Annotated in this window: 59 protein-coding genes and 1 riboswitch (1 of these 60 running past the window's edge); of the genes, 23 read left to right on the forward strand and 36 right to left on the reverse strand. The window is 44.4% G+C overall.

Annotated elements, in window-relative coordinates:
- The 3 genes from ACAY30_RS03760 to ACAY30_RS03770 form a co-directional block, all read left to right on the forward strand.
- On the forward strand, nt 1-1,152 hold the 3' portion of the coding sequence (locus ACAY30_RS03760) for an NAD(P)/FAD-dependent oxidoreductase (RefSeq protein ID WP_290250777.1). Its footprint begins 99 nt before the window's first position; the window shows 1,152 of its 1,251 coding nt (coding positions 100-1,251); its start codon lies beyond the left edge, outside the window; its stop codon occupies nt 1,150-1,152.
- Nucleotides 1,153-1,177: 25 nt separating this feature from the next.
- Nucleotides 1,178-1,930, forward strand: coding sequence for a DUF1365 domain-containing protein (locus ACAY30_RS03765; RefSeq protein WP_290250776.1), 753 nt, complete (start codon nt 1,178-1,180; stop codon nt 1,928-1,930).
- Nucleotides 1,931-2,043: 113 nt separating this feature from the next.
- Nucleotides 2,044-3,285 (forward strand): cyclopropane-fatty-acyl-phospholipid synthase family protein, encoded by a 1,242-nt coding sequence (locus ACAY30_RS03770; RefSeq protein ID WP_290250775.1) that lies wholly within the window; start codon nt 2,044-2,046, stop codon nt 3,283-3,285.
- A gap of 102 nt (nt 3,286-3,387) precedes the next feature.
- Here ACAY30_RS03770 and ACAY30_RS03775 read toward each other — a convergent pair whose 3' ends face one another.
- The 4 genes from ACAY30_RS03775 to folX all read right to left on the reverse strand — a co-directional run bounded on the left by ACAY30_RS03775 (nt 3,388) and on the right by folX (nt 5,577).
- Entirely contained in the window at nt 3,388-3,648 is a 261-nt protein-coding gene (locus ACAY30_RS03775; protein ID WP_290250774.1) for a DUF5062 family protein, read from the reverse strand.
- 69 nt (nt 3,649-3,717) lie between these two features.
- A complete protein-coding gene (gene folE, locus ACAY30_RS03780; protein ID WP_290250773.1) occupies nt 3,718-4,404 on the reverse strand; it encodes a GTP cyclohydrolase I FolE in 687 nt (228 codons plus the stop codon).
- Between the two features lie 14 nt (nt 4,405-4,418).
- Nucleotides 4,419-5,153 (reverse strand): dihydromonapterin reductase, encoded by a 735-nt coding sequence (gene folM, locus ACAY30_RS03785; protein WP_290250772.1) that lies wholly within the window; start codon nt 5,151-5,153, stop codon nt 4,419-4,421.
- Nucleotides 5,154-5,169: 16 nt separating this feature from the next.
- Nucleotides 5,170-5,577 carry a dihydroneopterin triphosphate 2'-epimerase gene (gene folX, locus ACAY30_RS03790; RefSeq protein WP_290250771.1) on the reverse strand — a complete coding sequence of 136 codons (408 nt, stop codon included), beginning with the start codon at nt 5,575-5,577 and terminating at the stop codon, nt 5,170-5,172.
- Between the two features lie 280 nt (nt 5,578-5,857).
- Between folX and ACAY30_RS03795 the strand changes: the two genes are divergently transcribed.
- Nucleotides 5,858-6,565: a GAF domain-containing protein gene (locus tag ACAY30_RS03795; protein WP_290250770.1), complete on the forward strand. Its 708-nt coding sequence runs from the start codon at nt 5,858-5,860 to the stop codon at nt 6,563-6,565.
- A 60-nt stretch (nt 6,566-6,625) separates the two neighbouring features.
- On the opposite strand, the gene ACAY30_RS03800 is transcribed toward ACAY30_RS03795, so the two are convergent.
- The 3 genes from ACAY30_RS03800 to ACAY30_RS03810 all read right to left on the reverse strand — a co-directional run bounded on the left by ACAY30_RS03800 (nt 6,626) and on the right by ACAY30_RS03810 (nt 9,952).
- Nucleotides 6,626-8,197, reverse strand: a complete 1,572-nt coding sequence (locus ACAY30_RS03800; protein WP_290250769.1) for a glycogen synthase — start codon at nt 8,195-8,197, stop codon at nt 6,626-6,628.
- A 3-nt stretch (nt 8,198-8,200) separates the two neighbouring features.
- Nucleotides 8,201-9,475: a glucose-1-phosphate adenylyltransferase gene (glgC, locus tag ACAY30_RS03805; protein ID WP_290250768.1), complete on the reverse strand. Its 1,275-nt coding sequence runs from the start codon at nt 9,473-9,475 to the stop codon at nt 8,201-8,203.
- Between the two features lie 171 nt (nt 9,476-9,646).
- A complete protein-coding gene (locus tag ACAY30_RS03810; protein ID WP_290250767.1) occupies nt 9,647-9,952 on the reverse strand; it encodes an isoamylase early set domain-containing protein in 306 nt (101 codons plus the stop codon).
- Nucleotides 9,953-10,382: 430 nt separating this feature from the next.
- Here ACAY30_RS03810 and ACAY30_RS03815 point away from each other — a divergent pair, with 430 nt between their 5' ends.
- The 4 genes from ACAY30_RS03815 (at nt 10,383) to ACAY30_RS03830 (ending at nt 12,206) form a co-directional block, all read left to right on the forward strand.
- Nucleotides 10,383-10,832: a hypothetical protein gene (locus ACAY30_RS03815; protein ID WP_290250766.1), complete on the forward strand. Its 450-nt coding sequence runs from the start codon at nt 10,383-10,385 to the stop codon at nt 10,830-10,832.
- 135 nt (nt 10,833-10,967) lie between these two features.
- Entirely contained in the window at nt 10,968-11,318 is a 351-nt protein-coding gene (locus ACAY30_RS03820) for a DUF6249 domain-containing protein (RefSeq protein WP_290250765.1), read from the forward strand.
- 12 nt (nt 11,319-11,330) lie between these two features.
- The gene (locus tag ACAY30_RS03825) at nt 11,331-11,876 is read left to right on the forward strand and encodes an RNA polymerase sigma factor (protein WP_290250764.1); all 546 of its coding nucleotides are present in this window, start codon (nt 11,331-11,333) and stop codon (nt 11,874-11,876) included.
- Nucleotides 11,877-12,206 carry a hypothetical protein gene (locus tag ACAY30_RS03830; protein ID WP_290250763.1) on the forward strand — a complete coding sequence of 110 codons (330 nt, stop codon included), beginning with the start codon at nt 11,877-11,879 and terminating at the stop codon, nt 12,204-12,206.
- A 228-nt stretch (nt 12,207-12,434) separates the two neighbouring features.
- Here ACAY30_RS03830 and ACAY30_RS03835 read toward each other — a convergent pair whose 3' ends face one another.
- Nucleotides 12,435-12,773: a DUF2750 domain-containing protein gene (locus ACAY30_RS03835; RefSeq protein ID WP_290250762.1), complete on the reverse strand. Its 339-nt coding sequence runs from the start codon at nt 12,771-12,773 to the stop codon at nt 12,435-12,437.
- Between the two features lie 259 nt (nt 12,774-13,032).
- On the opposite strand from ACAY30_RS03835, the gene ACAY30_RS03840 reads away from it, so the two are divergent.
- A complete protein-coding gene (locus ACAY30_RS03840) occupies nt 13,033-13,881 on the forward strand; it encodes a tetratricopeptide repeat protein (RefSeq protein ID WP_290250761.1) in 849 nt (282 codons plus the stop codon).
- Between the two features lie 214 nt (nt 13,882-14,095).
- Here ACAY30_RS03840 and ACAY30_RS03845 read toward each other — a convergent pair whose 3' ends face one another.
- The 5 genes from ACAY30_RS03845 to msrA form a co-directional block, all read right to left on the reverse strand.
- Entirely contained in the window at nt 14,096-15,355 is a 1,260-nt protein-coding gene (locus tag ACAY30_RS03845; protein WP_290250760.1) for a HAMP domain-containing sensor histidine kinase, read from the reverse strand.
- A 12-nt stretch (nt 15,356-15,367) separates the two neighbouring features.
- Nucleotides 15,368-16,075 carry a response regulator transcription factor gene (locus ACAY30_RS03850; RefSeq protein WP_290250759.1) on the reverse strand — a complete coding sequence of 236 codons (708 nt, stop codon included), beginning with the start codon at nt 16,073-16,075 and terminating at the stop codon, nt 15,368-15,370.
- A complete protein-coding gene (locus tag ACAY30_RS03855; protein WP_290250758.1) occupies nt 16,072-16,956 on the reverse strand; it encodes a S9 family peptidase in 885 nt (294 codons plus the stop codon). Before ACAY30_RS03855 ends, ACAY30_RS03850 begins: the two co-directional genes overlap by 4 nt.
- A 29-nt stretch (nt 16,957-16,985) precedes the next feature.
- On the reverse strand, nt 16,986-18,101 hold the full coding sequence (locus ACAY30_RS03860) for a type 1 glutamine amidotransferase domain-containing protein (RefSeq protein WP_290250757.1): 1,116 nt from the start codon (nt 18,099-18,101) through the stop codon (nt 16,986-16,988).
- Between the two features lie 717 nt (nt 18,102-18,818).
- Nucleotides 18,819-19,361 (reverse strand): peptide-methionine (S)-S-oxide reductase MsrA, encoded by a 543-nt coding sequence (gene msrA, locus ACAY30_RS03865; RefSeq protein ID WP_290250756.1) that lies wholly within the window; start codon nt 19,359-19,361, stop codon nt 18,819-18,821.
- Between the two features lie 91 nt (nt 19,362-19,452).
- Between msrA and ACAY30_RS03870 the strand changes: the two genes are divergently transcribed.
- Complete coding sequence (locus ACAY30_RS03870) at nt 19,453-19,665, forward strand: DUF3820 family protein (RefSeq protein ID WP_290250755.1); 213 nt, start codon at nt 19,453-19,455, stop codon at nt 19,663-19,665.
- 380 nt (nt 19,666-20,045) lie between these two features.
- Nucleotides 20,046-20,219 carry a ribosome modulation factor gene (gene rmf / locus ACAY30_RS03875; protein ID WP_290250754.1) on the forward strand — a complete coding sequence of 58 codons (174 nt, stop codon included), beginning with the start codon at nt 20,046-20,048 and terminating at the stop codon, nt 20,217-20,219.
- Nucleotides 20,220-20,375: 156 nt separating this feature from the next.
- Here the strand turns inward: rmf and modC are convergent, their stop codons facing one another.
- From modC to ACAY30_RS03925, 10 genes are all read right to left on the reverse strand, one after another.
- Complete coding sequence (gene modC / locus ACAY30_RS03880; protein ID WP_290250753.1) at nt 20,376-21,467, reverse strand: molybdenum ABC transporter ATP-binding protein; 1,092 nt, start codon at nt 21,465-21,467, stop codon at nt 20,376-20,378.
- A complete protein-coding gene (gene modB, locus ACAY30_RS03885; RefSeq protein ID WP_290250752.1) occupies nt 21,460-22,155 on the reverse strand; it encodes a molybdate ABC transporter permease subunit in 696 nt (231 codons plus the stop codon). The genes modC and modB overlap by 8 nt, the downstream gene beginning before the upstream one ends.
- Nucleotides 22,156-22,173: 18 nt before the next feature.
- Nucleotides 22,174-22,965 (reverse strand): molybdate ABC transporter substrate-binding protein, encoded by a 792-nt coding sequence (modA, locus tag ACAY30_RS03890; RefSeq protein WP_290250751.1) that lies wholly within the window; start codon nt 22,963-22,965, stop codon nt 22,174-22,176.
- Nucleotides 22,959-23,414, reverse strand: a complete 456-nt coding sequence (gene moaE / locus ACAY30_RS03895) for a molybdopterin synthase catalytic subunit MoaE (RefSeq protein ID WP_290250750.1) — start codon at nt 23,412-23,414, stop codon at nt 22,959-22,961. The genes modA and moaE overlap by 7 nt, the downstream gene beginning before the upstream one ends.
- 1 nt (nt 23,415) lies before the next feature.
- On the reverse strand, nt 23,416-23,670 hold the full coding sequence (gene moaD, locus ACAY30_RS03900; RefSeq protein ID WP_290250749.1) for a molybdopterin converting factor subunit 1: 255 nt from the start codon (nt 23,668-23,670) through the stop codon (nt 23,416-23,418).
- 4 nt (nt 23,671-23,674) lie between these two features.
- The gene (gene moaC / locus ACAY30_RS03905) at nt 23,675-24,160 is read right to left on the reverse strand and encodes a cyclic pyranopterin monophosphate synthase MoaC (protein WP_290250748.1); all 486 of its coding nucleotides are present in this window, start codon (nt 24,158-24,160) and stop codon (nt 23,675-23,677) included.
- Nucleotides 24,161-24,162: 2 nt separating this feature from the next.
- On the reverse strand, nt 24,163-24,702 hold the full coding sequence (moaB, locus tag ACAY30_RS03910; RefSeq protein WP_290250747.1) for a molybdenum cofactor biosynthesis protein B: 540 nt from the start codon (nt 24,700-24,702) through the stop codon (nt 24,163-24,165).
- A gap of 16 nt (nt 24,703-24,718) precedes the next feature.
- A complete protein-coding gene (locus ACAY30_RS03915) occupies nt 24,719-25,318 on the reverse strand; it encodes a molybdenum cofactor guanylyltransferase (protein WP_290250746.1) in 600 nt (199 codons plus the stop codon).
- A 37-nt stretch (nt 25,319-25,355) separates the two neighbouring features.
- Nucleotides 25,356-26,327 (reverse strand): GTP 3',8-cyclase MoaA, encoded by a 972-nt coding sequence (moaA, locus tag ACAY30_RS03920; protein ID WP_290250745.1) that lies wholly within the window; start codon nt 26,325-26,327, stop codon nt 25,356-25,358.
- A riboswitch (molybdenum cofactor riboswitch) is annotated at nt 26,314-26,505 on the reverse strand. Its footprint overlaps the gene before it by 14 nt.
- 119 nt (nt 26,506-26,624) lie before the next feature.
- Nucleotides 26,625-27,830: an alginate export family protein gene (locus tag ACAY30_RS03925; RefSeq protein ID WP_290250744.1), complete on the reverse strand. Its 1,206-nt coding sequence runs from the start codon at nt 27,828-27,830 to the stop codon at nt 26,625-26,627.
- Between the two features lie 260 nt (nt 27,831-28,090).
- On the opposite strand from ACAY30_RS03925, the gene glp reads away from it, so the two are divergent.
- Both glp and ACAY30_RS03935 read left to right on the forward strand, forming a co-directional pair.
- Nucleotides 28,091-29,329, forward strand: coding sequence for a gephyrin-like molybdotransferase Glp (gene glp / locus ACAY30_RS03930; RefSeq protein ID WP_290250743.1), 1,239 nt, complete (start codon nt 28,091-28,093; stop codon nt 29,327-29,329).
- 114 nt (nt 29,330-29,443) lie between these two features.
- Nucleotides 29,444-29,992, forward strand: coding sequence for a hypothetical protein (locus ACAY30_RS03935; protein WP_290250742.1), 549 nt, complete (start codon nt 29,444-29,446; stop codon nt 29,990-29,992).
- Between the two features lie 143 nt (nt 29,993-30,135).
- Here the strand turns inward: ACAY30_RS03935 and ACAY30_RS03940 are convergent, their stop codons facing one another.
- The 6 genes from ACAY30_RS03940 to napE are packed head-to-tail and all read right to left on the reverse strand — an operon-like array spanning nt 30,136 to nt 34,684.
- Complete coding sequence (locus ACAY30_RS03940; RefSeq protein ID WP_290250741.1) at nt 30,136-30,723, reverse strand: cytochrome c3 family protein; 588 nt, start codon at nt 30,721-30,723, stop codon at nt 30,136-30,138.
- A 9-nt stretch (nt 30,724-30,732) separates the two neighbouring features.
- Entirely contained in the window at nt 30,733-31,224 is a 492-nt protein-coding gene (locus ACAY30_RS03945; RefSeq protein ID WP_290250740.1) for a nitrate reductase cytochrome c-type subunit, read from the reverse strand.
- 9 nt (nt 31,225-31,233) lie between these two features.
- Nucleotides 31,234-33,729 (reverse strand): nitrate reductase catalytic subunit NapA, encoded by a 2,496-nt coding sequence (gene napA, locus ACAY30_RS03950; protein ID WP_290250739.1) that lies wholly within the window; start codon nt 33,727-33,729, stop codon nt 31,234-31,236.
- Nucleotides 33,730-33,738: 9 nt separating this feature from the next.
- Nucleotides 33,739-34,008, reverse strand: coding sequence for a chaperone NapD (locus tag ACAY30_RS03955; protein WP_290250738.1), 270 nt, complete (start codon nt 34,006-34,008; stop codon nt 33,739-33,741).
- Nucleotides 34,001-34,519, reverse strand: coding sequence for a ferredoxin-type protein NapF (gene napF / locus ACAY30_RS03960; RefSeq protein ID WP_290250737.1), 519 nt, complete (start codon nt 34,517-34,519; stop codon nt 34,001-34,003). The genes ACAY30_RS03955 and napF overlap by 8 nt, the downstream gene beginning before the upstream one ends.
- On the reverse strand, nt 34,520-34,684 hold the full coding sequence (napE, locus tag ACAY30_RS03965) for a periplasmic nitrate reductase, NapE protein (RefSeq protein WP_290250736.1): 165 nt from the start codon (nt 34,682-34,684) through the stop codon (nt 34,520-34,522). It lies immediately after the preceding gene.
- Between the two features lie 522 nt (nt 34,685-35,206).
- Between napE and ACAY30_RS03970 the strand changes: the two genes are divergently transcribed.
- The 3 genes from ACAY30_RS03970 (at nt 35,207) to ACAY30_RS03980 (ending at nt 39,574) form a co-directional block, all read left to right on the forward strand.
- The gene (locus ACAY30_RS03970; protein ID WP_290250735.1) at nt 35,207-37,414 is read left to right on the forward strand and encodes a tRNA(Met) cytidine acetyltransferase TmcA; all 2,208 of its coding nucleotides are present in this window, start codon (nt 35,207-35,209) and stop codon (nt 37,412-37,414) included.
- 272 nt (nt 37,415-37,686) lie between these two features.
- Nucleotides 37,687-38,574 carry an ABC transporter ATP-binding protein gene (locus tag ACAY30_RS03975; RefSeq protein ID WP_290250734.1) on the forward strand — a complete coding sequence of 296 codons (888 nt, stop codon included), beginning with the start codon at nt 37,687-37,689 and terminating at the stop codon, nt 38,572-38,574.
- On the forward strand, nt 38,567-39,574 hold the full coding sequence (locus tag ACAY30_RS03980; RefSeq protein WP_290250733.1) for an ABC transporter permease: 1,008 nt from the start codon (nt 38,567-38,569) through the stop codon (nt 39,572-39,574). Before ACAY30_RS03975 ends, ACAY30_RS03980 begins: the two co-directional genes overlap by 8 nt.
- 220 nt (nt 39,575-39,794) lie before the next feature.
- On the opposite strand, the gene ACAY30_RS03985 is transcribed toward ACAY30_RS03980, so the two are convergent.
- The 5 genes from ACAY30_RS03985 to tal form a co-directional block, all read right to left on the reverse strand.
- On the reverse strand, nt 39,795-41,162 hold the full coding sequence (locus tag ACAY30_RS03985; protein ID WP_290250732.1) for a S8 family serine peptidase: 1,368 nt from the start codon (nt 41,160-41,162) through the stop codon (nt 39,795-39,797).
- Nucleotides 41,163-41,621: 459 nt separating this feature from the next.
- Nucleotides 41,622-42,710 carry a ketoacyl-ACP synthase III gene (locus ACAY30_RS03990; RefSeq protein WP_290250731.1) on the reverse strand — a complete coding sequence of 363 codons (1,089 nt, stop codon included), beginning with the start codon at nt 42,708-42,710 and terminating at the stop codon, nt 41,622-41,624.
- 99 nt (nt 42,711-42,809) lie between these two features.
- Entirely contained in the window at nt 42,810-43,460 is a 651-nt protein-coding gene (locus ACAY30_RS03995) for a hemolysin III family protein (RefSeq protein ID WP_290250730.1), read from the reverse strand.
- Nucleotides 43,461-43,600: 140 nt separating this feature from the next.
- Nucleotides 43,601-43,771, reverse strand: coding sequence for a DUF3545 family protein (locus tag ACAY30_RS04000; protein WP_290250729.1), 171 nt, complete (start codon nt 43,769-43,771; stop codon nt 43,601-43,603).
- Between the two features lie 216 nt (nt 43,772-43,987).
- Nucleotides 43,988-44,941: a transaldolase gene (tal, locus tag ACAY30_RS04005; protein WP_290250728.1), complete on the reverse strand. Its 954-nt coding sequence runs from the start codon at nt 44,939-44,941 to the stop codon at nt 43,988-43,990.
- A gap of 257 nt (nt 44,942-45,198) precedes the next feature.
- Here tal and yaaA point away from each other — a divergent pair, with 257 nt between their 5' ends.
- From yaaA to ACAY30_RS04020, 3 genes are all read left to right on the forward strand, one after another.
- Nucleotides 45,199-45,975: a peroxide stress protein YaaA gene (gene yaaA / locus ACAY30_RS04010; protein ID WP_290250727.1), complete on the forward strand. Its 777-nt coding sequence runs from the start codon at nt 45,199-45,201 to the stop codon at nt 45,973-45,975.
- Between the two features lie 175 nt (nt 45,976-46,150).
- Complete coding sequence (locus ACAY30_RS04015; protein WP_290250726.1) at nt 46,151-46,657, forward strand: TIGR03546 family protein; 507 nt, start codon at nt 46,151-46,153, stop codon at nt 46,655-46,657.
- An 11-nt stretch (nt 46,658-46,668) separates the two neighbouring features.
- Nucleotides 46,669-48,438, forward strand: coding sequence for a TIGR03545 family protein (locus ACAY30_RS04020; RefSeq protein WP_290250725.1), 1,770 nt, complete (start codon nt 46,669-46,671; stop codon nt 48,436-48,438).
- Between the two features lie 176 nt (nt 48,439-48,614).
- Here ACAY30_RS04020 and srmB read toward each other — a convergent pair whose 3' ends face one another.
- On the reverse strand, nt 48,615-49,892 hold the full coding sequence (gene srmB / locus ACAY30_RS04025) for an ATP-dependent RNA helicase SrmB (RefSeq protein WP_290250724.1): 1,278 nt from the start codon (nt 49,890-49,892) through the stop codon (nt 48,615-48,617).
- Between the two features lie 116 nt (nt 49,893-50,008).
- A complete protein-coding gene (gene fldB, locus ACAY30_RS04030) occupies nt 50,009-50,536 on the reverse strand; it encodes a flavodoxin FldB (protein ID WP_290250723.1) in 528 nt (175 codons plus the stop codon).
- A 567-nt stretch (nt 50,537-51,103) separates the two neighbouring features.
- On the opposite strand from fldB, the gene dsbC reads away from it, so the two are divergent.
- From dsbC to lysS, 4 genes are all read left to right on the forward strand, one after another.
- Nucleotides 51,104-51,817: a bifunctional protein-disulfide isomerase/oxidoreductase DsbC gene (dsbC, locus tag ACAY30_RS04035; RefSeq protein WP_290250722.1), complete on the forward strand. Its 714-nt coding sequence runs from the start codon at nt 51,104-51,106 to the stop codon at nt 51,815-51,817.
- 100 nt (nt 51,818-51,917) lie between these two features.
- On the forward strand, nt 51,918-53,636 hold the full coding sequence (recJ, locus tag ACAY30_RS04040) for a single-stranded-DNA-specific exonuclease RecJ (RefSeq protein WP_290250721.1): 1,719 nt from the start codon (nt 51,918-51,920) through the stop codon (nt 53,634-53,636).
- A 118-nt stretch (nt 53,637-53,754) separates the two neighbouring features.
- Nucleotides 53,755-54,852: a peptide chain release factor 2 gene (gene prfB, locus ACAY30_RS04045; RefSeq protein WP_290250720.1), complete on the forward strand. Its 1,098-nt coding sequence runs from the start codon at nt 53,755-53,757 to the stop codon at nt 54,850-54,852.
- A gap of 16 nt (nt 54,853-54,868) precedes the next feature.
- Nucleotides 54,869-56,407 (forward strand): lysine--tRNA ligase, encoded by a 1,539-nt coding sequence (gene lysS, locus ACAY30_RS04050; protein ID WP_290250719.1) that lies wholly within the window; start codon nt 54,869-54,871, stop codon nt 56,405-56,407.
- Nucleotides 56,408-56,635: the final 228 nt, after the last annotated feature.

Below are 56,635 nucleotides of genomic sequence, written 5' to 3' on the forward strand. Positions count from 1 at the left end.
TATATTGGCGGTCACACAGCCACCGTGGATGTTACTGTAGATGGCAAAGACTATGCTATTGACACCGGTTTTATCGTTTACAACGATAAAACCTATCCAAACTTCCTCAAACTACTGGCAAAACTCGGTATCGAGCGTCAAGAGACTGAAATGAGCTTTTCAGTGCATAATGTTAAGAGTAAATTGGAGTATAACGGTCATAACTTAGACACCTTGTTTGCTCAGCGTCGCAACCTATTGCGACCTGCGTTTTGGCGTTTGGTGAGAGATATCTTGCGTTTTAACAAGGCGTGTAAATTAGCCTATCAGCAAGCGGATTACGATGTTGAGCTGACTCTTGGTGAGTTTCTCGAACAACAAGGCTTCAACGACTTTTTTGCCGAACATTACATCCTACCCATGGGCGCTGCTATTTGGTCAAGCTCACTGGAACAGATGAATCAATTTCAGTTTCACTTCTTTGTTCAGTTTTTCCACAATCACGGATTGCTAAACATAGCAGATAGGCCACAATGGTACGTAATTCCAGGTGGCTCTCGGCAGTATATCGAGCCGTTGATAGAGCCTTTTAAAAACAATATCACCCTCAATGCCGATATTGTCTCGGTGGTACGCGACAATGGTATCACCATTACCATGGGCGATGGCACATCTCACCAATTTGATGAAGTGGTTATCGCTTGCCACTCAGATCAGGCATTGCAATTACTCGGCGATGCGTCAGAGGCAGAGCAACAAGTGTTGGGAGATATAGCCTACAGTGCGAATGATGTCGTACTTCACACCGACATCGGTTTATTACCGCAACGTCGAAAAGCATGGGCGAGTTGGAATTATCAATTGTCAGCACAGCGAGATAAACCCGCCAGCGTGACCTACAATATGAATATATTGCAAGGGCTAAATTCAGATACCACATTTTGCGTCACATTGAATCAAAATGAGGCAATTGCCAAAGACAAGATCTTGCAAAGTTTCGTTTACCACCACCCCGTATTTAACGTGCAGTCAATGCAAGCACAACAAAAACGCGAAACCATTTGTGGACACAATAACACCCATTTTGCCGGGGCGTATTGGTACAACGGTTTTCACGAAGACGGCGTGCGCAGTGCAGTTGATGTGGGTAAGCGCTTTGGCATTGATTTATAGTGGCTGTCGGGAACAGGGTAGAGTAATGGCACAGTATCACTCAAGCCAGGTATATCGAGGCACAGTTAGGCATCGACGCTTCACCCCAAAGGCACATCATTTTAACTACCAGTTATACATGTTGGCCTTAAACGTTGATGATGTTACTGAGCAAAAGAACTTTGGCCGAATTTTTGGCTATAAATGGTTCAATCCAGTGCGTTTTGTTGAGCAAGACTATGTGGTAGGTGAACTCGGTACGCTCAGACAACGTATTTGTAAAAAAGTAGCGTCGTTAGGCGGTTCACCTTTTGACGGCGACATTGTTATGCTGGTGCAAGCGCGTTGCTTTGGTTTGTATTTTTCACCGGCCAACTTTTACTTTTGCTACCACGCTGACTCAGAACAATGTCGCTACATGCTCGCAGAGGTGAGTAATACGCCATGGAATGAGCGTCACTACTATTTAATTGATATGCAGCAAGAAAAGATCACCGATAAAAATTTCCACGTCTCTCCGTTTATGGATTTGGCGATGCAGTATCATTGGCGCATCAAGCCGCCGTCAAATGATGACAGCAAGCTTTTGATTCATATAGATAATAAACGAGATTCTGGAGATAAGGTGTTTGATGCAACGCTCGCCTTACAGGCGTTGCCATTATCGGCTAAGCACATGTTCAAGGTGTGGCTACAATTACCTGCGATGACCTTGAAAGTGGTCGCGGGCATTTATTATCAAGCAGCTAAATTACTGCTAAAGCGCATTAAGTTTATTCCCTATCAACACGGGCAATAAGCAGCTCTATGCAAATTAGTTAAAAGGCGTAATTAAGGCGACTTTATCTGTAGTTTAAATGAGGTAAGGTTGACCAATAGTCAATAACAAGATGAATTAAAACAGGATTAGACGTGGAAGGCATAGTAACAAATAAAACGACAACATCGTCAACATGGTTACAGAATCGTTGTCGCCAACTGGTATTTAGTATTTTAAACAAACTCGACGGTGGCGCATTGCGCATCATTGAAGGCGATACTCATGTCGACTTTGGTAAACAGAATCCCCATCGCTATAACGAAGCGCTTGAAGGGGTTATTGAGATTCACGATCCAAGTGCTTATCCAAAATTTGTTCGCGGCGGCAGTATTGGTGCGGCAGAAGCGTTCATCGCCGGATTGTGGTCGAGTCCAGATTTAACCAAGGTGATTCGCATTTTTGCCAGAGCGCAATCGCAAACAGATCAACTCGAAAAGAAAATGGCGTGGGTGAGTCGGATCAAGAACAAGCTTTTTCATCGTCGAAATCGCAATTCACATCAGGGTTCGAAGCAAAACATATTAGCCCATTACGACTTGGGCAACGAACTGTATAGTCGCTTTCTCGACCCGTCCATGATGTATTCAAGTGCGATTTTTGCGCATCCCGAAATGGATTTAGCCCAGGCGCAACAACACAAACTAAAGCAAATTTGTCAGCGCCTAGAGCTAACTGCAGGTGAACATTTGATTGAAATTGGCACTGGTTGGGGCAGTTTAGCGGTTTATGCAGCACAGCATTACGACGTCCATGTGACGACAACCACCATTTCTGAAGAGCAATATCGCTATGCCGAACAACAAATAAAATCGCTTGGCCTAGAAGATAAAATTACCTTGTTAAAGAAAGACTACAGAGATCTGACCGGCCAATATGATAAATTGGTTTCTATAGAGATGATAGAAGCGGTTGGTTATGAATATATGGATAACTTTTTCAGTCAGTGTAATCAGTTGCTAAAACCCGGCGGTAAAATGCTGATTCAAGCGATTACTATAGCTGATCAGCGCTTTGATTATTACCTCAACAATGTCGACTTTATTCAGCGCTATATCTTTCCTGGTGGCTTTTTGCCATCGCTTGAGCTGATGAGCAAAAAGCTAAAAGAAAAAACCGACATGGTGTTACATCAACTTGACGATTTTGGTTTGGATTACGCTAAAACACTGCGTTGCTGGCGGATGCGCTTTTTAGCCAGTTGGCAGGAATTACTCAAATTTGGCTACGATGAGCGTTTCAAAAATCTGTGGTTGTATTATTTGTGTTATTGCGAAGGGGCATTTTTAGAGCGCTCGACATCTACGGTGCACTTTGTTGCTCGCAAAGCTCGGTAGACGCCAACAAAGGAGGGAGCACTTTGTTGATGCACTTATCTAACTAGCGGATGCAACACCATAAACAGCGCGTATACATCGATGTACGCGCTTTTTTTTGTGTTATTGTCGAAGTGGGTGTTCGTCAGGCAACTTACTGGCTACCCAAAGGGCCAGCTTGTGTTTCATCATCAATAGATTTTCTTGCTCAACGGGAACGGCAGTAAGGAGTTTGTCATGTACCAGCAAGCGGTACAGAGCCTCAATTTTTTGCTTTGAAGAATCAGTGGTCGAAAAAGCGTTATAGCCTTGTTTTACCGCGTAATTTTCACCTACGCGTAAGGCTACTTTCAATAGCTGTGCTTCGTTCTTTATTTTTTTCATCGCCATACTCACCCGTTTAACAAACGAATTAGAGTATGGCATATATCAAACGAAAAAGAGATGAATTTGTTAGCCTTTTAAAAACTCACTACGAGACGCCAGGTTGTCTTTAAAACAGCCACTTAGAGCCGTTGTCGTGGTACTGGAGTTGCTGTCCATAACACCGCGAGCTTTGACGCAGTAATGGGTCGCGTTGATGGTGACTGCCACGTGTTCGGTATTGAGTAAGGTTTTTAAGGCAATCAATATTTGCTGGGTGAGGCGCTCTTGCACTTGCGGGCGCTGAGCGAAAAATCGCACAATGCGATTGATTTTACTCAAACCGATCACTTTATCACTGGGGATATATGCGACTTTCGCCGTGCCATCGATGGTGACAAAGTGGTGCTCACAGGTACTAATGACATCGATATCCCTAACCATCACCATTTCGTCCAGTTTCATTTTATTGTCGATGGTGGTTACTTTGGGAAAGTTCTGATAATCCAAACCGCTGAATATTTCGCCGATAAACATTTTTGCAATGCGGTGTGGCGTTTCTTGTAAACTGTCGTCATTTAGATCGAGCCCTAGAGTTTGACAGATATCGACATAGCTTGCTTTGATTCGCTGATATTTCTGCTCTGACGTGAGAGAGTTGTCTTTAACCGGTGTTTCCAAGCCAGCCTTAATTAGGGCTTTTTGCACCAGTAATGCCTCATCACTAATCAAGGTATCGTTGTTTTTACGCTTTAACTGCTCTGTTACTTTATTCATCTAAAACTCTCTAATTATCGCAAGTGACGTCCGCCATCAAGGTGAATGGTTCTGCCATTAACGTATTTGCTGTGTAGTAACCACACAATGGCTTCTACACCTTCAGCCTCTCCGGGAACGATACCAAGAAGAGATTTTTGCGCCGTTTTTTTTCGATACTGTTCATCGTCCCATTCGTTAAAGCTTAGCAGCGATGGAGCGATACAGTTGACTTTGACGTGTGGGGCAAGTTTTTTCGCAAATGACAACGCAAGATTGGCCAAGGCTGCTTTACTGGCGGCATAAGCTATGTGTTTACTGCTTCCCGTTTCTACGACGTAATCGGTTAAATGGATTATATCGCTGCACATATTTTGTTGTTCGCTAAAACGCTGTAACGCTGGAGCCAAGGCCAGATTCAGTTGATACGGCGCGTGGACATGCACTTGCATCATCGCCGTCATCAGGGCACTGGCATCGAGTTTGTCGTTTTCAGGGTGCCAATCTGACGCGTTGTGTATGATTGCTCTGATACTCGCGTAGCGCGACTTGATGGTCTCAATAAAGTCGCCAATACCACGGTCAGTGGCAAAGTCGGCTTGAATGCAGTCAGCACCAAGCTCAGACAGTTCATCGACACCTGGTTTGTGGGTGCGGTAGCTTATGACTAGGTGATAACCCTTTGCTATTAAAGCTTTAGCCGTATGCAGGCCTAATCTCTGTCCCGCTCCAGTGATAATAATGGTGTGTTTGTTGTGGTGTGCTTGCATGCGTCACTCCCAATCGCTATTTGCGGCTGGCGCTCAGAGTTAGTGATACCGAATCAGCAAAGCGCAGTGCATGTGGCTTTTCTACCGTTACTTTAGCGAAGTTGACGGATGGGTTTTCCATACAGATTTCAAGCAAATCGCTGGTTAATTTTTCAAGCAGCTTAAAATGTCCTTCTTCGACGTGATGTATCATCGCCTTGGTGATCGTTTTATAGTTTAGCGCTTGGGTTTCTTGGTCAGTTTGACACGCATCATTTGCTGGGTACTTGATTTGAGCGTTGATAACGATATCTTGCTGCTTGGTTAGTTCTTCTGGGTTAAAGCCGATATAGGTTCGCAATCTAAGGTTGATAATATCAATAATAGCGTCGTTTAATTGCAGTTTCGTCGATGATTGACTTGATAGTGGTGATACGTTTTCCATAGCGGTTCCAAGTGATTTTTTTATCAGTATAACAGTACTTAGTACGTACAAGGCAAACACTTAGATGACAGTAGCCAGATTAAATCACCGTTTCGGTTAGACGAGATGATAATAGTTATTGCTCAGTGGGCTATCTTATCGGTGATACAGCGCGAAAAACAGTTGGCATATGCGATTACTTGAGTATAATACAGCTATCCATTTAGATGTCTAAATGTCTAGGTGGTTATGTTTGTTAACCCAGTTCTGTCTTGGTCTGTTATTTATTGGAGTTTTTATTATGCGATTGTTTGATATTCTTGGGGTTTTATACGAACCAATTAATGCGTTGGACAATCACGAACACCTACTCAGTTATATTGAACCCAAACTCAATGAAGATGGAACCTGTCCTATTTTTAAAGAGCCCGGTCGTACCTATAACTTAGAGCAATACCTCACTAAAACCGACGGTATCAGCGAGCAACAACAACGCAAACATTTACTCGATTTATTGGCCCGACTCAGTCGATTGGTGCGTTGGATTCACCTTAAGACCGACGTGTTTTGGTTTGGCATTTACCTGCGCCACGGCGATAAGTTAGTGAAGTATGTGTACAACGGTGAAATGAGCAAAGCGGAGTTTGATATTTCTGAAGAGTATCTCGAACGCTCTATTAATACCCGAGTCATTATGGAAAAGCGCCCGTATTACATCGCTGATGTTGATAACCATACCGGTCCCTACTACCGTTGTGATGCAAAAGTGAAATCGGAATTGTGTTGTCCTATTTTTGCGCCGAATGGCGATGTTATTGGTATTTTTGACTGTGAAGATCAACGAAAAAATTTCTTTGATGACAAAATTGATTTCATTTCATTAAAAGTTCGTCGAGCGATAGAAATCTTCTTAGAAGATCACCCTTACATAACCCACTGTTCAGATTTTGTTATTGAACAAGATGAGTTTTCAAAACGACTCGATAGAACCAATTTAGGTGGCAAATAACACATCTGTTATGGTGGTTAAATAAAAGCGCAGTTAGCATTTGCAGACTGCGCTTTTCTGTTAGGGGGGTATCGCCATTGACGGTTGATATAACAGGCTAATATAAGCATCAATGCAATCGCGCCACAAAAAACGCTCGGCTTTTGCTCGTTGACACAGTTTGTTAAATTGCACCTTGTCTTGCTGATACATGGTTAACGCCAAGGTGACAGCTTCGAGTAACCCGTTGACTTGCTCATTCACACTGTTGCCAGAAAACAGAAAGCCATTGTGCAAGTGGATCACGGTATCGTTTAAGCCCCCGATTTTGTGGGCAATCACTGGCGTTGCTGCGCGCATTGCCAACATTTGTGAAATACCGCAGGGTTCAAACGAACTGGGCATCAAAAACAAATCCCCGTTGACGTATAATTGATCAGAAAGGCCGCTACAAAAGCCATTGATAAACAGAAGGTTGTCATGGCGTTTCATCACTTCGGTTATTCTTTGCTCAAGTTGCGCATCACCCGATCCTAGAATGATCATACGCCCCTTAAAACGTTGTAAATTATCCATGATGTCATCGAGTACATAGCCGCTTTCACTGGTTTCAAACACCAATTTTAATTTTTGTTCGGTGATCCTACCGACACTGATAATTAACGGCCCACTTGCGTTGTGTTGTTGCCATTGCTGACAGCGTTTTTCGGCAATAAAGTGCGAGGCGCGAACAAAGTTATCGACACCGTGTAACCCGCTGATTTGTTCTTTAATAAGTGTGAGCAGTTCTTTATTAGCAACGATTGGCGGTATGGTTTGTGTGTAATCACAGCCGTTTAGAATACCAACCAAGCGGTGTTGTTGATCGGCGACCTGCAGGTCTTGTTCCAACCCTTCACCGCCGATAAAACCTCGGTCTGGATCACTGGCTTGGATGACTTCTTGGCGATAAGTGGGCGACACCACATGTACCACATTGGCCAAATTTATGGCTGCCCGAGTCGGATTGTAGCAGTCGCTATAGCGCGTATCGGCTAAGATACTCTCGTCGTAGCGCAGAGTGGGGAACCAAGCGCGCAAACTCGACTCTGTCTGGGTCAAAGGGCGTATCCCTTGTATGGCTAAATTGTGAATAGAATACACGCTGTGCAATTGCTCAACCGCCTTGTACCTCGGTTCAAATCGGCTGAGCACAAGAACTGTTGCGCTGTGCCAGTCGTGCAAATGCACCACGTCATATCGGTTTTGCCATGGACCAATTAATAATTCGCAAATACTGGCGCAGAATAAAGCGAATTTGTTGGCGTCGGAATAAAATGGTTTATCATCGCCGTCGTCAAAATAAATTTGTCCGGGCTGACCTTGGCAAAATAGCTTATTTTCAACAACATACTGACCTATTTTGTCACTGCTTTGCTGCTCGAGATAATATAAATCAACCCGTTCATTAGTTTGGCGAAACGGCACGTCAACAGCGTCAATAAGTGTCGAAGGATTGGCCAATGCGTGGTACTGATAACCCGGTGTGATAACATCAACACAGATATCTTGTTCACTTAGGAACTTAGGAATATCGCGAATCACGTCACCGATACCGCCCACCTTACCATTTTTCAATGCATCGTTTTCCGATGCCACCATTAACACTCTCACGTGTTAACCTTGCTGCTTGCTGAGGTAGTTGGCAATCATATCTCGCGTGACCAAGACCACGCCTTTTTCGGTCACGCGAAAACCATTGGCTTTGTCTTGCTCATTATCGACGCCAACGGTAAGTCCTTCAGGAACAACCACGCTGCGATCGATAATGGCTTTTTTAATGGTACAGTTTCGGCCTATCTCCGCACCCGGCAAAACCACCGCTTGCTCAACGTAGCTGTATGAATTTACTCGAACTTGCGAAAACAACAGAGACGACTTGACGGTGGCGCCTGAGACTATGACACCACCTGACACCGTTGAATTAATCGCTAGACCGCGTCGGTTTTCTTCGTCAAAAATGAACTTTGCCGGAGCTGTTTGTTCTTGGTATGTCCAAATCGGCCAGTTGGCATCATACATGTTTAACTGCGGGCTAGGTTCGACCAATTCCATATTGGCTTGCCAAAACGAGTCCAAGGTACCAACATCTCTCCAGTACGGTTGGCCACCGGTGTCTGAATCGATAAATGGATAAGCGTATACTTTGCTGGTTTTTATGATTTCTGGAATGATGTCATGGCCAAAATCTTTACTTGATGATTCTTTTTCGTTGTCGCGCTTTAACTGTTCAAACAAAAACTCGGTGTTAAACACGTAATTGCCCATTGATGCTAGCGTTACCCCTGGCTTGCCCGGCACGTGTGATGGGTGTTCGGGCTTTTCGTCAAAACGCTGGACCCGATTTTCTTCATCGACAGTCATCACGCCAAAGGCACCCGCGGCTTCTTCGGTTGGTACTTCAATACAGCACACAGTCATGTCCGCACCGGTTTCAACATGCTTGGCAATTAATTCACCGTAATCCATTCTGTATACGTGGTCACCGGACAAAATCATCACGTATTTTGGCAGTTCATGACGAATAATATCGATATTTTGGAATACCGCATCGGCGGTACCTGCATACCAACGATCACCATCGCGTTGTGATGCCGGTAAAATTTCAACTGATTCACCAAGCTCCTTTTTGAAGTGGCCCCAGGCGCGGTTTATATGACGAATAAGCGAATGAGATTTGTACTGCGTGGCAATTCCTACGCGGCGAATTCCTGAGTTAATACAATTAGACAGTGGAAAGTCGATAATGCGAAATTTACCGCCAAAAAAGGTCGCTGGTTTGGCTCGCCAATCGGTTAATTCGTAAAGTCTTGATCCTTTGCCACCTGCGAGAATGAGAGCATAGGTATCGCGAGTTAACTTACTGATATAACGATGTGATGTAATGGGCATAGTAACGACCTTTTATTTTGATAATAAGTAGATAGTAAGGTAAGAAAAACAAAAAATCACCTGTTTATTAACAAGTTTTTAACGGGGTTTTCGTCGCGGAAAATAACTCGGTGAGTAATACGAGGGCAGGTACGCTAGTCTCTTGCGCACCTGCCAAAACCACAGACACCGCTAAGCGCAGTGTGTATGCGTAGAGACTATCGAATTGTCGCTACCAAATTCATTAGCGCGATAGGCATCAGCACAGTAGTCGTTTTCCCATTCTGAGCCATTGAGCAGATAGCGAAATTCAAATTCACAGTCTTTGGGTAATCGAACTTTTGCTTTAAAGCTGTTGCTCGACTTAACATAACTCATTTTTATCGGTTGCCAATTATTAAAGTCCGCGTATAAAAGTACGTCATTGATGTCGTCTCTGGCGAAGGCAAAGGTGACTTCTGCTTCGTTTTTGGTTTTAAAAAATTTCTTATTTAACATGTTCATCCCCTCGTGTTTAAACATTGTGCAGTCACGGTTGGTTATTACTAGGCGAGTGCACAGTTTTGGTGCGCTATGACAAGCCAGTTGGCTCTAAGGATATAGCAAAGTGAAACAAGCAAATATCGTACCTTGTTGATGTTAATGGCTGACTATATAGGTTAGGTAGGCATTTAAACACGGTAAGCGGCCGATAGATATCGCCGCTATCAACCATGACAAAGTTACCTCCTTGATTTTTATGTTTTTTTTTCATATCGTTATGGTGAGGTGTAAAAAACACTATCAAATCAATGCCCTAAAGTGTAGCTGCAGCTAAAAGACGTCGCGATAGGGTTAAGGAACTTTGTATTGGCTTCGTTATCTTAACAAGTAGATTTACTCTACCCAGAATTGACGAACCAAATGCATTTTTGAAGAGGAACTATTCATGAAAATACGTCATACCGTTGTGGCTATTGGTACCTTTGCAATGGCGCTGTTTGCCAGCACAGGGAACGCTAAAGACCAGCAATCAGCAACGTCTGAAGCGGTGCAATGTGGTATTGTCAGTGTCAACAAACCAACCCCCACAACCAAAGATTTGTATCCTGCAAAGGTAAATACGATTGACGACGATCCAGTAAAGTCAAACAGCCATACATTTTTTCTACCAGTTGGAAAACACAAAATTAAAGTAATGGAAAATATCCATGATGATCTGTTTACGCGTCGTCGCAGTGGAATGTTGAATTACAAAATTATCGAAGTTGACGTAAAAGCCAATACTCAGTATTACCTGGCGGCAAAGTTTAACAGGAAGCAAAAAACAGATTTAAAATCAGGTGGTTATTGGGAGCCTGTGGTGTGGAAAACGATGGCGCGAGAATGCTCTAATTAATGCTTTAATTTGTATCCAAGAAAGCCAACGTTTATCAGCCAACGTTGGTTTTTTTTATTTTACTGCATCCGATCACTCTATAAATCGCCTCTTACTTTATAACATCATACAAATAAGTTAACAGAGGATTTTATTATGGCGAGCGATCTAGTTCCAATTGCATTATTTGCGACCGTAGGTGTTGTGATATGGTTGATTGTGTTTTACAACCACAAAAACAAAGCTGTGTTTCAACAAACTATTCAAAAAGCCTTAGACAAAGGCGAGGGCATATCTCCTTCAAGTGTGGAGCAACTATTACAGATGCAACAGAATCCGCAAAGTGACTTTAAGCGGGGTATCCTGTTGGTGTGTGCGTCGATTGGTATTGCTCTATACTCCTATATAGGCGATGTCGATCGCGACATCGCGGCGATAGCCATGTTTCCGTTGGCAATAGGGATTGGTTATTTGTTACTGGCAAAAATGGCCAATAAAGGCCAATAGCAATCATTTATCATGTTAGACAGCTTAATCGCTAAGTTTCAACTGCAGCAAAGCCGACGTGTATTTGATCGCATTGTGCGTCAATGTCAGTCAGAGGTACTCGGCTATTGCCGGCGTTTAACCGCTGGTGATATCGCTTTGGCCAATGATATCGCCCAAGAAAGCTTCATTATTGCCTATCAACAACTCGGACAGCTCAATAACACGTCGGCATTTAAATCGTGGTTGTATCGCATTGCTTATCGGCAATACCTCAAGGTGTTATCGGAGCAACGAAAAAATACCTTAGTGCATCAGAGCGTAAGTGAACAGCAATTGCACACCACGGTGGCCGATGTCGATGAAACATTAGCACAGGAGCAATTGATTTACCGATTGATGTCGTCACTTTCAGTCAACCAAAGAGCGGTAATCACCATGCACTTGACGTTAGGTTACAGCCAGTCGGAAATAAGTCAGTTATTAGATATGCCGTTAGGCACGGTAAAATCTCACTGTAATCGCGGTAAAGAACTTATGCAGCAGCAGTTGAAAGACTGTTATAAAGGAGTAGCCTAAATGAATGAACATATCGATTTAGACTCACTATTAAAGCAGCCAATGCCATCTGTTGATGACCCTAAATTTAGGCAACAAGTGTTACAACGCTTGCAAAGACGTCAGCGTAACAGATTCATTGTTTGGCTGGCATTAACGCTGTTGATGTTGGTTTGGCTAGCCGTTGTTTTATTCACTCTTGAGCCACAGGCAATTACCGCGTGGTTTGACCTTGATAAACTGGCCGGGGGATTTTCTCAGACCAGTCTCAGTGCATTTTCATCGACCCATGTTGTGATGTTATTCGTCGTCTTTATCGTATTTATACTGGGTAAAGATGAGCTAACATAACTAACAAGGTCTAAGCTCATGGCGGTATTTTCTCGAAAGCCGTAGATAGGTGACATCAATAACTATTAACCTGAGAGTGGTGTTGTCAGTTTGGGTCAACACCATCTCTTTTGCATTTATGTATGCGAGATCGGTTACGCGCTGATCGTCGGGTGGATCATACAGCGTTGAGGTAGCGCTGTTGAGATATGGCGCGATGGCCATGATATGGCCACCATGGCTACAGCGTTACAGGGCTTTAGCTAACAATTTGGCGAAGTCGATAACATTCATTTCAATACCGCCTTTGTCAAGTTCCCAACTAACCCCGATACCAACATTGTCGTCATTGAGATCAGCAACCCATTCTTCTAAAAACGTTTCAACGTCAATTTCACCCACTTGATAATCTTGCCATTGATCGACGCAAAAGCGCTGAGCGTGTTGACTACTCGCCCAAATAGGTAATACATCGGCAAAGTCTTGCTCAGAGTCACACACAACCCAATCGCCTTGGGCGGTGGTTAAGGCAAATAGGCGTTGCTCTTGGTTAATCATTACAATTGCATCGGTTATTTCTTGTTCCATGATAAATCTCAATAATTACTGCTAAGTTGTGCATTTATTGTAATCAAAAATGGTTCGTTTTACTGTAAATATACTGATTATTATCGACAATTAACTAATAGCGGTTTGAGCAGTGTGGTATTGACGGCTTTGATTAAGTATAACGGCGCGAAGTTGTGAGCCAACAACCATTTAACCGAATCATTCGCAAGCACCGACTTGTATTTTGGCTATTTCATCCTTATTTAATAACTACCCCCTAATTAAAAGAGAGTAATTCATGACACAAGCTTTGATTGCATTAACCCCCGAAAACTTTCAACAAGTGGTGTTAGAAGAGTCACAAACCAAGCTCGTATTAGTCACATTTTTTGCTGAACAAATTCCCGAAAGTATTGAATTGAAAGACATGTTGGCGAAAAAACTAGCCAATGTCAGCGATATCATTACCTTAGCAACGGTGGATTGCATGACGCAACAAGCAATCGCGCAACAGTTTGGCATTCAGTCACTACCCACTGCCGTTATGGTCAAAGAAGGGCAGCCCGTTGATGGTATTGCTGGAGGCCAAACCGATGAGCAAGTCGATGAGTTTCTCGCCAAGTTTTTACCGAAAGCCGAAGACAGCTTACTCGAACAAGGACAAAAAGCGTTGCGAGATGCGCAGTTAGGAGACGCTCTAACCGCATTGAGTCGCGCCAGAGAAATTGACAATACGCGTGCAGATATCAATAAAGCACTTGCTGACGCCTACATACAATCAGGCAAACTGGAAGACGCCAAAGGCTTGCTCGATAGCGTATTAATGGTTGATCAAGATAGCTATTATCACTCGTTGTTAGCCAAGCTAGAGCTTGCCGAAAAAGCGAGTAACTCACCAGAAATTGTCGCCTTAGAACAGCGACTTGCCGAGCAACCTGACAGTCGTGAAATAAAAATAGAACTGGCAGTACAGTACTCGCAAGTTAATCGACAAGAAGAAGCGCTGGTTTTATTGTACGGTTTATTACAGCAAGACAGTGGTGACCAAGAAGCGAAAAAGCTATTACTTGATGTTATCGCCGGTTTACCTGACGGTGATAAATTGGCATCAACCTATCGTCGTAAACTGTTTGCGATGATGTATTAATTCAGTCATTTTTTTCTAAATGGCGGCTAGATTCTCATCTCAGCCGCCAATGTCACATGACCTAAATGTTAATAGCCATAGATATATATACTGGCTGGTTTCTACGGCCGATTAGTGCCATTTAGCTACATATTCACACAACGAATAAAACCAAAATAACATACGTTCAACTAACTCGCTTTTGGACAGGAATAAGTTACCAAATCAGTGACAACTATACCGAAATTGCAGGTGCTTTTAACCAAAGTAAGCATATTTCAGTGCCTTGTTGATCAGATGAAATATCAACCTTCATATTGGTTTTCTCACAAAGTCGTTTTACCAATGACAAGCCAATACCAAAACCTGTACTGCTTTCCCCTTTACTGCCTGATTGATAGACATTCGATAATAACTCAGGGGCAATCCCTTCACCGGAATCTTTAATCGTGAGTTTACCTGATTGATATTGAATGCGAATAACCCCCTGCTCGGTATGTTGAAAGGCATTAGAAATTAAATTTCCAATAACAATTTGCATCGCTAATTTACTGCCGAAAACGTTCTCATTAGGCTCAATATCAAGGTCTAGCTCAATATCTTTACCTTCTATTGCCTTATGATGCTCTAATATACATTGTTCGATGATCGGTAAAATCGCGATATCGTCATATTGAAAACTCTCTTCTCTAGCAAGCGCTAATAGGCCATCAATACATTGCTGCATTTGTATTTGGGCATCTGTTAATCGCTTAGCTAATATGCTTTGCTCTTTCGTTAACTCAGTTGCCTTTAATAACGTTAACGCACCTTGGTTAATCGCAATAGGGGTGCGTAGCTCGTGAGAGACGTCACGAGTAAAATGCCGTTCTCTCTCAATAAACTGACTAATTCTCACCATGGCTTGATCTAATTTTTTAGCAAAAAAACCGATTTCATCATTGGCAAAATCTTTAGAAAACCCTTTCGGTAACTCTTGCTCTTGAACTTTCGATAATATGCTAACCAATTTGTCCATAGGTTTAACAATGCGCTTAGCTAACGACCATGACATTAACGCGACAATAACGCCAATAACCAATAGAAACACCAGTTGGGTTTTCGCCATACTTCCTTTGATGCTGCGCACAACTAAATAGTCACTGACTTCTGCTAGTAAAAATCCTTCTGGTAATTTCTTTAGATGATAGTGTTTCTGGTTTTGTCCAGGAAACTCAATTCGTTCCGGCTCTTCATTCAGTAATGTTTGAACAGAAATAGGTAACTGTTCAGTCGATTGATAATATTTTACAAAAGATAAGCTAGGGCTTGGTGACAACCCTTTATTCAACTGCTGTTGCACTTGGCTCATCTCATTATTTAATAATTTATAAAACAATGAATCTTCAACATGGTAGCTAAAAAGCAATGATAAACCGGAGAAAAGTAAACTAATTAAGGTCGCGCTGGTAATAAAATAGACCAGAATACGTGTACGAATTTGGTTAGAAAACATAATAGCCTTCATTTAACATTGAGACTCTAAAGATAAACTAAAACCTATGCCATGCATGGTTTTAATAATCGCGTGCGCATAAGGCTTATCAAGCGCTTTTCTGAGCTGATATAAATGCGAACGTAAAGCATCCGATGACGTTTGTTCATCTCCCCAAATTCGTTCACACAGCTCGCTACGGGTGATAGCTCTTGGATAGGCCTCCATCAAGATTTGTAAAATCATCAAAGGGATAGGCTGCAAATGCACATGTTGATGATTTCTTGTCACCGTTTTTCTCGATATATCGAGGGATAAAAGCTGCTCGCCTTGACCTAGGGTGAGCACTTTCGGCTGATTTAACGTATGACGTTGAGCAAGCGCAAGACATCGAACATAAAGCTCTTCAAGTGCAAAAGGTTTGGTTAAGTAATCATCCGCACCTTGAGCAAAGCCCGTTAACTTATCATCTAAAGTATCTCTAGCCGTTAACATGATGATAGGGATATGACGATCTGATTTTTCCCGTAAAATTTTACAGACCGTTAAACCATCCATTTTCGGCATTGCAATATCTAAAACGACGACATGATAATATTGACTTAATGCCAATTGACAAGCTTGTTCACCGTCATAGGCAAAGTCTAATAAAATATGTTTAGCTTCGAAGAACGTTGCAATATTTTGACTAATTGCAACATTATCTTCGACCACGAGAACTTTTAATTCTGTCGCCTTCACTGATACCACCCTGAAAGTTGTTGATAGTAGCCGTTTGGTAAAAGATGACCACTATCAAAGGTAATGTGCTTTTTATCTTCAGTTAAAAATAAAGAGAATAAATCGCTATTTTGTTCACTTGATGCATATTCATCATCATTGGCTGTCACTAACCATACTTTATCAATATCTAAACCATTTGCGATATTTTTGGGTGCGACAATCGCAACTTTATCATCAAGGTATGGTGGCACAATCGATAAAACGTGTTCTATTCTCTCATCAATGCCGGCAAGAAGTAGCGCAACATGACCTCCCATGCTATAACCGGCAACACGGGTTTGTGTTTGATCGAATTGAGGTTGTTGATCCAGCCAATCTAATAACACGCGATGATCTTTAACGGTATCAATGATCATTTGCTCATAAGGCTCTCGCTCTCCCCAAATATGCATATTATCTATGATATCGATAACGCTGTTGTCTAACTCTTTACGTTTACCATGGTTGCGACTATCAATAGCAATCACAGCAAAGCCATTAGCTAGTGCCTGCTCGGTAATTTTATGCGTTTGCTCTAATGTCGGACGCTCTTTGAAGCTATCCATCCACCAACGATTCTCACTTCGCCCCATCGCATGTACGCCCAACAAAACCGGTATTTTGTTGGCGCTTAAGGCTTTTGGATAAGCAATGCGACCATTAACTTTAGCGCCATCAAAACTGGTGTAGGTAAACTCAAACTGATCATCATCAATTTTGACCATATCCATATCAATCGACCCGTTTTGATAACTATATCTTTTTTCGATAATTTCAGGTGTTACTTGATAATCTTTTAGCCCCCAAATGCCATACCAAATTCCACCTAATACAATAAATATGCCTGCTAATGTTGTCATAATTTTCTTCCAATTATTTTTGAACCCATTCATGAGTTAATAACCTTATTAAGCAGCTCTGAAACTTGTTCGTTATCAGGGAAGTTTTTGCGTGCTTGCTGTAATAATTGCGTTGCGGTGGATAAATCACTTTTATCAAGGTAGGTTTGCGCAATTGCAAGGGCTAACATCGGATGATTAATCTCAGGCTGAGTTAATTCCATTAGCATCAAAGCAACATTGCGCTGCATTTCTGTACTGGCATGTTGACTCTGATAAAAACCAAACATGGCAAGTAACATCGGGTTATAGTTTTGTTTGTTGGTAATAAACTCCTGTTTAGCTCCCACACTATCTAAATAAAAACGTTCAACCAGTTTAATGGTGTTGTCATCTTTAAACGTTGGCAAACCTTGCGTTGGTAAGCCGAGTTTTTCAACGACCGCTATAGCACTATCTGCCGTTGAGAATGGGTTTTGGCCAGTGATCAAGCGACCATCAACACTTACTTGATTAAGCATTAAACCATCTTTAATCACCTTTGCCCCTTGAGCGATAAGATCATCTTCTAAAGAAAAAGGTAACTGCCATTTCTTAGTAAACGCCCCTTCTTCTAAATTGGTAAAGGCAGAAATTCGTTTATCCGCCACCAAATAACTACCATCGTTTAATTTGATGTCAAGTAATGCAGCAGGGCCATGACAAACAGCGGCGACCACACCTTGTTGCTGATATATTTCCTTGATGATACTTTTAAGCTCTTGGTTAACCGCTAAATCGTACATAGGACCTTTACCACCAACAACGTAAACGGCGTCATAGTTAGCCGGCTTAATTTTGCTAAGCTCAATCGAATTATCGAGTTTTTTAACCGCTGCTTTATCTTCTAAAAAGGTTTTGTTATAGGGCTTTTCTTTATCAAAATTATCGGTAATTAACACACCGCCATTAGGGGACGTAAAGGTGACATTGATACCAGCCGCTTTAAAGACTAGGTAAGATTTACTCATTTCATCAAACTCGTAGCCCGGTTTGATCAATTCACCTTGTTCGTCTTTCTCGCCATAGCTACTTAACACCATCAATACGTTTTTATCATCAGCAATAGCAGCTAAGCTAGCAAAGGTAGTTAAAACACTAAAACATACAGGTAGTAATTTTTTCATTATTTCTCTCCAACAAATTGACTGTTCGCTAAATTAGCAAAGCCATTGTGAATAGAATGTGAAGAAAAATATAAAAATGCTTCACGAGCAAAAATTAAATAATGCAGTCGATACCTAACCGCTGAGTTGAATTAATTAGACCATTTGCGCTGTCTTTGCTGAATGAGATACTCCATGCTTTCCTATACCTCTGAAGGTATTGTAACGGTATGGATCAATAGCACCTAGATACATGTCCTAAGCAGCTATCTCATCATCGGAAAGACTGTTGTGTTCATATATCTGTTGAAACGGAATTTTTGGTTGTTCATGAATTGCTTTAATCCATTCACCAGTTGAACTCACAGCACTTTTCGGCCGGTCAAGCCACATCGAAACTGAAGGAGATTCCATCTTCGGCAACCGTTTCATGCGTTGCTCTACCTCCTGCATTCTTGCAGTCGAAAAACATGATGGAATGACGATGTTCTTTTTCTGTTATTGTGACTCACTCAAAACGACACAAGACGGTTGTAAATGCTTTATGTGATTCATCCGTTAACGCCACTTCAGCGATTAACGTTAATGGAGTCAATGTTCTGAAAATAGCCTTCATGATCGCTAGAGGTTTATGCAGGTTGCTACTGCATTCAATGTCAGCTGCTAAGGTTTTGGATATGTCATGCGAATTCTGCTCAAGCCAATACTCGAGCGCATAGCACAGAGAAATGACTTGGTTTAATCTGGTTTTATCCAATCGCTAAACAAATGGGCGAGTTTGGCAAGCTTGGGGGCGATGATAATCTGACAATAAGGTTGATACGGGTTGTTGTCAAAGTATTGCTGGTGGTGTACTTCTGCCGGATAAAACTGGCTAGCAGGCGCGACTTCGGTAACAACCTTATCTGAGTACTCTTGGCTGTTGTCTATTTCGTCAATCAGCTGATGAGCGGTCTGCTGTTGTGACTGAGATGTATAGAAAATGGCTGAGCGATACTGACTGCCTACGTCATTACCTTGGCGATTGAGCTGGGTGGGGTCGTGAATGGTAAAAAATACCTTGAGTAAATCAGCGTAGCTTAATTGACTTTCATCATAGGTAACTTCAACGACTTCAGCGTGACCAGAGGTTCCCGTGCAAATATCGGCATAGCTTGGGTTGTCAAGTTCCCCTCCCATGTAACCGGAGGTAACATGGTGCACACCGATAAGGCGAGATAATGGTGCTTCGATACACCAGAAACAGCCACCGGCAAGGTAAGCTTTGCTAAATTCCGTCATATTTATTACCTCTGTCAAATCTCGCGTTCTATTCATAGTACGTTAAAAACGGTATATTGGCACTTTGCAAATTGAGTAATCTGTTATTGCCATGAATCAACAAGCACTGTTAGCCGCCATCAATACGGTGATGCCATTTGGCAAATACGCTGGACGTAAACTTCTCCTTTTACCAGAACCCTATCTCGTTTGGTTTAATGCCAATGGCTGGCCGGAAGGCAAATTGGGCCAACAATTAGCGCTGGTTTATGAAGTGAAAGTCAATGGTTTAGAGTCGATGCTAATGCCGTTATTGCGCGACTGAATAAGCGTTTTTTTTATAGATATTTTTCGATTGATAACAGCTAAAACAATCTATATTTTAAATTAACAAAATCAGCGTAAATGACCAATAATGTGCAAGGTTATGTTGTTAATATGGTCTAAATTTATGTTTTTGTTGGGTTAAAAAATATTTAATAAATGCTTATTCAGTTGGCTTATCAATTGAAACCTTATCTATGTCGTTAATATCGAGTTTCGCCTGCAACTTTTTTTGTATTGAGTGTTCAATAGTTTCTATTTAAGGGGTTGCATCGGGCTTTCAAATGCGTCTATATTAGATGTGTCGATGTGGTTTTTTTTCGACCGTCTCCAGGTGGTGGTAGTATACCCACCGATCTTCAAATAATAGAGGAGTCATCTATGAAAAGACAAAAACGCGATCGTTTAGAGCGAGCTCATTCTAATGGCTATCAGGCAGGCCTTGCCGGAAAAAATAAAGAAAACTGCCCCTATCAAAGTACAGATGCCAAAATGGAGTGGCTAGGCGGATGGCGAGACGCAATAAACGATCGCCAAATGGGATTATTTAAGTAACTAGTAATGAATTAACAGAAAAGAGCCCTCGCAGAGGGCTTTTTTCTTTGCCTACTACTAGCCTCGTCAACTTGCTACGCCATTCACCTCAATGTACCGTACTAAAATAGACTGTTGTCATTTATTGGCTATGGTCAACGCAACTTAGGCACAACGCTATAAATGGCGTATCGCAGATGCTTTAAATTGAATGTAAACCGTTTTGTTGTTATCCAACGCGAGTTTTTGTTGCGAGTATCGAGAGATGGTTACTGAAAACTGGGTATTTAATACGCCAACCTTTACCAACGCCAGGTTATTGCTTAGAGCCGATATACTGACCACTGTCGCGGCAATAATATTGTTAATAGAGCTATTTTCTGGTTTGTCTAAACATATCGATATATCACTTGCCATAACATAAGCCCGCACAATAGAGCCTTCGCTTCGATCGATAATATTGCTGTAAAGGGTTAGGTTTTCTGACTCTGAGTGTTGCGCGAGAGGCGGTGGTAATATCAGCTCGGTTAAGCCGTAGTCATAAAGGTGGCGTTTGATCGTTAGCGACAATGATGTTTGCAAACTAAAGTCGTTATTCAGTGACGGTTCTAACTGGTTGAGAACTTGATGAACATGACCAGATTGTTTTATTTTACCCTCGCTCATCACAATCACATGATCGGCTAATTGCTGTACCTCGACCACGCTGTGGCTGACATAGAGCATTGGTAGTGAGAGTGTATCATGGATGTGTTTTAGCAATTTGATCATCGCGCCGCGACTGTGGTTGTCCAGCGAACTGAGTGGCTCGTCAAGCAGCAATAGTTGCGGATCGCTCAACAGTGCTCTTGCTAAGGCCACGCGTTGTTTTTCACCCGCTGATAACTTATCAACACGTCGTGTGAGTAATGGTGTTACCTGTGTTAATTGACTGATTGTTGCTAACGTCAAGTCACCGTGTTGCCTGCGTTTTAATGCATAGAGTAAATTACTTTGCACGTCTAAGTGAGGAAATAGCCGTGCATCTTGAAAAACAAAGCCAATTCGGCGTTTATCTGGGGCAATAAATTGTTGATCATCTTGCATCACTCGTTGGTTAAATACAACGCTACCACGCGCGTCTTTATTTAAGCCAGCGATGATTCGCAACAGACTGGTTTTGCCCGAGCCCGAGTGCCCTAAAATGGCAGTTATTGAGTTTGTCGCAAAGCATTGCTCTATATCCAGATCAAAGTTGTCAAAATTGAGTGATAGTCGCAGTTCAAGCATTATTAACCGCCTTAATGGATTTGTCTGAACGATAATTGAGCAAATAAATAAACGCCAATAGAATAACTGAGCCAATTAATAGGCCCGCCGCTAATACATGTGCAGTTTGATAATTCATCGCCTCGACTTGATCAAATAATGCAATTGATAACACGCGTGTTTCACCAGCAATATTCCCACCAATCATTAACACTACGCCAAACTCACCGATGGTATGAGCAAAGCCCAAACTTGCTGCGGTAATAAAGGTTGCTTTGGTCATCGGAACAACGACGCTAAAAAAGCGATCGACAGGGCCTGCGCCAAGCATAGTGGCCGCTTCTAAATGGCTGTCGCCAAGTTGCTCAAATGCCTTTTGCAATGGCTGCACGACAAATGGCAGTGAATATAAAATGGAGCCAATAACAATACCGGTAAAGGAAAAGGCCAAGGAGGATCCGGTTAGTTTTTGCAATAGCGAACCTGTGGGGTAGGCGGGGGAAAAAAGCAGTAATAAATAAAACCCTAATACGGTAGGAGGCAATACCAGAGGCAGTGCCACAAGTGCTTCAAATATCACTTTGATACGTGACTGCATGCGCGCAAGCCACCACGCTAGAGGCGTGCCAATAATGAGCAATATCACCGTGGTCACAGTGGCGAGCTTCAGCGTTGTAATTAACGCTTGCCATTCATTGTAATAATCCAAAACAGATGTACCTTGTTGTTATTGTTCTGCCGGCCAAGTTGCTCGGGTTGCCGCGTCGACATCCGAGGTATTACTGGGCTGTATATAGCCGTATTGGGCGATAATCGCTTGACCTTCTGCAGATAATACATACTGATATAACTGACGAGCTAACTCAATGTTTTTACTAGATTTTAAAATAACCATTTGTTGCTCTAACGGTTGGTGCAATTGAGGGTCGATTAACACACCCGTGCCTCTGTCGGAACTAAGTAATTGATAATACGAAATGAAACCGTAATCGACCGCACCGCTCAAGGTGTGTTGATAGGTTTGATTGATATTGTGACCAATGACCAACTTGTGTTGAAAGTGTTGCCACAAGTTGTGATTCACCAGTACCTCTTTGGCAGCTTGACCGTAGGGAGCAATATTTGGATCGGCAATGGCTATGCGCCCTTGGTGATTGGTCAAGCTCGATAGCGAAATGGCTGTTTGCTTGCTGTTTGACCACAGCGCGAGTTGTCCAACGGCGTAAGTCGCGATAGCGTTATCAACAATTAACTCTTGCTGTTTCAGCAACTTGGGTCTGAGAGTATCAGCACTGAAAAAGATATCAAATGGCGCGCCGTGACGAAGCTGTTGATACAAGACACCACTGGCGCCAATACTTACTTTGGGTTTTATCGACACCTGTTTATTAAATTCAGTTAAAAGGTGCTCAAGCGGCTTGGCAAAGTTGGCGGCACAGGCAATGCGAAGCTCGTTTGCCAAACTTTGGAAACTGAGAATCAACAAACAGCAACAAAGCCAAAAGCGCCAAATCACCATGTTGTCGCCTTTATTTGATCACTGCCCTTGGCCTCAACCCAGCGCTCGTGCTGTTCTGTTGTTTCTTTTTTCCAAAACGGGGCTTTAACCTTGAGATAGTCCATTATAAATTCATTGGCGTGATACGCGTCTTGCCGGTGGGCACTGGTGACACCAACAAACACAATTTTCTCACCAACGTTCAGGCAACCATAACGATGAATAACACTCACTCGTCCCAGTTGCCATCGCTCGCAAGCCTGTTCGGCAATGGCCTGTAGACTTTTTTCGGTCATGCCAGGATAGTGCTCAAGGGTTAACTGCCGAATATTTTCACCGTCATTTCGGTTGCGAACACGACCGACAAACGTGACCAAAGCACCATCATTGTTGTTGTCTGCTTCCAGTTTTTCAACTTCAAGCGCGTAGTCAAAGTCCGCTTGTTGTACCGAAACCTGAATTATCGACATATCAACCCCCTGTGACTGGCGGAAAAAAGGCGATCGTATCACCGGTTTTAATTGGCGTGTTGTCGTCACTGACCATCACTTCATTTACGGCACACATGAGTAGCTTATCAGTAAAAACTTGTTGCCACTTACCTTGACGACTGGCCAATGAACGCTTTAGATCGGCTAGCGTCGCATTGTCTTTGGGGAGCTCTAGTGCCAGTTGCGAACAGTTTAATGTTTCTCTGACGGCTGCAAAAAATAAAATATTAATCATATCTTCAATCCTGCTTTGGCGCTTGCCAATGACCGGTTTTACCACCTTGCTTTTCAAGTACTTTAATGTCACTGATCACCATGGCTGGGTCAACCGCTTTACACATATCAAATAAGGTCAGTGCCGCAACACTGGCAGCGGTAAGCGCTTCCATCTCTACCCCCGTTTGACCGCTTAGACGGCATCTGCTGGTGATCACAACTTGGTTAAGTGATTGCTGTAACTCAAAGTCGACTTGTACTTTCGATAGCATGAGTGGGTGGCACAAGGGGATCAAATCACTACATTTTTTCGCCGCCTGAATACCGGCTATTCGGGCGACAGCAAAAACGTCGCCTTTGTGATGACCACCAGTGGAAATAAGCGCCACCGTTTGTGGACTCATACTGACTATGGCTTGCGCCCGCGCTTCTCTGACCGTTATCGCTTTTTCGCTGACATCGACCATGTTAGCTTCGCCCTGTGCATTAATATGACTGAGTGTGCTCATCGTTAACCTCGACTTTGACATCTGTCGGTTAGGTTTAAGTGAGGTGCAAAATTACACGGTTTGTGAGTGGCATCGAGTTGCTCTTCGATCAATTTATCCCATGCCGTTTTGCACGCATTGGTTGAACCTGGTACACAAAAAACAAGGGTTTGGTTGGCCATACCGGCAAAGGCCCGAGACTGCACGGTCGAGGTGCCTATTTCACCGTATGAGATGTGGCGAAACACCTCGCCAAAACCTTCGATGGCCTTGTCAAATAATACGCTAATGGCTTCAGGAGTATTGTCTCGTTGGCTAAATCCTGTGCCACCGGTTGAGATGATGACGTGTATCGCAGGGTCGGCTATCCATTTAGACACGACCGCTCTTAGTTGGTAGACGTCATCTTTGACAATCGCTTTTTCAGCGAGCAGGTGTCCCGCCTGTTGCAATCGTTCAACCAACGCCTTACCCGATGTGTCAGTGTCTTCATTGCGGGTATCGGACACGGTTAATACGGCGATGTGTAACGGAATAAACTCTGCGTGTTTACTTGCTGACATTGCTAGTAGTCCTTAATTATTCTATTGAGCCGCGCCATGGCTTGTCGCTGAGCATAAGCTTGGCTTGCTCAAATTGCTGTGGCGTGTTGGTGTTAAACAGTAAGCGGCTATTTGTTAATGCGATACTTTGTTGCCCGGCACGGCTAAATGCCTGGCGTAGTGATGGTCCTTTGCTGTTGGCTTGAAATTGGCCATGACCAAAATGGTCGTTTATAAACTGTAAAAAAGGCGCATTGACTGGGATAAAAGCTGGTAGGGTGCTGTCGTTAAAATAAGTCACTTTTTGCCTGAGTGCGCCTTTAATACGCAGTTGTTGCAAATGCTTAGCATCCATAAAGGGCACGTCAACGGGGAGCACTAATAGGCTTTGCGGACGGTATTTGGTGATAATTGAATAAATGCCACCAAGAGGTCCTGCGTTGATGACTAAATCAGCATCACCGCCGTTGTTAGCACCAGAGACGATAACTTTATCAACCGAACACTGTTGTAGGGTGTTAATGCTTCGCTGTATTAAGGTTTCGCCACTGAGGGTCAGCATCGCTTTGTTTTGACCCATGCGCTGTGACTGACCTCCGGCTAGCACCACGCCTAGACATTCGTATTTAAATTCCATGAACACGTACTCGTTATTATTGTCTGTTTGTTGGTCTTTAGCCGCCTAGCATAGATAAGTGTTTGGTGGCGCCACTGTATCCATCGTGGAGGAAATGGCTTACCTTCTTATCTTGTAATAAGGCCACTAACTGTTGTTCAAATTCTCTGGTATCGTCGCTTTGTAGATACTGGCGTATATCGAGACCTTGATCACTAAATAAACACAGGTGTAATTTGCCCAAGCTGGAAATACGCAACCGATTACAGCTAGCGCAAAAGTCTTTTGCGTAGGGCATGATCAAGCCAATAGTTCCTCGGTAATCGGGGTGCCGATAAACTTCTGCAGGGCCCGCTGTCTTGTCTCGTACCTGCTGTATCCAACCATTCGCCAACAGTTGGTTTTTTAATTGCTGACCACTGACGTGTTGGCGCTGATAAAAGTCGCCGTTATCACCCGTTTTCATTAATTCGATAAAGCGCAAACTGATCGGTTTGTCTTTAACGTAGTTAAAAAACTGTTGTAAATCATGGGCATTGTATTCGCGCATTAACACCGTATTAATTTTTATTTGGCTAAAGCCGGTGGTCAGCGCGTTGTCGATCGCCGATAAAATACTATCTAACTTGTCTTTTCCCGTGATCGCGGCAAATTGTCGAGGTTCAAATGAGTCGATGGATATATTCAGTGCATCCAGTCCGGCATCGAACCAGTGTTGATACTGACTATCCATGTTAAAACCATTGGTGGTCAGAGCGACGGTATTGATGCCAGGGGTTTGCTTACAGCGAGAAATGATTTCAGGCAAGTCTTTGCGCAGCGCGGGTTCACCTCCAGTAATACGCACTTTTTCCGTACCAAGTCGAGCAAATCCGCGGACGGTACGCGATATTTCATCTAAGCTGAGAAACTGCCTATCGTGCTCGCATTGATAGCCATCAGGCAAGCAGTATTGGCAGCGAAAATTACAAACGTCAGTAATCGAGAGTCGCAGGTAATAAAACCGTCGACCAAATGTGTCTGTTAACATATCACCTTTCCAAAGTAGGGAGGCTAACGAGTTTCCCCGTTAACCCTGGTAGCACCACACCTTAATTAATCGACCGTCTACCGGTCTGCTTATTAATTAATAACAATGAGTTGCTACGGCCAAACCCCCATGCCTGATGTGCAGGGGTAGGGAGCAAGGCTCGGCGTATTTGTCGTATGTTAATACGTGTTTACTATAAGGTTAACACTAAATAAGCACATCACCAAAGAATGGGTGTTGTTTACATGCATTAATAGCCAATCACGCACGCTCATTAGTATGTGTTACTTAGCACTATTAAAATTGCGCGCTAAACATTAACCAGAATTTAGAAGTATCGCTAGCCAAGTCATCGGCATTGTAGTGCGCTGCTTTGGCCAGTACCGAATATCGTTTGTTAAAGGCGTATGCCGCGCTAAAGTTCACTTCATCACCGTAATCGTCGTTACCAGACTCGGCGTCAAATGAGTGGTAAGCGGCGGATAATTTAATGTCGTATAACGGCCAAGCTACTTTTAAGTAGTTGTCTACCACGCCGTTAGCGGGGGTGTTTAAGAACTTATCAGTGAAGCCTTGAAACGCGTGCAACGTGGCCAGAGGTGTACTAAAGCCAACACCGTTGTCACTGCCCAAAGATTCGTGACCTAGGGTAAAAGTAACCACCGAAATTTTACTTGATACTTGGGCTAAAAAATAATCGGCATCGTAATTGTTCGGGTTGTCACCAGCATCACTTTGCCGCGCCATTGCCAGCTTGACTTGCAAACCAAGCCCTACTAATGACAATTGCCCTTGGTACATACCTCCTATGGTGTTACTCGACTGCAAACTCGCATTATCAAAATCCAATGCGTAGTTGTACAGTGTAACGCTATGCTTATCGTTGATCTGATATTTGCCGTTGAGCAAATAAATATCACCGTGAAAATCCGAGTTAGCACTGTCCTCACCGAAGATTCTATTGACGTTGTAGATGTAGCTCAAATCGAGACTCAATTTGTCAAAAGGGCTGTATTGCAGCCGATAACCATCAAAGGTCTGTTCATTTTGACGCCAAGCAACACCGCCGACAAATCGTTGGTCATCAAGTAATATCCGCTGTCGACCAGCGCTAAATGTGAGGTTGTTATTGTGATACTGCAAAAAGGCTTGGTTAAATTCAGTACCATCGGGGTCGGCGACAACGGGATAATCGGTCTTGCCATTGACGGTTGAATTGAAGCGCTCACTACCTATGTAGGTAACGTTGTCCAACTCGACCTTGGCTGAAATATTGGCGATTGAGCCCGACGTAACGGTTAAGCGACTTTTTAATGTTGACGCTAGTGCATTGCTGCTTTTGGCATCCTCATCAACTGCTTCAAGGCGATAACGAAAGTTGACATCGACTTGGCTATCTTTTACCGCATTGCCTAGCGAGTTGGCGGTATTTGCTCGTGTTTGATAGCTGGCCAACATTGCCAAACAAACAGCACTTAACGGCAGAATAGTGTGACATTTCATAGCTTGTGCCCTCGGATTATTGACAACTAAATGTGCAATGTTTATCAATATAGCTACCCCCTCGAGGTGAAGGGGATGGGCTATACAAAGAGCTTTTGATTATTTTTTTGACTTTAATTCGATTGCATAGTCCCTTAAGTTTAGTCGAAAGATCGTTCAAAGCTCATAATCGTCGTAAATGCATTTGTTTGCCGAGCCAAATTTACCTACACTATCGGTATAATAATCACCACAACACATTGATATAGGGTAGTTTATTTATGTCTGATCTCTGCGCTTTGGGGGACATGATAACGTTCGAGCAAGCTAAAACCATGTTGTTAAACGTGGTTAAGTCGGTTGACGAAATCGACACTGTGCCAATCGAGCAAAGCGGTGGCCGAGTGATTGCCGATACCGTTTATGCACCGGTTAATGTGCCGCCTTATGATAACTCGGCTATGGATGGCTACGCGTTTCACTTTGAACATATGCAGGAGCATACGACACCATTAAACGTTGTTGGAACTGCGTTTGCCGGTCGCCCCTTTGAAGGGCAAGTTAAAGCGGATCAATGTGTACGCATCATGACCGGAGGCAAAATACCTGACGGCTGTGATACGGTGGTTATGCAGGAACAAACCACTCAGCAAAAGCAAGCCATATCAATTAGTAAGCTTGGAGTGAAAGGCGCCAATGTGCGCTTAGCCGGTGAAGATATCAAATTGGGCAGTGTTATTTTTGCGCGCGGACACACCATTACACCGGCGGATATTGGCTTACTTGCCTCTATTGGTGTTGCGCATGTATCGGTGTTTAGACCGGTCAAAGTGGCGTTACTAGCGACGGGTGATGAGCTGAAAAGCCCCGGAGAAACGCTTGCCGACGGCGAGATTTACGAAAGCAACCGATTTGTATTAACCGCGATGTTAGCCAAACTACAGGTTGAGGTGATTGACTTTGGTGTGATTGGCGATGATGTCGATGCGTTGCGAACGGCTTTTCGACAAGCAGACGCAGTGGCTGATGTGGTTATCTCAAGTGGTGGTGTATCAGTAGGCGCCGCTGACTACACCAAGCAAATACTAGCCGAGTTAGGGCGAATAGAATTTTGGAAAATCGCCATGAAACCGGGGAAACCACTGGCTTTTGGTTGTTTGGATAACAGTGTGTTTTTTGGATTACCGGGCAATCCGGTATCGGCTGCGGTGACGTTATACCAATTGGCAATCCCTGCGATTGAAAAAATGCAAGGTAAAACAACGCGAGAACGAGCTAAGCTGTTGGCCAAATCTGTCAGTGATCTTAAAAAATCACCCGGTCGCATGGAGTTTCATCGTGGGATTTGGTCGGTTACCGAGCAAGGCGAAATTGTTGTTCAAAGTACTGGAACGCAAAGTTCAGGCGTATTAACCAGTGTCGCCAAGGCTAATTGCTTTATTTTATTGGCGCGTGAGCAAGCAAAAGTGCATGCCGAAGAGAAGGTATGGATTGAGCCGTTTGACTTTTTATTGTCGTAATTAGCGCAGTTAGCGTATCGCTAACAGGCGATCAACTTCGCTTTATATGGGCTAACTGATATGGGCTATGGACTGCTATAGTTAGTAGAATCGTTTATTGTGGAGAATACTGTCATGATACGTCACTTTATTACTGCCTTACTACTCGTGTCTAGTTTGCTGTTGACTGGCGCCCTCCAGGTTAAGCCTGCGACTGCTGATGAAATAGCCTTAGATGATAAATTGGCGATATTTGCGGCTTATTTGGGAACGTGGGAAGCTACGTTTGAGACTAAGGGCGAGCAGCCTGCCATGGTGGATGTCGCTCTCTGGCAAAGGGCGTTAAATGGCTCGGCGATACGCACAACCCATTCAATAAACGACGGCCTATACGGTGGTGAATCGTTTATTTTCTGGGATAAAGAACAGCAACAGCTAGTATTCTATTACTTTACCACGGCGGGTTTTTACACCAATGGACACATTGAAATTATCAATGATAATCAATTTGAGGCGTATGAAAATGTAACCGGTAATGACGACGGTATCACGCAAGTTCGCTCAACCAACACACTTGACGGCGATAGAATACAGGTGTCCACGTCATACTTTAAACAGGGGAAATGGACAGAGTCCGACAGTCGAACCTATTATCGCTCTAATAAACCAGTCATTTTTAAGTAAAATCTACAGCTATATCAACTGACCATCGCGGTTCGTCGGGTAAGTAATATTGCCGTTTGAAGCGCTTGAACCCCTTGGCGATGTTTAAATCATCGCCAAGGCGACTGACAGCCAATAGGCTGCCTGCTAGGGTTACGAGTTTGTTACCAACCCTCTACGCCTTCCATATCGGGTAACTCGTGAGCAATCCCTTTGTGACAATCTATACAGGTTTTTTCACCCGAGGCAAGAGACGTTGAATGCTGCACAGCCGCGCGTTTGCTTTGTGCGGTAAAGTCCATGTAGTCAAAGTTATGACAATTTCGACACTCTAACGAATCGTTTGCTTTTAAACGCGCCCACTCGTGCTCAGCGAGTTCGCGTCGTTTCGCTAAGAATTTTTCACGCGTACTTATGGTGCCAAAAACCTTACCCCACACCTCTTTTGACGCTTGCATTTTACGGGCAATTTTGTCGGTCCAATTATGAGGCACGTGGCAATCTGGGCACGTGGCCCGAACACCGGAGCGGTTAGTAAAGTGAATGGTTGGTTTGAGCTCTTCATAAACGTTGTCTTTCATCTCGTGACAACTGGTACAGAACTCCTCTGTGTTGGTTACTTCTAAAGCGGTATTAAAGCCACCCCAAAAGATAATGCCGGCAATAAACCCTCCGATCACTAACGTGCCAAGGCTGTAATGCACACTCGGACGCTTGAGAGTATGCCATATACGCTTGATAGTATCTTTCATAGCATATCCTTACTTGTTGGTGTCGCTTGGGTTGTTACTGGATTTTGATTGTTTTTCCTGCATCAGTTTGTGCATATCGACAAACTGGTTTTCTACGAGAGCCTCGGCGTCATGCTGAACTACGTGACATTGATTACAAAAATAGCGACGCGGTGATATTTCCGCGAGAAAGTTACCGTCTCTATCCATGTAATGGGTAACACTTACCATTGGCGCTTGTGACTCCTGAGTGCGCGCTCTTGAGTGGCAAGACATGCATTTGTTGACGTTGAGATTGACTTGGTAGTTGTCAATCTTGTGCGGAATAAGCGGCGGTTGCATTGGGTACGCACGACTGCGCTTGATGTCGTCATTGTTTACTGCTGGGATCGGCTCAGGCGTCTTTTGTGTCTCCAAATTAACGTTGTCGCGCAGCGTCGCAATGTCGTTATCTGATGCCACCACAGTATAAGATACGGCAATAAAAACGAAAAAGATTAGAGATAGTGAATAATATTTCATGGGGTCTCCTTAAACTTTTTCGATGCGAACTGCGCACTTTTTAAAGTCGGTTTCTTTTGACATTGGATCGGTTGCATCTAAGGTCACCTTGTTGACCAAGCGACTCGCGTCAAACCAAGGCATAAACACAAGTCCGATTGGCGGTTTGTTGCGACCTCGAGTTTCAACGCGCGTTTGTACTTCACCGCGACGAGAAACAATTTTGACGATATCACCACGGCGCAAACTGCGCTTTTTAGCATCTTCAGGGTGCATGTAAACCACGGCATCCGGAACCGCTTTATACAGCTCGGGTACGCGTTGAGTCATCGAACCTGAATGCCAGTGTTCTAGCACTCGTCCGGTAGATAGCCACATATCGAATTCATTATCGGGTACTTCGGCCGGCGGCTCATAAGGTAGGGCAAAAATAATCGCGCGATTATCTTTGTGACCGTAAAATTGAAAGTCTGTACCCGCTTCTACGTATGGGTCACTGCCTTCTTTAAAACGCCACAGGGTTTCTTTGCCATCCACCACAGGCCAGCGCAGTCCTCGCACCTGATGATAAACGTCAAACGGGGCTAAATCATGGGCTTTGCCTCGGCCAAACATGGCGTATTCTTCAAATAAGCCTTTTTGCAAGTAGAAGCCAAAGTGACGCGCCTCTTGATTAAGGCGATCGTCGGGAATTTCATCCAGTGAAAACTTGTCCACTTGGCCATTGGCAAAGAGTACATCGTACAAGGTTTTATTCTTGTACTCGGGTTTCTTGGCGATTAGCTCACTGGGCCACACTTCATCCACCCTAAAGCGTTTTGAAAACTCAACTAATTGCCACAAGTCAGACAAAGCGCCTTCGGGAGCCGGCACTTGTTGATACCACAGTTGAGTACGGCGCTCGGCATTGCCGTATCCGCCTTCTTTTTCTATCCACATTGCCGTTGGTAAAATCAAATCTGCAGCCTGAGCCGTTACGGTTGGGTAGGCATCGGAGACCACAATGAAGTTATCAGGGTTGCGATAGCCTGGATAACCCTCTTCATTCATATTGGCCGCTGCTTGCATGTTGTTATTCACTTGTACCCAGTAGAAGTTGGTTTTGCCGTCTTTGAGCATGCGATTTTGCAGCACCGCATGATAGCCCGGCTTGGGGTTGATGGTGCCGTCGGGCAGCTTCCAAATTTTTTCAGATTTCTTGCGGTGGTCAGCATTCATCACCACCATGTCTGCCGGTAGTCGATGAGCAAAGGTACCAACTTCTCTAGCCGTACCACACGCCGAAGGTTGGCCGGTGAGCGAAAACGGACTATTACCAGGCGTTGATATCTTGCCGGTGAGTAAGTGAATATTGTAAACCAAGTTATTGGCCCAAACGCCGCGGGTGTGTTGGTTGAAACCCATGGTCCAAAACGACGTCACTTTGGTGTCTGGGTCGGCATACATTTTCGCTAAGCTTTCCAAGCTTTCTTTGGACACACCGGACAGTTTTGACACGTAGTCGGCGGTATAGGTGCTGACAAATTTGGCAAACTCATTAAAGTCGATATCTTTTGCTCCACCGGCATCGTTAGCGTTTTTGGCATTTTTCTCCAACGGATGCTCAGGACGCAATCCGTAACCGATGTCGGTATTGCCTTGTTTAAACCGGGTGTGTTTATTGACAAAGTCTTTGTTTACATTACCTGTTTGGATAATGTAATTGGCGATGTAGTTGAGAATCGCCAAATCGGTTTGCGGGGTAAATATCATGCCGTTGTCGGCAAGTTCAAAGCTGCGATGTTGATAGGTTGATAACACCGCCACTTTTACATGAGGGGCACTGAGGCGGCGGTCGGTTATGCGCGTCCAAAGGATCGGGTGCATCTCGGCCATGTTTGAGCCCCAGAGTACGAATGCATCCGCATTTTCAATGTCATCATAACACCCCATAGGTTCATCAATACCAAAGGTCCGCATAAAACCGACAACCGCTGACGCCATACAGTGGCGAGCATTGGGATCGATATTATTGGAGCGAAACCCTGCCTTAAATAGTTTGGCTGCGGCGTAACCCTCCATGATGGTCCACTGGCCAGAGCCAAACATGCCAACACCGTTAGGGCCTTGCTTCTTTAACGCCGCTTTGGCTTTTTCAGCCATGATATCTAATGCCTGATCCCATTCAATCGGAGTAAAGTCGCCGTTTTTATCGTACTGGCCGTTTTTCATCCGTAGCATCGGCTGAGTAAGACGGTCTTTACCGTACATGATCTTTGATAAAAAGTAGCCTTTAACGCAGTTCAATCCTTTGTTCACAGGGGAGTTGATATCACCATGGGTAGCCACAACTTTACCGTCGAGAGTTGCCACGTTGACACTGCAACCGGTGCCACAGAATCGACATGGCGCTTTATCCCATTTTAATTTGGTAATATCAGAACTGGTAATTAAATTAGAGGCACTTGCCGGTAGGGTTATGCCAGCGGTGGCCGCCGCCACCGCGGCGGCATTTGCTTTGATAAATTGACGACGATTGAGTTTCATAGTCGTATCCTATTCTTCGATATATTGATGGTAAACCGGCGAAAGGCTGAGTATACCGGGAGCCAATTTTAGTTGATCGGCGAGTTGACCGATAACGCCCTGGTTATCAGCTTCAATGGTAAACACCACTTTACCTTGTTCGTTGTGGGCGTGAATTTCTGCACCGGGCGTTGATTCAATAGACTGCATAACAGTGTGCTGTTGAGTCATGTCGATCAAACCGATAAAACTCGCCACGTGGTATTCTTTAGGTTGGGCGATTTGCTCAACATCAGTCATCAGCGACCTCCTGATTTAGGGCTATAAGTTCTAACGATTGGCTTGGGCACATCGCAATACACGCTCCGCATACGGTACAGTCTGCTTGAGCAACTTGTGGCGTTGGAATCGCGCTGTGGTAACGAAAACTTATCGCTTGAGTATCACAGCTGTCTTGACAGCTTTGACAATAAATATTTTGTTTGGCTAGGCAGTTGTCTTTTATATTTAAGTGGGCGAACCAAGCAGGCTCTTCCGTTGAGCGGAACAGAGGTTGTTGGCATACCAAGAGACAGTCGCGACAAAACGTACACTCGCCTAAACTAAAGTCGACTTTGACAAAGCCGTCAGCGTCTTTTACTAAAATGTTTTGCTCACAAGCGTCTAAGCAATCACCACATTGGGTGCAGCCACTTGTAAATACCTCTTCGCTTTTCACCCAAGGCAACCTAAGTGATGAACTGGCCCTTGTTGCTTTGCCGCGGAGGAAATTTCGCCGAGAGAGGTTAGTCGATGATGCTATTTGGTTCATTTAACTGATTCCTGGCGGACCAAATATCATTTGAGATATCCAAATACCAAAGCCCAAGGTGGCAACGATAATGACGGCCAATATGGGGGCAAGAAAAACGGCTAAAAAGATAAAGGTATTACGCTCATCTCGTTTTTGCGCTTGTGGATCTACGTGCTGAGTCATTCGCTTTCTCGATCATTACACTAATGAACACCATCAGCACAAGTGTGCGCAGATGGTGGTAAAATGGCGTTGCAAACCTTGTCGGTATATATAACCTCTGAGCTGTAGGCGAACGCCTGATACTGTGCTTATAAGTGTAGTTGACCTGTGTGTATTCGCTAGGGCGTGTTGATCTTTGAGCTACAAATTTTGTTCAACCTAAATGATTTCTGATCAAAATAGCTGTCATGCAGCATAGGTATCTATGTAGATGTCAGATATTACATAACAGGGAGAATTTAGGCCGAACCCTTTGGGCAACGTTTGTTTGAAATTTCTACGTTGTTAACGCCTATTTGTTTAGATGACTAAACTGTACAGTCGTTGCCTGGTAAAAATCCCAAACAACTCGCTGCAAAAATGAACGGAAAAGGTCAACACCCCCGAATAAAAGCCATAACAAAATCGCGTTGCGTAAATAATTTTAAAGCGTTGATTGCTTTGCTAGAATGCTGGTTAGATGCAGTTTAACCTGGCTTAACTATGGGAACTTTGAAGGCTACTTTGAGACAACGGATCAGCGAGCGCTTATCACAACTAACGGCCAGTCAACAGCGAGGTGCGTTGATCTTAGTCGGTGACGCCGCTTGGCTTAACCAACAAATTCTCATATTGCGTCAAGCGTTTGCCGATAAACAACTGCTGACGTTTGCCATTGATGACGGCGACGATAACCGAAACTACCGCCATAAATTAGGGCGAGAATATCAGTGTTTAATTTTTAACGGCGCTTCTTTGGAGTTAGGGCAGCCGTCGTTTCACGTTGACGCTTTTACCGCTTTATCTGGCACGTTAATCGCATCGTCTTTAGCGGTCATCTTATTGACGCCAGAACAACAGCAATCGAGTCTGTTTATCAAACGCATGCTTACTAAAGCGAGTGCATTTAGCGAAATTGATATCGTCCGTCAAGCTGACACAAATGAGCATTTAGATGGCGAGCAAACGACAACAGAAAAAGCCGAGCAGGCAACGACAACTAACGCCGAATGCGATTTTTTCTACGCGCCACAGCCAGAGCAAATAACGCCCTCTGTGTTAGCTGATAACGCTGCATTCGATATCTCATCGTTGAGTAAAACAACAGAGCAGCATCAGGCGGTAGAAGCCGTGTTGCGAGTTGCCTCAAGGCGGACAATGCCGTTGGTGATCACCGCCGATAGGGGACGGGGCAAGTCATCGGCACTTGCCATCGCCAGCGCCAAATTATTACTGGAGGCGAATAATCGCATTATCGTTTGCGCACCGCACCCACAAAGCTTGCAAATATACTATCAACAACTGCAGCGAATGATTCCTGACTTACGTCGACACAATCACCGACTTAGCCGTGACAGCTCGAGTGTTGAATTTGTTCCGATTGACGTGTTGATAAAGCAGACGCAGAGTGCATCGGTTATCCTAGTTGATGAGGCGGCCGGCTTCCCAGTCCCGCTATTGGTTGAACTCGCCAATAAATATCAGCGTTTGGTTTTTTCATCGACTGTGCATGGTTACGAAGGTGCAGGTCGAGGCTTCAGTCAAAAGTTTTTGCCAACGCTTGGTCAACCTGGAGAGCATTTTCGTCATTTGCATTTGGCTCAACCGATTCGCTGGCGCCATGATGATCAACTTGAGCGCTATTGTTTTGACAGTTTTTTACTCGACGCCAAGTTGACTACTGATACGGCGGCTAACGCAAACCCGCAACAGCTTTGCTTTAAGGTTTTATCGGCTCTCAGCTTGTATCAAAATGAAGCATTGCTCAGGCAAGTGTTCTCATTGTTGGTCTGTGCGCATTACCAAACCAAGCCGAGTGATTTGAAGTTGTTACTCGATGATGAGCACGTGCATCTGGTTGTGGCCATATATCAAGACACCGTATGTGGCGTGTGTTTGATGTTAAGTGAAGGTGAGTTAGACAGCGACTTAGTCGAGCAAATAAAGCAGGGTAAGCGTCGCCCGAAAGGCCACTTAATACCTCAGTCACTGCTTGTCCACGGAGGCTATAGTGATGCGTTTTCGTATCGCTATTTACGCATCTCTCGGGTCGCTGTGTTGCCTGCATGGCAAAACCAAGGAATTGGCTCTGCCTTGTTGGCCTATTGTCATCAATACGCCCATCAAGAAGGTGTCGATTTTCTTGCCACAAGTTTTGGCGTGAACCCGCCGTTGTTGGCGTTTTGGTATCGCAACGGCTACGCCATGGCACGTCTTGGTTTTGTCGCCGATAAGGCCAGTGGTGAACACTCGGCGATGATGTTAAAGCCGTTATCGCGTCGCAGTTCGGCGTTTTTTAGCCAGTTAAATCAACAGTTTTATCGCAACCTAGAGTTTTATTTAAGCAGTGAATATCAACAACTTAACACCGAATTGGTATGGGCTATGTATAGAGCAAAACCAAGTGATAACATCGATACACTCAGCGTTTACGACGAGCAGTTGGTAGCTGGATACGTCGCTAATACAATGCAATACAGTACCTGTGCACCAAGTCTAAAGCGTTGGCTAAGTGTGCATATTAAGCACCTCGACCGATGCGCTCAAGAGCGATTGAATCAGAGTGAAAAAGCCATTTTAGTACTCAGTTTATGGCAACGGCATGGGGTAGCCGATATCGTCGATGCATTATCGTTGCAAGGCAAAAAGGCTTATCGTCAAGCGCTTTGGAGCGCATTCAATAAAGTGTATAAACTGTGCAAACGCCAGTGAACTTTCGCATCCCTAAGTGGTAGCGATAGCTGGGGGAAACATGGCTAAATTTATTCGGCAATGGTTTGCACTTATGGCGTTTCGCCTATAGTGTTATAGTGCTAAACAAAGAGTTTGGTCAGCGAGATGAGGCTATAGGTACGCCATGTGCAATAAAAAAAACAGGGGACCTGCGCGCTGTTTGTGTTGCGTCATCAACACCGTAATCAACACTCAGGCAAGTTGCTCGAGAGCCACTTAGTCAATTTTTTTCACACATCTGAATATGCTTGATGAATGCGATATTAAACATTGTTGAGTTGCGCAAGCACTATGGTAAGGTCACCGCCGTTGATGGTATTAACTTTCGCGTTGAAAAAGGCCAATGCTTTGGTTTGCTCGGCCCCAATGGTGCCGGAAAAACTACCACCATCGAGCTGATGGAAGGGCTGATTAAACCAGACGCTGGTCACGTCGAGTATGTTAATAGCAGCGGACGTCCAATCAATGAAATTATCGGTATTCAGTTTCAGCAAACAGCGTTGCCAGACTTACTCAACGTACGCGAGACTCTGACACTTTTTGCCAGTTTCTATCAAACCACCCTACCGCTTTCGACCCTGATCCAACTGTGTCAACTCGAAGAGTTTATCGATCGCGATACGCGCACCTTATCAGGTGGTCAGCGCCAGCGTTTGTTGTTGGCTCTGGCCTTGGTTAACGATCCGCAAATTATTTTTCTAGACGAACCGACAACGGGTCTCGATCCTCAATCGCGTCGACAGTTTTGGCAACTGATTCGCCACGTTAAACAACAAGGTCGAACGGTTATTTTGACAACCCACTATATGGATGAAGCACAACAATTGTGTGACTACATAGCAATTATGGATCGAGGTAAAATTATCGAGCGAGGAGCCCCTGACGCCTTGTTGGCTAAGCACTTTAACCAGTGTTTTATTTATTTACCAATGAATAATGTCGACCCTGAACTCGTTGTGCAGCGCGGCTGGTCTCGGGTTAATAACCGGGTTGAAATTGTCACCGACAATGTAGAGCAAACGGTGAGTGATCTGCTGCAGCAAGGTGTTGTGTTGACCGGTCTGCACATCAAGTCGGCGAACCTTGACGACTTGTTCTTAAAGCTCACCGGTCATACGCTAGGGGAGAGTGATGGTTAAGTGGGCACGGCTATGGGCCGTTTTCAAAGCGCGCAATCTTGAATTTTTTCGCGACAAATCGTCGCTGGCGTGGAATTTACTGTTTCCGGTGTTGTTACTGACCGTATTTGCGGTCAGTTTTTCTGATCAAGAGCGCGGGGTTTACAAGGTCGGAGTCATTGGTACTACGCAGCCACCGCATGCCTTTTTAGACACTCGCTTTATTACCTTCGTACCGTATCAAGACAAGCAAAAAGCGATTGTAAAACTCGAGCAACACGAACTCGATCTACTGCTTGATTTTGTTGATACCAGTTACTGGGTAAACGAATTGTCGGCGAAAAGTTACCTCGTTGAAAAGATCTTTGTCGGTGACAGCCAAGGGTTTATTCGTTACGCCACACAAGGTAAAGCCATTCGCTACGTCGATTGGGTATTGCCCGGTATCTTGGCGATGAATATGATGTTCTCCAGTTTATTTGGCGTCGGTTATGCGATTGTTCGATATCGCAAAAATGCGGTGCTTAAACGCTTGAAGGCAACGCCGTTATCGGCACTTGAGTTTGTTGGGGCTCAGTTGTTGTCGCGATTGTGTATTGTGTTAACCATGGCCATAGTCGTTTATGTTGGCTGTAATTGGTTGTTTAATTTTATTATGTTAGGGAGTTATCTCGACTTACTGATACTGGCTATGGTCGGCGCGTTAAGTTTGATCAGTCTTGGCTTGCTCATTGCCACGCGCAGTAAATCTGAAGAGTTAGTCGGTGGTTTATTAAACCTCGCCACTTGGCCGATGATGTTGCTATCTGGGGTGTGGTTTTCCTTGGAGGGGGCACCGGCTTGGATTAAGTGGGTGGCAGAAGCGTTGCCATTAACCCATTTAGTGCGCGCCGGACGACAAATTATGACCGAAGGGGCGACTCTATTGGACATTAGTGCTTCACTGATATGGCTAGTGATATTTTCCGCAATCTGCTTGGTGTTAAGTGCATTGCTGTTCAACTGGCAGAGTGAACGTTAACCATACGGGGCAGGGAGGTGGCGCCGCCGCATACTATTGGTGTTTGCTGTGCATTCAGCTCTTTGCTCGGTCTTTAGATAGCGCATAAGTTTGGATGAAAAAAAACCTTACCTAGAAGGGTAAGGTTTTTTGTTCATGGCATTAAATATACATATGCCATTGTTTAACAAGGCTGATTAACGTGATGACACAACCGTTAAGCAGTCATGGCACTTTACGGTTAGTAGCCGGAGCTAACGCGACCCATGCCGTGTACTTTGTCTTTGCCAGGTTGCGCTAAGTCATCAGCGCGTTTTTGCATCTCAGCTTTTAGTTTTGCTGGATGCATGCTACCACCGTTTTCGCTGACAATAAGTGCTGCTACGCCCGCGGCATGCGGTGCTGCCATACTCGTACCCACCGACCAGTAATACCAAATACCACCGACGTCGCTACCAGAGCTAAAAACAAAATCCCATACATAGCAAGGACGAGTTGCCCCAGCTACGGTACAAGGACTGAAGCCGAGCGCTGGGTTGCTAAACAACAGTTCATAGTCGCCACCAGGCGCTGAAAAATCAATACTGCTGCGACCGTAGTTGGTATAGACTGCTTGCGTATCTAAGTTGGTAGACGGATCGGCGCCCCAACCTTCAGGTCCGGTTGCGCTAATAGAAATGGCATGTGCCATATCCGCTGGAAATACCACCATACTCTTGTCTGTATCGAGATCGCGACCGTCATTACCCGCAGACACAAAAATACTGATACCATTGCTATAGGCATAGCTAAATACGCGGTTAAAGGCAACGCGCAGCGCGGCCACACCATCAGAGCCAATACCTAACCCCTGCGGAATATCTGCCCCTAGGCTCATATTAATGATATCAACGTCACCATAGTTGGTGGCGAAAATGATGCCGTTTAACACATCAGCAAATGAACCACTACCGATATTACCGAGTACTTTGACCAGCAATAATTCCGCTTCAGGGGCAACACCAATAACGCCATAGCCATTATCAGCTGCCGCTATGGTACCGGCGACATGCATACCGTGACTGAAGATACCGCTTGGGTCATCGTCATTTGGCGCATAGGCAATACCTTCACCGGTCATATCGGCATAGTCAATCACATTGTCTGCAATGTCGGGGTGGTTGATACTAAAGCCACCGTCAAGTACGGCAACGCGGGCTCCTTTGCCTTTGACGCCAGCTTTCCATGCCTCAGGTGCGTTCACTGCGTCATGACCCCATTGACGGTCGAAAAAAAAGTCATCATCACCGCTGTTAGGAGGATTTGCTGCCTGCACGGCAATGCGCTCACTTGGTTTGGTCATTTGAATCTTGACGTTGGGAATAACAGCGAGTACATCGGCAATGGCTGAGATATCATTGGCGTCGGCATCGATGACCACAACCCCCGCTTCTTCAATGACATCGGTGATCTTGGCACCCAGTTTATTGACTTGTTTTACCACTTTTTCAGTCGACTTACTACCAGCGCCTTTGGCGATAACTAAGTAGGAATCAGCAACTGCTTGAGTTGTTGTCAACGACAACATGGCTATGGTAGGTAAGATGAGTTTTGAAACGATGTTTTTCATATAGTTAACACTCTCTGAGGTTGTTGGATTTGTTATTGACCAACCCACAGCCAAGCAAATAATGTACCTAAGTTAAAAGTTTATTTAATTCAGTTGCTTATTGATTTAATTTGGCTTTGATAAGGGGCGGGTGTAAAAAAGACTGACAAGCTATAAGCTATAAGCTATAAGCTATCAGCTATCAGCTATCAGCTATCAGCTATCAGCGGTAAGCGGTAAGCGGTAAGGCGGTAAGCGATAAGCGGTAATAAGCGTTAAGGAGGTAAGCGGTAACAGGTATGCAACGGGATAACAGCCAAGTTTAATGCGTTATCAAACGGCGCAGAGGTCTACATTAACGGGCGACCAATGGAAATTAATATAGGCACAGTGTCACAATGTAAAGCTTGGCAGGTCAATGCGTTACTGGGTTGTAAAGTAGCGCAATCCTTGTATCAAGAAATGCGCTACTTTTTAAGGCTAGCTTTCTGAAGCACTTGCCGCTAAACAGTGCTCTCTGGCAATACGCGTTAGCTCCATGGCATTTTTATCACAGTCTTGCTCTTGTTGCTCATAGTCGCTTAACGGCGTGGTGCGCTCACCCCACTTGATGTACGCTGCCGCCCAAGTTAAACCGGCGCCAAATGCCGCCGACATAATATTCGAACCTGGTTCAATGAGGCCTTGTTCAACCGCTTCACACAGGGCTATAGGGATTGTTGCAGCTGAAGTATTACCGTATTTATCAATATTAACCATGACTTTATCGTCGGCAACTTTTAAGTGTTGTTGTAGCGTCTCGATGATGCGAGCATTGGCTTGGTGTGGTACTAACACATCCACATCGTCAACAGATAATTTTGCTGCTTTGAGCACCGCTTGGGTTGCACCGCCCATGCCTCGCACTGCGCGTTTGAAAATATCTGGCCCCTGAAAGGCAATCTCTAGTGGCCCTGGCGGATTGACATATCTATCCATATCCGTACCAAAGTTACTGACTTTTAAAATGTCTCGAGCTGATGAATCGCAACCAATTTTAGACGCCAACAAGCCACTTTTATTTTCGCTGGCTTCTAGAACCACGGCACCGGCACCATCGCCAAATAAAACTGCCGTATCTCGTTTACTCCAGTTCATAAACCAAGACATTCGCTCAGCACCAATGACCAGTGCCTTGTTAGCCATACCCATGCGAATTTGAGCGGTAGCCGATTGAAGGGCATACAGGAACCCCGAACAAGCGGCGCTTAGATCGTAACAGGCAGCGTGATTTGAGCCGAGTAACTGTTGCACTTTTGACGCCGTATTAGGCACCAACAAATCTGGTGAGCAAGTGGCGACAACGATCATATCAATATCTTCTGCTAGCAAGCCTGCGCGCGCCAGTGCTTGTTTGGCAGCAAGGGTTGCCATTTCGGCGGTATTGATATGTGATATGCGACGCTCTTTTATACCGGTACGCGAAGAAATCCACTCATCGCTGGTGTCGATAAAAGTCGCAAGTTGATCATTTGTTAATACACTGGGGGGCGTATATTTTCCCCATCCAGTAATTTCAGCATATTGCATAGTTCATCCTAAAATCTGAGCTGTCGCGTTACCTACTATAACGCATTTTTGGGCTTTGCCTCACCGTGTCGCCCTATTGGTAGCAGGGGGTTATCAACGCTAATTAATAACGTATAAGTACACCGCCAAGAAGTGGCAAATACTGCCAGCAAGCACAAACAGGTGCCATATTGCGTGATTAAACGGTATTTTTTTATACGCGTAAAATACCGCGCCTAGGGTATAGGCAACACCACCGCTCGCCAGCAACACTAAACCGCCATAAGCGACACTGTTAATCATTTTGGGCGCGGCAATTACCACTAACCAACCCATTGCTAAATAGGTCAGCAATGACACCTTGGGAAAGCGTTGTTTGAATATGAGCTTAAAGCTAATACCGATTATCGCTAATGTCCAGACCACAGACAGCAATGCATAGCCCCATGCACCTTTTAAACTAATTAACATAAAAGGCGTGTATGTTCCTGCGATGAGCAGATAAATGGCACAGTGATCGAGGGTTTTTAATACTTGCTTAGTCGGAGTATGAGCTATGGCGTGATAGAGTGTGGATGCTAAAAATAGCAATATCATCGAGCTGCCATAGATAATGGCGCTGGTTAATTCGATGGCGTTATTGGCCACCATAACCATTAGTGTTAATGCCGCCACACTTAATAAGGCACCTACACCATGAGTTATAGCGTTGACTAATTCTTCGGCGAAGGAATACGGTGCTGCTATTGCTGGAGAAGAGTTCTGGTTCATGGTACAAACAATCTCGTGGTTTATTTACATGCGCTACATAAACAATGTAGGCAACAAGTATGACCAGTTAGATTGCAAATATCAAATAATAAAAAACCTGTGACATGCACAGGTTTTTGACTTTGCATTAGCAGACCTAATTAGTTTACTTCTTCAAGTAGGTGGTCAAAAGAACCGTTGTAGAACTCGATTTCTTTTTCTAATGCCATTTTCTCTTTAAGTTGCTCAATCTCTCGCCATTTGCGCTTAGGCTTGCCTTTTGATTTGGGTTTTCCCTCAATAATTTCCATTATGCTTTCAATTGGATCCATGACAAAGCTCCTTATATCGTTATTTTTATAAGCAGAAATTGTTTACTTCCTGTTTACAACTGCATCTTTTTAATAACATAGTGAGCTTAAAAATAAAACAATTTTTTTAAGGTGAAAATAAAAAAAAGTCGCACTTGGCGACTTTTTATACAGCGATAGGGGTTTGTTTAAAAAATACCGGTATTTTGTCTGTTTGTCACTCGATATTAGGGCGATTTACAGCCGTTTACTCAATTGTTCTTCTAAGGTTATTTGATCGGCCGTAAAGCCGCGAATACCTTCAGCGAGTTTTTCAGTAGCCATTGCATCTTCGTTCATTTGCCAGCGAAATTCAGCTTCACTAATCGCCGGCGGCCTGTCGTTGCTCAGTGCTCCCGGTTCGAGTTTGCGCACAACTGGGGCGGTACTTTGCTCGAGTTCAGCGAGTAATTGCGGGCTAATGGTTAACCGATCGCAACCGGCCAATTCGAGAATTTCATCAACGTTGCGAAAGCTGGCGCCCATAACCACGGTATCGTAGCTGTGTTGCTTGTAATATTGGTAGATTTGAGTAACCGAAACAACACCGGGATCTTCGGTGGCTGGATAGCTGTCACGGCCTTCGGCTTTCTTATACCAGTCGAGAATACGACCGACAAATGGCGAGATTAAGTACACGCCAGCTTCCGCACATGCTTGTGCTTGAGCAAAGCTAAACAGCAGGGTCAAGTTACACTTGATACCTTGTTGTTCGAGTATTTCCGCGGCGCGAATCCCTTCCCAGGTTGAAGCCATCTTGATCAAGATGCGATCTTTGCTGACACCTTGCTGCTGATACAAATCGATCAGTCGTTGCGCTTTTGCAATGGTTGCTTGCGTATCAAACGACAATCTGGCGTCAACTTCAGTAGAAATACGACCGGGAATTTCTTTTAAAATTTCAATACCGATCAGCACAGATAGCATATCTGCCGCATCGATTAGTTGCTGTTCTTTATTGCTAGACTGCGACTTCGCGTATTCAACCGCCTTGCTCAATAAAGGCTGATATTCATCTAAGGCCGCGGCTTTCAACAGCAGTGAAGGGTTAGTTGTGGCGTCTATTGGCTTGAACTTAGCTATCGCACCCACATCACCCGTATCAGCAACTACGGTGGTCATCGTTTTTAGTTGCTCTAATTGAGAGGTCATAAATATCGCGTTCCTTTTTATACATTCTAAACTTATGCGTCGCGTTATAGCGCTACATAAAACAAGTTGGTTAGTTAAAATTAACAAAAAACTTCAACGTACTCTAGATCTAGTTTTTACAATTAATACGTAAAACGTATAATAAACCGAAGCTTACGTTGCACCGGTAAAGTATTTATCGCCTGTGCTGTTATTTTATTAGGGGTTAGCTGTTATAGTCGTAGCTAACAATTTGTCACTCACATACAGAGTAAATCATGTTAATTGTAGTATCACCTGCGAAAAATTTAGATTATGAATCACCATTGGCTACCGATAAGTATAGCCAACCAGAGTTATTAGAGCACAGCCAACTGTTGATCGATCGCTGTATTCAATTAACACCAGCTGAAATAGGCTCGCTAATGAGTATCTCCGATAAGCTTGCTGGTCTAAACGCAGCGCGATTTGCCGAGTGGTCACAGCCTTTCACCCCAGATAACGCTCGCCCTGCGGTTCTCGCATTTAATGGCGATGTGTACACCGGACTTGATGCGCCAACATTTACCGATAAAAACTTTGCCTTTGCCCAGCAGCACATGCGCATTTTGTCAGGGTTATATGGGTTGTTAAAACCACTCGACTTAATGCAAGCCTACCGCTTAGAAATGGGTACCAAATTAGACAATGAACGCGGCGCGAATCTCTATCAGTTCTGGGGAGACATTATCACCGATAAATTAAACCAAGCATTGGCAGAGCAAGGTGATGAGGTGCTGATTAACCTCGCGTCAAATGAATATTTTAAGTCGGTCAAGAAAAAGCAACTGGGTGGTAAAATTATTACCCCAGCCTTTAAAGACTGGAAAAATGGCCAATACAAGATGATCAGCTTTTACGCTAAGAAAGCAAGAGGTTTGATGGCTCGATTTATTATTGAGCATGAGCTCACCGATATAGAACAACTAAAGCAGTTTGATGTCGATGGTTACCAATACAACGAAGCGATGTCGACTGAACTAGAGCCGGTGTTTACCCGAAAATTAACCGCATAAGGTCGACTCTAGGCCTTTGCCGCTAACAATTGGCGCTAACGAGACCAATTTGCTCCGTTGTACTCTTATACCACGGCAACTCAATTAGGAAACGGCTAGCGCACTTTTTATCCGCTAATACACTATCTCTAAACAGTCGGGAATATGCGGCGCAACTTACTAATAAGGAATGTTTATGCTCACGATGCTTGCTAAATTGTTTAAAGCATTAAACTCGGAAAGTTCAACAGCTCAAATCGCCCTAGCAATAGCACTCGGTATGGTTGTTGGACTCACACCCACCTACAGCTTACACAATCTGATACTACTTTTGGTGGCGTTTGTATTGCGCATAAACTTGTCGGCGTTCTTTTTATCGGTGGCTTGCTTTTCTTTGTTGTCGCTTGCATTCGGCCCAGTATTTGCTCTGGTAGGAGAGGCGTTACTGACCCAACCGTCATTGCAGGTGTTTTGGCAGGGGCTTTACCAATACGATTTATTTAAATTGGCCAGTCTACACCACACCCTGACGTTAGGGGCGCTGCTGATTGGCGTGGTGTTGTTCATACCGGTGTATCTGTTGAGCAAGGTGCTGGTGCAGCGCTATCGTCAACACATGAAGGCATTTGTCGATCGATTTAAATTAATACGCATGTTAAAAGGCTCACGCTTTTATCAAATTTACCAAGGACTTAACTCATAAGGAGTACTGTAATGTCGCGTTATTTTCGCTGGCAAGGGCTATTGGGGTTCATCGCTGTAGTGGCCTTGTTGTTACTGATTTTATTTGTTGCCGCTCCCAGCTTAGTTAAGTTATCAATTGAAAAAACAGGTGCGTGGTATTTTGGCGCGGAAGTTAATGTTGCTGATGTGGATATTAGCTATCACCCGTTAACCGTTTCAATAAGCGATTTGGCGATAACTGACAACACTCAACCACAGCGCAATGTAGTCGTTGCCAAACAGGTATCAGCGACAGTTGACTGGTGGCAGTACCTATTTGGTCGGATCATTGTCGATGAGTTGGTTGCTCGCTCAGTGGCCTTTAATACTGAACGTGCTAAGCCTGGTAAGGTCTATCGAGATGCTGATATCGGTGTTGTTGAGTCATCGAAAGAGTATGTAAGGCAACAGCTTCCAGCAATCGATCTACAACTACCAAATATTCAACAACTGTTAAACAACAGTGATTTACAAACCGTAAAGGCAAGTCGTCAGCTTGAGCAAGTTTATCAACAACAGCAGCAAATGCTGACATTGATACCTCAGCAACTGCCAGATAAACAAACCTTGGCTTCGTACCAGCAAGATATTAAGCAACTCGTTGATAGTGACGTAAAGTCAGTCAGTGATGCACAGCGCATTCAACAACAACTCGAGCAACTTAAAAGTCAAATAAAACGAGATAAAAGCGCAATAAGCAGTGCCAAGCAGCAGGTGAAAGACGCCAAACGAGAGCTAAGCGAAGCTTTGGTACAGGTGAAAAATGCACCGGCGAATGATTGGCAACAGTTGAAAAGCACTTATCAGTTAGATGTTATTGATAGCGCTGACTTTGTTCATATTTTGTTTGGTGAGCAAGCGCGTAGTTATTATCAAACAGCGGTTGATTTGTATCAAAAAGCGGCCCCGCTTATCGCCAGTGAAAACACGCAACAATCTGTCGTTCCCACATCGGTTGGTCGCTATGTTCACTTTAGCGAGGATACGCCTTTACCGAATTGGTTGGTTAAAAAGGCCAATCTAGAAGTGGTGTTATTACAAGGTAGCTTTGATATCAATATTACTGAGCTAACGAGTCAGCATTGGTTGCGCAATCAACCTACGCAATTGACAGTCGATGCCACACAATTGCTCGGTGAAGGCTCGGCCAACCTCAAAGCGAGTTTGTTTAACGGTACTAACAAGGTCGATTTTTTTGGCGATTACCAGTTTGCTAAACTACCAATAAACGAATTGATACTCAGACAGCAAGACGCATTTTCGCTCAGTTTACAAGACGCTCTGATGCAGGGCCAAGGCGACTTTTCAATCAATCAAACAGGTATCAACAGCAGCAGTGAGCTGACGTTGACAGAGGTGAGTTATGCCGGCAGTGCAACCAATAAGATCGGGCAAACACTGCTCAATACGCTGCAACAAGTTAATCGCTTTAGCACCGAGGTAACATTGACTGGTGAGCTTGATGCGCCGACGATGCGAGTGACATCCGACTTGGATAATGTCATTGCAAAATCGGTGAACAATCAACTGCAAACTGAGCTAACAGCGTTTCAAGCAAGATTACAGCAGGGGTTACAAGATAAGACCGCAGGGGCATTATCGCTATCAAATGAGCAAGCAGCGTCACTTGCTCAGCTAGACACACTGCTAGCCGATACAGATACCGCATTAACCCAGTTGTTAGAAACTAAGGTAACCGATAGTCAGAAGCAAAAACTAGAAGACAAGCTGAAGAAAAAGTTAGGTAAATTATTTGATTAAACCTATTTATCGGTTAAGCCGTCTGCCAGCTTGTGATTGCGTGATTTACTGATAAGTTGGTGTGGTACAAATACAACAACCTAAACAACAAAGTGCGCTAATCGAGCTAAAAAAAAGCGACCTAATGCTATGCAGTAGGTCGCTTTTTTAAACGTCTCATATCGGCGAACTTAGCGTTACGCCTTGCTTGCCTTTTTACGTGCTTTTTTGTCTTTTTTGCGTTTCTTGGCCAACTTTTGCTGGCGGGTTAAGCCTGCGTTCTTTTTAACCTTAGCCTTGGCTTTGCTCTTGGTTTTAGTCGGGATGCGTGCTTCTTTGTGCAGCGGTCGCAAGCCTTCGATGACACGGCGTTGCAAACGCTGGTCGGTGAAGCGCTCAATCTTGCCTAAGTACGCCATGTCATGCGCTTCAACGAGTGATATCGCGGTGCCTTTTTTTCCAGCGCGACCGGTGCGGCCAATGCGGTGCACGTAGATATCGGCTTTGCGCGGTAAATCAAAGTTAATGACATGGGTCACATCATCAATATCAAGTCCTCGTGCAGCAACGTCGGTAGCCACTAAAATATTGACTTCACCATTTTTTACTCGCGCAACGGCATTGTTGCGTTTATCTTGCGGCATTTCACCCTCAAGCCAAGCGTTGGCCAAACCTTCGCCTTGTAACTTGCCTGATAAAAACTGCACAGTTTCTCGTTTATTGGCAAAAATTACTGCTCGTTTGACTGACTCATCTTTAAGCGCAGCAATCAATAAATCAACCTTGTGCTGCTTGTTGTCAGCTAAGTGGATCCACTGATGCGTTTTGGCTTTTTCTTTGCGCGAAGGGTCTGATTCGAGATATACCGGTTCGTCTAAGATTTCTTTGGCAAAACGAATAATACCTGCACCCGCTAATGTTGCCGAAAACAGCAGCGACTGTTTACGCCATCTCGCTTCGCCTGCGATGCGGTGAATATTTTCACTAAAGCCCATGTCGAGCATGCGATCGGCTTCATCGAGGACTAAAATCTCAACTTCACGCGCATCAAATTGCTCATTTTCAATGTACTCGAGTAAACGCCCTGGCGTCGCAATTAAGATATCGGTCGTTTTGGTTAAAATTTCTTTGTGCGAGCCGTAATTAACACCGCCGGTAATCAAGCCTATTTTTATGTCGGTTAATTGCGTTAACAGCTTGGCTTGTTCGAAAATTTGCGTTGCTAATTCACGCGTCGGAGCCAAAATTAGTACGCGAGGAAAGCCCGGCTTAGTGCGCGGGTAATCGAGTAAGTGCTGGGCACACGGCAAGATAAACGCCGCGGTTTTACCCGTGCCTGTTGGCGCCGAGGCGAGAACATCTTTACCTGCCATCGCTTCGGGTAAAACTAACTGTTGAATAGATGTAGGCTTTTTGAAGCCTGCTTTATCGCAGCCGCCAACTAACGCATCATCGAGATCAAATTGTGCAAACATAAAAGGGAAGACCTTAGACCACTATGGGTATTTGTTTTACAAGTATATCGTAATTTTTGTGATTGACCTTGTTGGGTAAATATCTCCAGTGGATATTGATATTTGCCCAACTCATATTAATTTTCGTCGAGAATTTGTTGTAGTTCGCCCAAGATTTGCTCACACCATTGACCTATGCGTTCGTCGGTGTGGTTGTATTGAGTTTCATCATCTAATGCGAGACCAACAAAGTACTCTGAGTCATCGGTTAACGCCTTTGAGTCGCTAAACTGATACCCTTGATTTGGCCAGTAGCCAATAATTTCAGCGCCACAGCTAATAACCACATCGTGTAACATGCCAAGCGCGTCTTGAAACCACTGGCCATAGCCTTCTTGATCGCCAAGACCAAATAGAGCCACCACTTTGCCGTTTAGATTTAACGCCGCAGCATCATCCCACTTTGATTCCCAATCTTCTTGTAATTCACCAAAATCCCACGTTGAAATACCAAAAATGAGTATGTCGTATTGTTCGCATTGGTTAAGGGGGATATCTTTAATGTTGTGTATATCGACCAGATCTGCCCCTAATGTGGCCTGAATTTTTTCAGCCGCCATTTCGGTGTAACAGGTTGTCGAGCCGTAAAACAAGCCAATTTTCATCGTTAACCAGTACCTTATTTAACAGAGGCGCGATTCTACCTTAAATTTAGCTAAGATCCTATGTTAGCAACAGATAATTACACTAATCGCCATTGCGTCCAAGTTGGCAACGCGATGGCGCGGTGAATGATCAATCTATGGCTATACTAAATAGATTGCTTCACTGGCAAAGCTATTGCCTGATAGGCTCGCGCACCGCTGCAACAGCATGGGCTGTAAATAAAGTCAAAGCGAGTGCCCATGCGGTGGTTGTTATTTTAGCCAAAGCCGCGCATAGATTGTTGGTTTTGCTTGCATTTAGATGTGAAGGCAAGTAGTTTTACGGGCACTTAAAAAAAATGCCGTTACATCGGTTGGCACAATTAGTCCTTCGCAAGAGGAACACATAGCCAAGCTGATGATAATGCAAGACCGATAAATTGATATAGGTGACGTGATAAACCGTTGGCTGAGCTAAACGTTGAATAACAACGTAGAATGCCTCAACAACGTCTTTTGTAGACGGGACTGTTGGTGGGATACGTATTGGTCATCTATCCGTGAGATTTTAGTTGTAAGGTTTTTCCAATGAAAAGTATTAAAAAAGTAGTGTTGTTTGTATCTGCCTTGATGTTGTCGTTGACAGCACATGCAGACAATGAACAAATCAGTAAACAATTCGATAAAGTCGGCCTAAGCGTAGAGTCGGTAACCCCGTCTAAAGTCGATGGCTTGTACGAAGTCTTCACACCGCAAGGCTTGTTTTATGCGTCAAAAGACGGCCAGTTTTTGATTCAGGGCAAGGTGTATCAGTTGCAAGAGCAGGGTATTGTGTCATTAACGGAAAACAGTTTGGCCGCTAAACGCATTGATGGGATGAAACAATTTAACGACTCGATGATTGTATTTCCTGCGGCGGATGAAAAGTACCAGGTGACCATCTTTACCGATCTTACTTGTGGCTACTGTCGTCGCTTACACAATCAAATGCAACAATACAACGAAGCAGGCATTACGGTTCGTTATTTGGCATTTCCTCGAGGTGGTTTAAATAGCCCGTCTTACAACGACATTCGCAGCGTCTGGTGCAGTGAAGACCAACAGTCGGCAATGACTCGCGCTAAGGGCGGTGCTCAAATCGCTCAAAAAGTGTGTGATCAACCCGTTGCTGAACAATACCAATTTGGTCGTAAAATCGGGGTGTCAGGGACACCTGCTATTATGTTGGAAAACGGTACTATGGTCCCCGGTTATAGGTCGCCTGAAGAGCTGAAAGCGCTACTGGATAAACAACGTAGCTAATTAACAGGAAGGGGCAATTAGCCCCTTCTTTTTGAGCTAAAATCAGGCTATTCTTGCCTGAGTTAATATTCCCCACATCGGTTATCTTGATTGGACATATATGGATAAAACAATTCGCCGCCGCGCGCCAAAAGAGAGCAGCTTTGGTGAGCATTTACACCCCATTTTGGCACAGGTTTATGCCAGTCGCGGCATCGTTAGTAGCGAACAACTCGAACATGAATTGCCTCGTATGTTGGCGCCAAGCTTGTTAAAGGGCATTGAGCAGGCTGCCTCATTGTTAATCGACGCGATTCGCGCCAATCAACGCATCGTCATTGTTGGCGACTTTGATGCCGATGGCGCAACCAGTACCGCATTAATGATGGACGGTTTGCGCTTACTTGGCTCGACTAACCACGATTTTATTGTACCGAACCGATTTGAATACGGTTATGGGCTTACGCCAGAGATCAGCGATCTTGCTGCTCAAGCTGGGGCTGAGGTCATCGTTACCGTTGACAATGGCATCAGTTGTCATCAGGGTGTTGACCGCGCCAAACAACACGGCTGTACGGTTATTGTCACAGATCACCACTTACCCAGTGATAAAGCGCCCAATGCTGACGCTATCGTAAACCCGAATCAACACGGTTGTGAATTTCCATCCAAAGCGCTTGCCGGCGTTGGCGTTGCGTTTTATTTGATGCTAATGGTGCGTCAATTGATGCGCAAAGAAAACTACTTTAGTGAGCATCAGCTAGCCGAACCCAACCTCGCGCAATTACTTGATTTGGTGGCGTTAGGTACGGTTGCTGATGTGGTCAGCCTTGATCACAATAACCGGATTTTGGTCGCGCAAGGGTTAAAGAGAATTCGCCATGGCGCGACTCGTCCTGGTATTCAGGCACTAATTGAAATCGCGGGCAAAAACCAACGCAAACTTTGCGCCAGTGACTTTGGATTTGGCCTAGGGCCAAGGCTTAATGCGGCGGGGCGACTTGACGATATGAGTCTTGGCATTCGCTGTTTACTCGCAACCGATATGTATCAAGCGCGAATGATTGCCGCTCAGTTAGACGACTTAAACCAAGAGCGTCGCCAAATAGAGCGCGGTATGCAAGTCGAAGCGGAGCAAATCTTACAACAATTAAACTTTACCAAGGACAGTTTACCCAGTGCGTTAGCACTGTATCAAGATGACTGGCACCAAGGGGTTATCGGCATTGTTGCTGGTCGAATAAAAGAAAAATATCACCGTCCAACCATTGTTTTTGCCCAAGGCGATGATGGGTTTATAAAAGGCTCTGCGCGTTCTATCGTCGGTTTGCATATTCGCGATTTATTGGAGCATATTGATAGCCAACACCCCAATTTGATTGTTAAATTTGGCGGGCATGCGATGGCGGCGGGATTAACCATTGGTGAGCAAGATTTTGAGCAATTTCAACAGTTGTTTAATCAGTATGCGTCAGCCCAGCTAACCGATGATCTGTTGCAAGGCGTGATTCTGTCTGACGGCGAGTTATCAACAGACTGTTTTAATTTAGCATTTGCTGAATTATTGAAAAATGCAGGTCCATGGGGGCAGAGTTTCCCTGAGCCGGTATTTGACAACACGTTTGCGGTTTTACAGCAACGCATTGTTGGCGATAAGCACCTTAAAATGGTGGTACAACAGGGTGACTTAGCTATTGATGCTATCGCCTTTAACGTCGACTTACAAAAATGGCCAAACCCCAACTGTCAGTGGGTGCACATGGCGTACAAACTCGATGTGAATGAATTTCGGCAAAAGCAGAGTCTACAGCTGTTGGTTGAACACATCGAAAGCGCCTAATCACAAGGCGCTTTTTTTTTTACTTTTTTGCCGAAAACGCGCTCGCTGTCTGTATTCTGCGGCTTAGATAAGATACAATGCGCGATTACTATTTATCATGCGACTTTTGTAACTTTTGATGTTTGAAATCAATCCTATACTTAACCAAATTAAGGATATTCGCGAGCGTACCTCTGTGCTTCGCTCATATTTGGATTATGAGCAAAAAGCAGAGCGCTTAACCGAAGTAAACCGCGAGCTAGAGCAGCCCGATGTTTGGAACGAACCCGACCGAGCTCAAGCGTTGGGTAAAGAGCGCAGTGCGTTGGAATTGGTGGTGAAAACCATTGATGATATGGATGCAGGGTGTGAAGACATTGAAGGGCTAGTGGAGTTAGCGGTTGAAGAAGACGATGAAGAAACGTTGACCGAAGCAACGGCTGAGCTTGAAGGATTAGAGCAACAATTGGCAAAACTCGAGTTTCGCCGGATGTTTTCAGGCGAACAAGATGAAAACGATTGTTATCTCGACATTCAAGCAGGCTCTGGTGGCACCGAAGCGCAGGACTGGGCAAATATGCTAATGCGCATGTATCTGCGTTGGGGAGAAGCTCACGGCTTTAAAGTGGAAGTGATGGAAGAAACCGACGGTGATGTCGCTGGCATTAAAGGCTGTACCATCCGCTTTAGCGGTGAATACGCCTACGGCTGGTTGCGCACGGAAACAGGCGTACACCGACTGGTACGCAAATCTCCATTTGACTCTAATGCGCGTCGTCATACCTCGTTTGCTTCTGCGTTTGTGTACCCAGAAATAGATGACAATATTGATATTGATATCAATCCAGCAGACTTGCGCATAGATACGTTTAGAGCCTCTGGCGCCGGTGGTCAGCACGTTAATAAAACCGACTCGGCCATTCGCATTACCCACGAACCAACCGGGGTTGTGGTGCAGTGCCAAAACGATCGCTCACAACACAAAAACAAAGCGCAAGCAATGAAAATGCTACAAGCTAAGCTTTATGAGTTAGAAATTCAAAAGCAAAACGAAGACAAGCAAGCGCTAGAAGAAGGTAAGTCGGATATTGGCTGGGGTAGTCAAATTCGCTCTTATGTGCTTGATGACAGTCGGATAAAAGATTTACGAACCGGCGTTGAGTCGCGCAATACCCAAGCGGTACTCGACGGTGGTTTGGATCCATTTATTGAAGCCAGTTTAAAATCTGGCCTGTAATTTACGAGAAATGACAATGACAGAACAAGTGAAAGACGAAAACAAATTGATCGCTGAACGTCGCAGTAAGTTAGAAAATATTCGCGCTAACTGTGCCGCTAACGGTCACCCAAATGACTTTGTTCGCGAGCACTACGCTGGCGATATTCAAGCTGCTCACGGTCACAAAGACAAAGAGCAACTTGAACAAGACAAGTTAGTGTTCAGTGTTGCAGGTCGCGTTATGGCTAAACGTGGCCCATTTTTAGTATTACAGGACATGTCGGGTCGCATTCAAGCCTACGCCGACAAACAGGTACAAAAAGATATTAAAGCGCGTTGGGGCGTTTTGGATATCGGCGATATCATTGGTGTGACGGGCGAGCTTAGCAAATCAGGTAAAGGTGATTTGTACGTTAATATGCAAGACTATCAGCTATTAACTAAGTCATTGCGTCCATTACCAGAAAAATACCACGGTTTGTCTGATCAAGAAATGAAGTACCGTCAGCGTTACGTCGACTTGATTATCAATCAAGAGACGCGTAACACGTTCGAAATTCGCTCAAAAATCGTCAACGGCATTCGCAAGTTTTTAACTGAGCGTAATTTTATGGAAGTTGAAACGCCGATGTTGCAGACCATCCCTGGTGGTGCGACCGCGAAGCCGTTTGAAACATTCCACAATGCTCTTGATATTGAAATGTTCTTACGCATTGCACCAGAGCTATATCTCAAGCGTCTCGTGGTCGGTGGTTTTGAACGCGTTTTTGAAATTAACCGCAATTTCCGCAACGAAGGTCTTTCAACGCGTCACAACCCAGAATTTACGATGATAGAATTCTATCAGGCGTATGCGACATACCAAGACTTAATGAACTTGACCGAGGAAATGCTGCGCACACTTGCCGAAGACATCCTAGGCGATGCAGTGATTCGCAACACGGTTAAAAACGCTGACGGCGAGGTGGTTGAAGAAAAATTCTACGACTTTGGTAAGCCATTTGCGCGCTTGTCGATGATGGATGCGATTATAAAGTACGCGCCAGAACTAGATGAAGCGGTGATCCGCGATCCTGAAAACCGCTTTGATGAATTACGTGCGATTGCCAAGCAAGTAGGCGTTAAAGAGCCAGAAGGTGAAAACGTTTGGGGCCCAGGTAAGTACTTGTGTGAAATTTTTGAAGAAGTGGCAGAGCATCGCTTAGATCAGCCGACCTTCATTACAGAGTACCCATGGGAAGTATCGCCATTGGCGCGTCGCAACGACGACAACCCGTTTATTACTGACCGCTTTGAGTTTTTCGTTGGCGGACGCGAGCTTGCTAACGGCTTTAGTGAGCTAAATGATGCCGAAGACCAAGCCGCTCGCTTTAGAAAGCAGGTTGAAGAAAAAGATGCGGGTGATGATGAAGCGATGCACTTTGATGAAGATTACATTACCGCGTTAGAATACGGTTTGCCACCTACTGCGGGTGAAGGTATCGGTATTGACCGTTTGGTGATGCTGTTTACAGACTCGCCAACGATCAAAGATGTGATATTATTCCCGCACATGCGACCATTGTCGGAGTAATCTATAGCTCGCCGGTTGGGTAACAACTGGGCGGCGCTTACCCTAATCAAAGGATCTATCTTGTATAGGTCCTTTTTTTTGTGCTCAGTCTAGCTAAAAGGGGGAAGCTGCAAGCTGCAAGCTGTAAGAAGGAAGCTATAAGCTGTAAGGGAAAAAGCTGTAAGGGAAAAAGCTGTAAGAGGAAAAAGCTGTAAGGGAAAAAGCTGTGAGGGGGAAGCTAAGAGCAGA

Origin of the sequence: Thalassotalea ponticola, from assembly GCF_041379045.1 — a bacterium.
GTDB classification, from domain to species: Bacteria; Pseudomonadota; Gammaproteobacteria; order Enterobacterales; family Alteromonadaceae; genus Thalassotalea_A; species Thalassotalea_A ponticola.

Coding starts and splice junctions, on each gene's coding strand:
- ACAY30_RS03845 (WP_290250760.1), bottom strand. CDS start 15,355: ATGTTTTCTAACCAAATTCGTACACGTATTCTGGTCTATTTTATTACC.
- ACAY30_RS04015 (WP_290250726.1), top strand. CDS start 46,151: ATGCTCACGATGCTTGCTAAATTGTTTAAAGCATTAAACTCGGAAAGT.
- dsbC (WP_290250722.1), top strand. CDS start 51,104: ATGAAAAGTATTAAAAAAGTAGTGTTGTTTGTATCTGCCTTGATGTTG.
- prfB (WP_290250720.1), top strand. CDS start 53,755: ATGTTTGAAATCAATCCTATACTTAACCAAATTAAGGATATTCGCGAG.
- ACAY30_RS03825 (WP_290250764.1), top strand. CDS start 11,331: ATGTTAGACAGCTTAATCGCTAAGTTTCAACTGCAGCAAAGCCGACGT.
- moaC (WP_290250748.1), bottom strand. CDS start 24,160: ATGAGCACACTCAGTCATATTAATGCACAGGGCGAAGCTAACATGGTC.
- ACAY30_RS03985 (WP_290250732.1), bottom strand. CDS start 41,162: ATGAAAAACATCGTTTCAAAACTCATCTTACCTACCATAGCCATGTTG.
- ACAY30_RS03835 (WP_290250762.1), bottom strand. CDS start 12,773: ATGGAACAAGAAATAACCGATGCAATTGTAATGATTAACCAAGAGCAA.
- glgC (WP_290250768.1), bottom strand. CDS start 9,475: ATGCCCATTACATCACATCGTTATATCAGTAAGTTAACTCGCGATACC.
- napF (WP_290250737.1), bottom strand. CDS start 34,519: ATGAACCAAATAGCATCATCGACTAACCTCTCTCGGCGAAATTTCCTC.
- ACAY30_RS04000 (WP_290250729.1), bottom strand. CDS start 43,771: ATGGATCCAATTGAAAGCATAATGGAAATTATTGAGGGAAAACCCAAA.
- ACAY30_RS04020 (WP_290250725.1), top strand. CDS start 46,669: ATGTCGCGTTATTTTCGCTGGCAAGGGCTATTGGGGTTCATCGCTGTA.
- ACAY30_RS03990 (WP_290250731.1), bottom strand. CDS start 42,710: ATGCAATATGCTGAAATTACTGGATGGGGAAAATATACGCCCCCCAGT.
- lysS (WP_290250719.1), top strand. CDS start 54,869: ATGACAGAACAAGTGAAAGACGAAAACAAATTGATCGCTGAACGTCGC.
- modC (WP_290250753.1), bottom strand. CDS start 21,467: ATGCTTGAACTGCGACTATCACTCAATTTTGACAACTTTGATCTGGAT.
- ACAY30_RS03995 (WP_290250730.1), bottom strand. CDS start 43,460: ATGAACCAGAACTCTTCTCCAGCAATAGCAGCACCGTATTCCTTCGCC.
- ACAY30_RS03940 (WP_290250741.1), bottom strand. CDS start 30,723: ATGAAAGATACTATCAAGCGTATATGGCATACTCTCAAGCGTCCGAGT.
- ACAY30_RS03925 (WP_290250744.1), bottom strand. CDS start 27,830: ATGAAATGTCACACTATTCTGCCGTTAAGTGCTGTTTGTTTGGCAATG.
- ACAY30_RS03945 (WP_290250740.1), bottom strand. CDS start 31,224: ATGAAATATTATTCACTATCTCTAATCTTTTTCGTTTTTATTGCCGTA.
- ACAY30_RS03795 (WP_290250770.1), top strand. CDS start 5,858: ATGCGATTGTTTGATATTCTTGGGGTTTTATACGAACCAATTAATGCG.
- moaB (WP_290250747.1), bottom strand. CDS start 24,702: ATGTCAGCAAGTAAACACGCAGAGTTTATTCCGTTACACATCGCCGTA.
- ACAY30_RS03915 (WP_290250746.1), bottom strand. CDS start 25,318: ATGGAATTTAAATACGAATGTCTAGGCGTGGTGCTAGCCGGAGGTCAG.
- ACAY30_RS03775 (WP_290250774.1), bottom strand. CDS start 3,648: ATGAAAAAAATAAAGAACGAAGCACAGCTATTGAAAGTAGCCTTACGC.
- folM (WP_290250772.1), bottom strand. CDS start 5,153: ATGCAAGCACACCACAACAAACACACCATTATTATCACTGGAGCGGGA.
- srmB (WP_290250724.1), bottom strand. CDS start 49,892: ATGTTTGCACAATTTGATCTCGATGATGCGTTAGTTGGCGGCTGCGAT.
- modA (WP_290250751.1), bottom strand. CDS start 22,965: ATGGTGATTTGGCGCTTTTGGCTTTGTTGCTGTTTGTTGATTCTCAGT.
- folE (WP_290250773.1), bottom strand. CDS start 4,404: ATGAATAAAGTAACAGAGCAGTTAAAGCGTAAAAACAACGATACCTTG.
- ACAY30_RS03970 (WP_290250735.1), top strand. CDS start 35,207: ATGGGAACTTTGAAGGCTACTTTGAGACAACGGATCAGCGAGCGCTTA.
- ACAY30_RS03765 (WP_290250776.1), top strand. CDS start 1,178: ATGGCACAGTATCACTCAAGCCAGGTATATCGAGGCACAGTTAGGCAT.
- recJ (WP_290250721.1), top strand. CDS start 51,918: ATGGATAAAACAATTCGCCGCCGCGCGCCAAAAGAGAGCAGCTTTGGT.
- ACAY30_RS03840 (WP_290250761.1), top strand. CDS start 13,033: ATGACACAAGCTTTGATTGCATTAACCCCCGAAAACTTTCAACAAGTG.
- ACAY30_RS03855 (WP_290250758.1), bottom strand. CDS start 16,956: ATGACAACATTAGCAGGCATATTTATTGTATTAGGTGGAATTTGGTAT.
- ACAY30_RS03870 (WP_290250755.1), top strand. CDS start 19,453: ATGAATCAACAAGCACTGTTAGCCGCCATCAATACGGTGATGCCATTT.
- ACAY30_RS03935 (WP_290250742.1), top strand. CDS start 29,444: ATGATACGTCACTTTATTACTGCCTTACTACTCGTGTCTAGTTTGCTG.
- folX (WP_290250771.1), bottom strand. CDS start 5,577: ATGGAAAACGTATCACCACTATCAAGTCAATCATCGACGAAACTGCAA.
- msrA (WP_290250756.1), bottom strand. CDS start 19,361: ATGACGGAATTTAGCAAAGCTTACCTTGCCGGTGGCTGTTTCTGGTGT.
- moaA (WP_290250745.1), bottom strand. CDS start 26,327: ATGTTAACAGACACATTTGGTCGACGGTTTTATTACCTGCGACTCTCG.
- moaD (WP_290250749.1), bottom strand. CDS start 23,670: ATGATTAATATTTTATTTTTTGCAGCCGTCAGAGAAACATTAAACTGT.
- rmf (WP_290250754.1), top strand. CDS start 20,046: ATGAAAAGACAAAAACGCGATCGTTTAGAGCGAGCTCATTCTAATGGC.
- ACAY30_RS03820 (WP_290250765.1), top strand. CDS start 10,968: ATGGCGAGCGATCTAGTTCCAATTGCATTATTTGCGACCGTAGGTGTT.
- fldB (WP_290250723.1), bottom strand. CDS start 50,536: ATGAAAATTGGCTTGTTTTACGGCTCGACAACCTGTTACACCGAAATG.
- yaaA (WP_290250727.1), top strand. CDS start 45,199: ATGTTAATTGTAGTATCACCTGCGAAAAATTTAGATTATGAATCACCA.
- ACAY30_RS03830 (WP_290250763.1), top strand. CDS start 11,877: ATGAATGAACATATCGATTTAGACTCACTATTAAAGCAGCCAATGCCA.
- ACAY30_RS03955 (WP_290250738.1), bottom strand. CDS start 34,008: ATGACTGATGTTGAGCAAATCGCCCAACCTAAAGAATACCACGTGGCG.
- ACAY30_RS03860 (WP_290250757.1), bottom strand. CDS start 18,101: ATGAAAAAATTACTACCTGTATGTTTTAGTGTTTTAACTACCTTTGCT.
- tal (WP_290250728.1), bottom strand. CDS start 44,941: ATGACCTCTCAATTAGAGCAACTAAAAACGATGACCACCGTAGTTGCT.
- ACAY30_RS03810 (WP_290250767.1), bottom strand. CDS start 9,952: ATGTTAAATAAGAAATTTTTTAAAACCAAAAACGAAGCAGAAGTCACC.
- ACAY30_RS03815 (WP_290250766.1), top strand. CDS start 10,383: ATGAAAATACGTCATACCGTTGTGGCTATTGGTACCTTTGCAATGGCG.
- glp (WP_290250743.1), top strand. CDS start 28,091: ATGTCTGATCTCTGCGCTTTGGGGGACATGATAACGTTCGAGCAAGCT.
- ACAY30_RS03980 (WP_290250733.1), top strand. CDS start 38,567: ATGGTTAAGTGGGCACGGCTATGGGCCGTTTTCAAAGCGCGCAATCTT.
- napA (WP_290250739.1), bottom strand. CDS start 33,729: ATGAAACTCAATCGTCGTCAATTTATCAAAGCAAATGCCGCCGCGGTG.
- moaE (WP_290250750.1), bottom strand. CDS start 23,414: ATGTCGATAATTCAGGTTTCGGTACAACAAGCGGACTTTGACTACGCG.
- ACAY30_RS03975 (WP_290250734.1), top strand. CDS start 37,687: ATGAATGCGATATTAAACATTGTTGAGTTGCGCAAGCACTATGGTAAG.
- napE (WP_290250736.1), bottom strand. CDS start 34,684: ATGACTCAGCACGTAGATCCACAAGCGCAAAAACGAGATGAGCGTAAT.